This is a genomic window from Vibrio litoralis DSM 17657, assembly GCF_000426765.1.
GTDB classification, from domain to species: Bacteria; Pseudomonadota; Gammaproteobacteria; order Enterobacterales; family Vibrionaceae; genus Vibrio; species Vibrio litoralis.
This window is the reverse complement of the sequence record NZ_AUFZ01000002.1, coordinates 1-57671: the sequence shown is the minus strand read 5'-3', so window position 1 is coordinate 57671 and position 57671 is coordinate 1. Positions and strand designations below refer to the sequence as shown.

General features: G+C 43.1%; 61 protein-coding genes (1 of these 61 running past the window's edge). 37 read left to right on the top strand and 24 right to left on the bottom strand.

Annotation, left to right across the window (positions count from 1 at the left end; genetic code table 11):
* The 24 genes from K358_RS17775 to glmU all read left to right on the top strand — a co-directional run.
* A protein-coding gene (locus K358_RS17775; RefSeq protein ID WP_038149406.1) for an amino acid ABC transporter substrate-binding protein crosses the window boundary here: on the top strand, positions 1–244 show its final stretch. The gene continues 518 nt to the left of window position 1, outside the view; only the last 244 of its 762 coding nucleotides appear in the window; the start codon falls outside the window, past its left edge; its stop codon occupies positions 242–244.
* Between the two features lie 70 nt (positions 245–314).
* On the top strand, positions 315–965 hold the full coding sequence (locus tag K358_RS0100920; RefSeq protein ID WP_027695076.1) for an ATP-binding cassette domain-containing protein: 651 nt from the start codon (positions 315–317) through the stop codon (positions 963–965).
* Positions 966–973: 8 nt separating this feature from the next.
* The gene (locus tag K358_RS0100915; RefSeq protein ID WP_027695075.1) at positions 974–1645 is read left to right on the top strand and encodes an amino acid ABC transporter permease; all 672 of its coding nucleotides are present in this window, start codon (positions 974–976) and stop codon (positions 1643–1645) included.
* Positions 1642–2379, top strand: coding sequence for an amino acid ABC transporter ATP-binding protein (locus tag K358_RS0100910; protein ID WP_027695074.1), 738 nt, complete (start codon positions 1642–1644; stop codon positions 2377–2379). Before K358_RS0100915 ends, K358_RS0100910 begins: the two co-directional genes overlap by 4 nt.
* 221 nt (positions 2380–2600) lie before the next feature.
* The gene (gene rpmH, locus K358_RS0100905) at positions 2601–2735 is read left to right on the top strand and encodes a 50S ribosomal protein L34 (protein WP_017024264.1); all 135 of its coding nucleotides are present in this window, start codon (positions 2601–2603) and stop codon (positions 2733–2735) included.
* Between the two features lie 46 nt (positions 2736–2781).
* Entirely contained in the window at positions 2782–3105 is a 324-nt protein-coding gene (rnpA, locus tag K358_RS0100900) for a ribonuclease P protein component (protein ID WP_027695073.1), read from the top strand.
* The gene (gene yidD / locus K358_RS18895) at positions 3072–3329 is read left to right on the top strand and encodes a membrane protein insertion efficiency factor YidD (RefSeq protein WP_083962717.1); all 258 of its coding nucleotides are present in this window, start codon (positions 3072–3074) and stop codon (positions 3327–3329) included. Before rnpA ends, yidD begins: the two co-directional genes overlap by 34 nt.
* Positions 3330–3331: 2 nt before the next feature.
* Positions 3332–4978, top strand: a complete 1647-nt coding sequence (yidC, locus tag K358_RS0100895) for a membrane protein insertase YidC (RefSeq protein WP_027695072.1) — start codon at positions 3332–3334, stop codon at positions 4976–4978.
* Between the two features lie 122 nt (positions 4979–5100).
* On the top strand, positions 5101–6462 hold the full coding sequence (gene mnmE, locus K358_RS0100890; RefSeq protein WP_027695071.1) for a tRNA uridine-5-carboxymethylaminomethyl(34) synthesis GTPase MnmE: 1362 nt from the start codon (positions 5101–5103) through the stop codon (positions 6460–6462).
* A 13-nt stretch (positions 6463–6475) separates the two neighbouring features.
* Positions 6476–6916 (top strand): FMN-binding protein MioC, encoded by a 441-nt coding sequence (gene mioC, locus K358_RS0100885; RefSeq protein ID WP_027695070.1) that lies wholly within the window; start codon positions 6476–6478, stop codon positions 6914–6916.
* 540 nt (positions 6917–7456) lie between these two features.
* Positions 7457–9352 (top strand): tRNA uridine-5-carboxymethylaminomethyl(34) synthesis enzyme MnmG, encoded by a 1896-nt coding sequence (mnmG, locus tag K358_RS0100880; RefSeq protein WP_027695069.1) that lies wholly within the window; start codon positions 7457–7459, stop codon positions 9350–9352.
* Positions 9349–9999 (top strand): 16S rRNA (guanine(527)-N(7))-methyltransferase RsmG, encoded by a 651-nt coding sequence (gene rsmG, locus K358_RS0100875; RefSeq protein ID WP_027695068.1) that lies wholly within the window; start codon positions 9349–9351, stop codon positions 9997–9999. Before mnmG ends, rsmG begins: the two co-directional genes overlap by 4 nt.
* 10 nt (positions 10000–10009) lie before the next feature.
* Positions 10010–10792, top strand: coding sequence for a ParA family protein (locus K358_RS0100870; RefSeq protein WP_027695067.1), 783 nt, complete (start codon positions 10010–10012; stop codon positions 10790–10792).
* Positions 10793–10828: 36 nt separating this feature from the next.
* Positions 10829–11713 carry a ParB/RepB/Spo0J family partition protein gene (locus tag K358_RS0100865; RefSeq protein ID WP_027695066.1) on the top strand — a complete coding sequence of 295 codons (885 nt, stop codon included), beginning with the start codon at positions 10829–10831 and terminating at the stop codon, positions 11711–11713.
* Positions 11714–11863: 150 nt separating this feature from the next.
* Positions 11864–12208: an ATP synthase subunit I gene (locus tag K358_RS0100860; protein WP_027695065.1), complete on the top strand. Its 345-nt coding sequence runs from the start codon at positions 11864–11866 to the stop codon at positions 12206–12208.
* A 12-nt stretch (positions 12209–12220) separates the two neighbouring features.
* Positions 12221–12997 carry a F0F1 ATP synthase subunit A gene (gene atpB, locus K358_RS0100855; protein WP_027695064.1) on the top strand — a complete coding sequence of 259 codons (777 nt, stop codon included), beginning with the start codon at positions 12221–12223 and terminating at the stop codon, positions 12995–12997.
* A 36-nt stretch (positions 12998–13033) separates the two neighbouring features.
* Positions 13034–13261 carry a F0F1 ATP synthase subunit C gene (gene atpE / locus K358_RS0100850; RefSeq protein ID WP_086959108.1) on the top strand — a complete coding sequence of 76 codons (228 nt, stop codon included), beginning with the start codon at positions 13034–13036 and terminating at the stop codon, positions 13259–13261.
* Positions 13262–13314: 53 nt separating this feature from the next.
* Positions 13315–13785: a F0F1 ATP synthase subunit B gene (gene atpF / locus K358_RS0100845; protein WP_027695062.1), complete on the top strand. Its 471-nt coding sequence runs from the start codon at positions 13315–13317 to the stop codon at positions 13783–13785.
* A 15-nt stretch (positions 13786–13800) separates the two neighbouring features.
* Positions 13801–14331 carry a F0F1 ATP synthase subunit delta gene (gene atpH, locus K358_RS0100840; protein ID WP_027695061.1) on the top strand — a complete coding sequence of 177 codons (531 nt, stop codon included), beginning with the start codon at positions 13801–13803 and terminating at the stop codon, positions 14329–14331.
* Between the two features lie 13 nt (positions 14332–14344).
* Positions 14345–15886, top strand: a complete 1542-nt coding sequence (gene atpA / locus K358_RS0100835) for a F0F1 ATP synthase subunit alpha (RefSeq protein WP_027695060.1) — start codon at positions 14345–14347, stop codon at positions 15884–15886.
* A gap of 82 nt (positions 15887–15968) precedes the next feature.
* On the top strand, positions 15969–16835 hold the full coding sequence (gene atpG, locus K358_RS0100830) for a F0F1 ATP synthase subunit gamma (RefSeq protein WP_027695059.1): 867 nt from the start codon (positions 15969–15971) through the stop codon (positions 16833–16835).
* 69 nt (positions 16836–16904) lie between these two features.
* Positions 16905–18308, top strand: a complete 1404-nt coding sequence (gene atpD, locus K358_RS0100825; protein ID WP_027695058.1) for a F0F1 ATP synthase subunit beta — start codon at positions 16905–16907, stop codon at positions 18306–18308.
* Positions 18309–18377: 69 nt separating this feature from the next.
* Positions 18378–18800, top strand: a complete 423-nt coding sequence (locus K358_RS0100820; protein ID WP_027695057.1) for a F0F1 ATP synthase subunit epsilon — start codon at positions 18378–18380, stop codon at positions 18798–18800.
* Between the two features lie 143 nt (positions 18801–18943).
* Positions 18944–20305 (top strand): bifunctional UDP-N-acetylglucosamine diphosphorylase/glucosamine-1-phosphate N-acetyltransferase GlmU, encoded by a 1362-nt coding sequence (glmU, locus tag K358_RS0100815; RefSeq protein WP_027695056.1) that lies wholly within the window; start codon positions 18944–18946, stop codon positions 20303–20305.
* Between the two features lie 67 nt (positions 20306–20372).
* Here the strand turns inward: glmU and punC are convergent, their stop codons facing one another.
* Complete coding sequence (gene punC, locus K358_RS0100810; RefSeq protein WP_027695055.1) at positions 20373–21560, bottom strand: purine nucleoside transporter PunC; 1188 nt, start codon at positions 21558–21560, stop codon at positions 20373–20375.
* Between the two features lie 154 nt (positions 21561–21714).
* On the opposite strand from punC, the gene punR reads away from it, so the two are divergent.
* Positions 21715–22614, top strand: coding sequence for a DNA-binding transcriptional activator PunR (gene punR, locus K358_RS0100805; RefSeq protein WP_027695054.1), 900 nt, complete (start codon positions 21715–21717; stop codon positions 22612–22614).
* 177 nt (positions 22615–22791) lie between these two features.
* On the opposite strand, the gene murP is transcribed toward punR, so the two are convergent.
* Both murP and murQ read right to left on the bottom strand, forming a co-directional pair.
* Entirely contained in the window at positions 22792–24240 is a 1449-nt protein-coding gene (gene murP, locus K358_RS0100800; RefSeq protein WP_027695053.1) for a PTS N-acetylmuramic acid transporter subunit IIBC, read from the bottom strand.
* 27 nt (positions 24241–24267) lie between these two features.
* Positions 24268–25167: an N-acetylmuramic acid 6-phosphate etherase gene (gene murQ / locus K358_RS0100795; protein WP_027695052.1), complete on the bottom strand. Its 900-nt coding sequence runs from the start codon at positions 25165–25167 to the stop codon at positions 24268–24270.
* A 252-nt stretch (positions 25168–25419) separates the two neighbouring features.
* On the opposite strand from murQ, the gene K358_RS0100790 reads away from it, so the two are divergent.
* On the top strand, positions 25420–26268 hold the full coding sequence (locus K358_RS0100790; RefSeq protein WP_027695051.1) for an SIS domain-containing protein: 849 nt from the start codon (positions 25420–25422) through the stop codon (positions 26266–26268).
* Positions 26269–26277: 9 nt separating this feature from the next.
* Here the strand turns inward: K358_RS0100790 and K358_RS0100785 are convergent, their stop codons facing one another.
* The 8 genes from K358_RS0100785 to ilvG form a co-directional block, all read right to left on the bottom strand.
* A complete protein-coding gene (locus K358_RS0100785; protein ID WP_027695050.1) occupies positions 26278–26931 on the bottom strand; it encodes a lysophospholipid acyltransferase family protein in 654 nt (217 codons plus the stop codon).
* Positions 26932–26937: 6 nt separating this feature from the next.
* Positions 26938–27870, bottom strand: a complete 933-nt coding sequence (locus tag K358_RS0100780; protein WP_027695049.1) for a phosphatidate cytidylyltransferase — start codon at positions 27868–27870, stop codon at positions 26938–26940.
* A complete protein-coding gene (locus K358_RS0100775) occupies positions 27863–28546 on the bottom strand; it encodes a CDP-alcohol phosphatidyltransferase family protein (RefSeq protein ID WP_027695048.1) in 684 nt (227 codons plus the stop codon). Before K358_RS0100775 ends, K358_RS0100780 begins: the two co-directional genes overlap by 8 nt.
* 148 nt (positions 28547–28694) lie before the next feature.
* Positions 28695–30242 carry a threonine ammonia-lyase, biosynthetic gene (ilvA, locus tag K358_RS0100770; protein WP_051241113.1) on the bottom strand — a complete coding sequence of 516 codons (1548 nt, stop codon included), beginning with the start codon at positions 30240–30242 and terminating at the stop codon, positions 28695–28697.
* A gap of 5 nt (positions 30243–30247) precedes the next feature.
* Positions 30248–32089 carry a dihydroxy-acid dehydratase gene (gene ilvD, locus K358_RS0100765; protein WP_027695046.1) on the bottom strand — a complete coding sequence of 614 codons (1842 nt, stop codon included), beginning with the start codon at positions 32087–32089 and terminating at the stop codon, positions 30248–30250.
* 86 nt (positions 32090–32175) lie between these two features.
* Entirely contained in the window at positions 32176–33114 is a 939-nt protein-coding gene (gene ilvE, locus K358_RS0100760; protein WP_027695045.1) for a branched-chain-amino-acid transaminase, read from the bottom strand.
* Between the two features lie 28 nt (positions 33115–33142).
* Entirely contained in the window at positions 33143–33400 is a 258-nt protein-coding gene (gene ilvM / locus K358_RS0100755; RefSeq protein WP_027695044.1) for an acetolactate synthase 2 small subunit, read from the bottom strand.
* Positions 33400–35046, bottom strand: coding sequence for an acetolactate synthase 2 catalytic subunit (gene ilvG / locus K358_RS0100750; protein WP_027695043.1), 1647 nt, complete (start codon positions 35044–35046; stop codon positions 33400–33402). The genes ilvM and ilvG overlap by 1 nt, the downstream gene beginning before the upstream one ends.
* Positions 35047–35485: 439 nt before the next feature.
* Here ilvG and K358_RS0100745 point away from each other — a divergent pair, with 439 nt between their 5' ends.
* Entirely contained in the window at positions 35486–37009 is a 1524-nt protein-coding gene (locus K358_RS0100745) for a YifB family Mg chelatase-like AAA ATPase (protein ID WP_027695042.1), read from the top strand.
* A gap of 71 nt (positions 37010–37080) precedes the next feature.
* Here the strand turns inward: K358_RS0100745 and K358_RS0100740 are convergent, their stop codons facing one another.
* The 5 genes from K358_RS0100740 to K358_RS19475 all read right to left on the bottom strand — a co-directional run bounded on the left by K358_RS0100740 (position 37081) and on the right by K358_RS19475 (position 40839).
* Positions 37081–37680: a thiol:disulfide interchange protein DsbA/DsbL gene (locus K358_RS0100740; protein ID WP_027695041.1), complete on the bottom strand. Its 600-nt coding sequence runs from the start codon at positions 37678–37680 to the stop codon at positions 37081–37083.
* Positions 37681–37712: 32 nt separating this feature from the next.
* Complete coding sequence (locus tag K358_RS0100735; RefSeq protein ID WP_027695040.1) at positions 37713–38711, bottom strand: serine/threonine protein kinase; 999 nt, start codon at positions 38709–38711, stop codon at positions 37713–37715.
* A 60-nt stretch (positions 38712–38771) separates the two neighbouring features.
* Positions 38772–40154 (bottom strand): cytochrome c oxidase accessory protein CcoG, encoded by a 1383-nt coding sequence (ccoG, locus tag K358_RS0100730; RefSeq protein WP_027695039.1) that lies wholly within the window; start codon positions 40152–40154, stop codon positions 38772–38774.
* Between the two features lie 181 nt (positions 40155–40335).
* Positions 40336–40602, bottom strand: coding sequence for a YihD family protein (locus tag K358_RS0100725; RefSeq protein ID WP_027695038.1), 267 nt, complete (start codon positions 40600–40602; stop codon positions 40336–40338).
* Positions 40603–40713: 111 nt separating this feature from the next.
* Positions 40714–40839 carry a hypothetical protein gene (locus tag K358_RS19475; protein WP_264298507.1) on the bottom strand — a complete coding sequence of 42 codons (126 nt, stop codon included), beginning with the start codon at positions 40837–40839 and terminating at the stop codon, positions 40714–40716.
* Between the two features lie 207 nt (positions 40840–41046).
* Between K358_RS19475 and K358_RS0100715 the strand changes: the two genes are divergently transcribed.
* Entirely contained in the window at positions 41047–41832 is a 786-nt protein-coding gene (locus tag K358_RS0100715; protein ID WP_027695037.1) for a sporulation protein, read from the top strand.
* Between the two features lie 87 nt (positions 41833–41919).
* Entirely contained in the window at positions 41920–42570 is a 651-nt protein-coding gene (trhA, locus tag K358_RS0100710; RefSeq protein ID WP_027695036.1) for a PAQR family membrane homeostasis protein TrhA, read from the top strand.
* 94 nt (positions 42571–42664) lie between these two features.
* Here the strand turns inward: trhA and K358_RS0100705 are convergent, their stop codons facing one another.
* The 5 genes from K358_RS0100705 to def all read right to left on the bottom strand — a co-directional run bounded on the left by K358_RS0100705 (position 42665) and on the right by def (position 48550).
* Entirely contained in the window at positions 42665–44110 is a 1446-nt protein-coding gene (locus K358_RS0100705; protein ID WP_027695035.1) for a TrkH family potassium uptake protein, read from the bottom strand.
* A gap of 15 nt (positions 44111–44125) precedes the next feature.
* Positions 44126–45502 carry a Trk system potassium transporter TrkA gene (gene trkA, locus K358_RS0100700; protein WP_027695034.1) on the bottom strand — a complete coding sequence of 459 codons (1377 nt, stop codon included), beginning with the start codon at positions 45500–45502 and terminating at the stop codon, positions 44126–44128.
* Between the two features lie 113 nt (positions 45503–45615).
* Positions 45616–46896 carry a 16S rRNA (cytosine(967)-C(5))-methyltransferase RsmB gene (gene rsmB / locus K358_RS0100695; protein ID WP_027695033.1) on the bottom strand — a complete coding sequence of 427 codons (1281 nt, stop codon included), beginning with the start codon at positions 46894–46896 and terminating at the stop codon, positions 45616–45618.
* Between the two features lie 119 nt (positions 46897–47015).
* The gene (gene fmt, locus K358_RS0100690; RefSeq protein WP_027695032.1) at positions 47016–48011 is read right to left on the bottom strand and encodes a methionyl-tRNA formyltransferase; all 996 of its coding nucleotides are present in this window, start codon (positions 48009–48011) and stop codon (positions 47016–47018) included.
* A gap of 26 nt (positions 48012–48037) precedes the next feature.
* Positions 48038–48550: a peptide deformylase gene (gene def, locus K358_RS0100685; RefSeq protein WP_038149399.1), complete on the bottom strand. Its 513-nt coding sequence runs from the start codon at positions 48548–48550 to the stop codon at positions 48038–48040.
* A 130-nt stretch (positions 48551–48680) separates the two neighbouring features.
* Here def and K358_RS17770 point away from each other — a divergent pair, with 130 nt between their 5' ends.
* Genes K358_RS17770 through K358_RS0100665 form a run of 4 tightly spaced genes read left to right on the top strand, consistent with a single transcriptional unit; the run spans position 48681 to position 52134 of the window.
* On the top strand, positions 48681–49832 hold the full coding sequence (locus K358_RS17770; protein WP_083962716.1) for a LysM peptidoglycan-binding domain-containing protein: 1152 nt from the start codon (positions 48681–48683) through the stop codon (positions 49830–49832).
* Positions 49833–49882: 50 nt separating this feature from the next.
* Positions 49883–51034: a DNA-processing protein DprA gene (dprA, locus tag K358_RS0100675; RefSeq protein ID WP_027695030.1), complete on the top strand. Its 1152-nt coding sequence runs from the start codon at positions 49883–49885 to the stop codon at positions 51032–51034.
* 24 nt (positions 51035–51058) lie between these two features.
* On the top strand, positions 51059–51529 hold the full coding sequence (locus tag K358_RS0100670; protein WP_027695029.1) for a DUF494 family protein: 471 nt from the start codon (positions 51059–51061) through the stop codon (positions 51527–51529).
* 14 nt (positions 51530–51543) lie between these two features.
* Complete coding sequence (locus K358_RS0100665; protein ID WP_027695028.1) at positions 51544–52134, top strand: DNA topoisomerase family protein; 591 nt, start codon at positions 51544–51546, stop codon at positions 52132–52134.
* Between the two features lie 99 nt (positions 52135–52233).
* Here the strand turns inward: K358_RS0100665 and K358_RS0100660 are convergent, their stop codons facing one another.
* On the bottom strand, positions 52234–53370 hold the full coding sequence (locus K358_RS0100660) for a 5-(carboxyamino)imidazole ribonucleotide synthase (RefSeq protein WP_027695027.1): 1137 nt from the start codon (positions 53368–53370) through the stop codon (positions 52234–52236).
* Between the two features lie 5 nt (positions 53371–53375).
* On the bottom strand, positions 53376–53861 hold the full coding sequence (gene purE / locus K358_RS0100655; protein ID WP_027695026.1) for a 5-(carboxyamino)imidazole ribonucleotide mutase: 486 nt from the start codon (positions 53859–53861) through the stop codon (positions 53376–53378).
* Between the two features lie 202 nt (positions 53862–54063).
* On the opposite strand from purE, the gene tsaC reads away from it, so the two are divergent.
* From tsaC to K358_RS0100635, 4 genes are read left to right on the top strand one after another with little or no spacing between them, the layout of a single operon-like run.
* The gene (gene tsaC / locus K358_RS0100650) at positions 54064–54621 is read left to right on the top strand and encodes an L-threonylcarbamoyladenylate synthase type 1 TsaC (RefSeq protein WP_027695025.1); all 558 of its coding nucleotides are present in this window, start codon (positions 54064–54066) and stop codon (positions 54619–54621) included.
* A gap of 40 nt (positions 54622–54661) precedes the next feature.
* Complete coding sequence (gene hemF, locus K358_RS0100645; RefSeq protein ID WP_027695024.1) at positions 54662–55576, top strand: oxygen-dependent coproporphyrinogen oxidase; 915 nt, start codon at positions 54662–54664, stop codon at positions 55574–55576.
* A gap of 39 nt (positions 55577–55615) precedes the next feature.
* On the top strand, positions 55616–56443 hold the full coding sequence (gene aroE, locus K358_RS0100640) for a shikimate dehydrogenase (RefSeq protein ID WP_027695023.1): 828 nt from the start codon (positions 55616–55618) through the stop codon (positions 56441–56443).
* A 1-nt stretch (position 56444) separates the two neighbouring features.
* The gene (locus tag K358_RS0100635) at positions 56445–56705 is read left to right on the top strand and encodes a DUF1488 family protein (protein ID WP_027695022.1); all 261 of its coding nucleotides are present in this window, start codon (positions 56445–56447) and stop codon (positions 56703–56705) included.
* A gap of 11 nt (positions 56706–56716) precedes the next feature.
* Here K358_RS0100635 and K358_RS0100630 read toward each other — a convergent pair whose 3' ends face one another.
* The gene (locus tag K358_RS0100630; protein ID WP_027695021.1) at positions 56717–57256 is read right to left on the bottom strand and encodes a gamma carbonic anhydrase family protein; all 540 of its coding nucleotides are present in this window, start codon (positions 57254–57256) and stop codon (positions 56717–56719) included.
* Positions 57257–57671 lie beyond the last annotated feature (415 nt).

Below are 57671 nucleotides of genomic sequence, written 5' to 3'. Positions count from 1 at the left end.
GCGTTCTGATGCTTTCGTAATGGATCGTCTATCGGCTCTACAACTGATTAAAGCGAGCAACCTACCACTACAGTTGGCAGGTAAGCCTTTTGAAACTATCGAAAATGCTTGGCCATTTGTTGATAACGAAAAAGGCAAAAAGCTACAAGCGGAAGTAAACACGGCATTAACCGCGATGCGTGAAGATGGTACTTTGGCGACTATTTCTGAAAAATGGTTTGGTGCTGATATTACTCACAAATAATCCAGCCTTTTCTTTTAACCGTTCGCCCCTTTAACCGCTTGCCATTCTCCTGATACATAAACGAGGAGTCATGGTAAGCGGTTTGTATTTTAAGCCGCTGAATCAATGTGTGATTAAATTACCCAATGGCACCAGGTTAAGTGATTTGAACCAACTTACCTTGCAAGCCGGTCAACATACTTTGATTTCTGGGCAATCAGGTATTGGTAAAAGTACTTTAATGAAAACCATTGCAGGCATTTGGCCGTTTTCGGAAGGCAATATTGAACTAGCCGAGCGCAGTTTATTCTTACCACAAAAGCCTTACCTGCCGACAGGCACACTACGGGAAGTCTTGTGTTATCCAAATGTCGATATCAATATCAGCGATCAAGATATTGAGCAATTATTGTCTGATTGCCAATTGGCACATTTCAGCCATAAATTAGATGAAACCGAGCAATGGTCACACACGATGTCACCGGGTGAGCAGCAACGTGTCGCGATTGTCAGAGCGTTAATAATCAAGCCTACATGGCTATTTTTAGATGAAGCGACCTCATCACTCGATGAAGAAACCGAAAGCGATATATACCAACTATTAGCCAGTCGATTACCCGATACCACCTTAGTGAGTATTGCGCATCGCAGTAAAGTTGCCCATTATCATCAATATCGTTTGCACGCACAGGGCTCAAAAGGCCAAGTAAGCTGGCAATTTTCACCAATACAAGGACTGTAATTTTCAACATGAATTTTGATTTCAATTACATGCTCGACCTACTGCCGATATTATTTCGGTATTTAGGCACCACTTTGCAAATGGCATTGTGGGGCATGGTTTTCGCACTCATACTCTCGGTCGTTATTGCCAATATTCGGGTATTTAAAGTGCCGGTATTGAATCAACTGAGTCAGCTATACACCAGTTTTTTTCGTGGTACGCCGCTATTAGTACAGTTGTTTTTGCTCTACTACGGGCTACCACAAATATTTCCAATCTTAGTCGGTATGGATGCCTTTACCGCGGCAATTATTGGTCTGACTCTACACTTTGCGTCTTATATGGCAGAAAGTATTCGTGCCGCAATTATTGGGATTGATCGCAGCCAAATGGAAGCCAGTATTTCGATAGGTATGACGCCATCGCAATCCATGCGCCGGATCATTTTGCCGCAAGCTTCCCGTGTGGCACTGCCTTCTTTGATGAACTACTTCATTGATATGATCAAATCGACCTCTCTCGCCTTTACGCTAGGGGTCGCTGAAATTATGGCCAAGGCGCAAATGGAGGCTTCTTCAAGCTTTCGTTTCTTTGAAGCCTTCTTAGCAGTTGCCCTGATTTATTGGGGAGTAGTATTGGTATTAACACGCGTACAAACTTGGGCTGAAACTAAACTCAATAAGGCTTACCAACGATGATTCGAATTTCTAATTTACATAAATCTTTCGGTAAGACTGAAGTGCTACGCGGAGTGGATATTGAGATCCAAAAAGGCGAAATCATTGTCATTATTGGTTCCAGTGGTACCGGTAAATCGACCTTACTACGCTGTGTAAACTTTTTGGAAAGCCCAGAACAAGGTGTCATCGAAATTGAAGGCACTAGAGTTGATACCCAAGACTACAACAAAGCCGATATGCTAGCACTGCGCCGTAAAACCGGCTTTGTGTTTCAAAACTATGCGCTATTTGCTCATTTAACTGCTCGTCAAAATATTGCCGAAGGGTTAATTACCGTCCGCGGTTGGAAAAAAGACCAAGCACTGGCCCACGCTCAACAAATTTTAGATGATATTGGGCTGGGCGATAAAGGGGATAGCTACCCAGCGGCATTATCGGGCGGCCAACAACAACGCGTAGGGATTGGTCGCGCAATGGCATTTGATCCTGAGCTGTTATTGTTTGATGAGCCAACTTCGGCACTCGATCCCGAATGGGTCGGTGAAGTGTTGTCTTTAATGAAGAAATTAGCCAAACAACACCAAACCATGCTGGTGGTCACCCATGAAATGCAATTTGCTCGAGAAGTAGCGGATCGCGTGATCTACATGGCAGATGGCAAGATTGTTGAGCAAGGTACGCCGGATCAAATATTTAAAGATCCGACTAATCCACAACTTATTAAGTTTTTAAATCAAGTAGGGATCCAATAGGATCCTTGCGCTTGGTTTAAGAACCCGTATAATCCGCACACAGATTTTTAGGCCAACTGGCTTTTTATTATGTGATTTCCGCGTTTATTAAGCCCTGTAGCATTGACTCTTAGCCAGTCAATGATTACAATTCCGCCTCTTTGTTGAGAGGTGTCGGATAAAACATCTTACACCAGGTTTAACAAGAACCTATAAACTACTGATCAGTAAAGGTAATTACCATGAAACGCACTTTTCAACCAACTGTTCTTAAGCGCAAACGTACACACGGCTTCCGTGCTCGTATGGCAACTAAGAATGGTCGTAAGACAATTAATGCACGTCGTGCAAAAGGCCGTAAGCGCCTTTCAAAATAATTCTTGAATTATTTTGACTAAGTCTACTTTTACTCGGGAGTTACGTTTGTTAACTCCCGAGCATTATCAAAACGTCTTTCAGCAAGCTCATCGAGCCGGCTCCCCTCATTTCACTATTATCGCTCGCAATAATACACTCTCCCATCCAAGACTTGGATTAGCTGTTCCTAAAAAACAAATCAAAACCGCTGTTGGTCGTAATCGTTTTAAACGTTTAGCCCGTGAAAGCTTTCGTCTAAAACAAACTCAACTGCCAAATAAAGATTTTGTAGTAATTGCGAAAAAGAGTGCTCAAGATTTGAGTAATGACGAAATTTTTAAAATATTTGAGAAGTTATGGCATCGCCTGTCTCGCCCTTATCGTGGTTAGCTATTAGGTTAATTTACCTATATAAAGGAATCATTAGCCCCTTAATTGGACCTCGATGTCGCTTTACTCCAACTTGTTCTACTTATGCTATTGAAGCAATTAAAGAGCACGGTTTTGTAAAAGGGTGTTGGTTATCTGGCAAACGTCTATTAAAATGCCATCCTTTAAATGCTGGGGGATATGACCCTGTCCCACCTAATCAAAAACACGACAGAGATAAATAACAATGGATTCTCAACGTAATATCCTGTTAATCGCTTTTGCTCTAGTCAGCTTTTTATTGTTCCAACAATGGAATAATAAAGATGCTCAACCGGCCCAAACTAGCGTGCAGCAGACTCAAACGAATACAGACAGTAGCCTACCGCATGACCCTGCTGAAGCGTCAGCTGATCCGTTAGCTCCTCAGCAAGCAAAAACTCTACCGGCCGCTTTCAACATCGAAGTAAAATCTGATGTACTGACTCTAGCGATTACCCCGGTAGGTGGTGATGTTGTTTCAGCTAAGCTGAACGAATACAACGCAACGCTAGATTCGAAAGATTCTTTTGTTCTGCTAGAAAACAACAATGAGCATCAATATATCGCTCAAAGTGGTCTAGTCGGTCCTCAAGGGATTGACGTTAGCACAGCAAACCGTCCTCAATATCGCGCGAGTGCAAAGTCTTATCAATTAGCTGAAGGTCAGGATGAATTACGTATACCTCTTACCTACAGTGCAAATGGTATTGATTACACTAAAACCTTTATCATCAAACGTGGCAGTTATGCGATTGATGTGGTGTATGACATCAATAACCACTCTGGTCAAGATGCAACATTAGGTATGTATGCTCACCTACGTCAAACAATGATTGAAGGTGACGGTCATATTGGTATGCCTGTTTATACTGGTGGCGCTTTCTCAACTTCAGACACCCACTATAAAAAATACAAGTTTGATGAGATGAAAGATAAAAATCTTAACATCAAACTAGAAGATGGTCAGGGCTGGGTAGCCATGCTACAGCACTACTTTACTTCTGCTTGGATCCCTCGTGACCAACCAGGCACTACCATCTACTCACGCGTTATTGGCAACACAGCTGATATTGGTGTTCGCACACCAAATCTAGTAATTGCAAATGGTTCAAGCGGTCAAATTACATCAACTCTTTGGACTGGTCCTAAACTTCAAGATGCAATGGAAGCCACCGCTCCACACCTTGATCTCGTTGTTGACTATGGTTGGTTATGGTTTATTGCTAAACCATTGCATTCACTCCTATCTTTCCTACAAGCTCACATCAGTAGCAACTGGGGTGTTGCGATTATCTTACTGACTTTCATCGTTCGTGGTGCTATGTACCCACTAACCAAAGCTCAGTACACCTCAATGGCGAAAATGCGTATGCTGCAACCTAAGATTGCTGCAATGCGTGAGCGTCTAGGTGATGACCGTCAACGTATTAGCCAAGAAATGATGGCGATGTACAAAGAAGAAAAAGTGAACCCACTTGGTGGCTGTTTCCCTATTCTTCTACAGATGCCAATCTTCATCGCTCTATACTGGGCATTGATGGAATCGGTTGAATTACGTCACGCACCATTCTTTGGTTGGATCCACGATTTATCAGCGCAAGACCCTTACTACATCTTGCCTATATTGATGGGTATCTCGATGTTGATCATCCAGAAGATGAGCCCAACAACGGTCACCGATCCTATGCAGCAGAAAATGATGATGTTTATGCCAATCATCTTCATCTTCTTCTTCTTGTGGTTCCCATCAGGTCTAGTGCTTTACTACCTAATGTCGAACATCGTAACCTTGGTACAACAAACCTTGATTTACCGAGCGTTAGAGAAGAAAGGTCTGCACTCTAAGAAATAATCTTAGCCAGACGAAATACTAAATAAGGCGACCGCATTGGTCGCCTTTTGCTTTTTTTGCTTTATAAATTCATAAGGCGAATTACAATTGGAAAACCTTCACCTTTTGAAATGGTTGGAATTATGAATACAGAGACAATTGTCGCTCAAGCTACCGCACTCGGCCGCGGTGGTGTTGGTATTATCCGAGTCTCAGGCCCTAAAGCCACTCAAGTCGCTTTGGAAGTTCTTGGTCGAGAGGTTAAACCTCGTTATGCTGAATATTTACCTTTTAAAGATGAAAATGGCGTTCAACTTGATCAGGGAATCGCGCTTTATTTTCCAAACCCAAACTCATTTACCGGTGAAGATGTTTTAGAACTGCAAGGCCATGGCGGCCCTGTGGTTATGGATATGTTGATCAAACGCATCTTAAAAATTGATGGCATTCGTGCCGCTCGCCCGGGTGAATTCTCTGAGCGTGCCTTTTTAAATGACAAAATCGATCTGACTCAAGCTGAAGCGATTGCTGATCTGATCGATGCGAGTTCAGAAGAAGCGGCTAAATCAGCACTTAATTCTCTGCAAGGTGAATTTTCCCAACGCATCAATAACCTGGTCGAATCATTAATCCATCTGCGTATCTATGTAGAAGCAGCCATTGATTTTCCCGAAGAAGAAATCGACTTTTTAGCCGATGGAAAAGTCAGCGCCGACTTACAAACTATCATTGATAATTTAGCTTCAGTACGTAAAGAAGCCAATCAAGGTGCGCTGATTCGTGAAGGTATGAAAGTAGTGATCGCTGGACGACCTAATGCGGGTAAATCTAGCCTACTCAACGCCCTATCAGGCAAAGACTCAGCGATTGTGACCGATATCGCCGGTACGACCCGCGACGTACTACGCGAGCATATTCACATCGATGGCATGCCACTACATATTATTGATACCGCAGGCTTGCGTGAAGCGTCTGATGAAGTAGAAAGAATCGGTATCGAACGCGCTTGGGAAGAAATAGAGCAAGCCGATCGTGTGTTATTTATGGTTGATGGCACCACCACCAATGCCACTGATCCCAAAGAAATATGGCCTGATTTTGTGGAGCGTTTACCAGAGAATATTGGTATGACAGTGATCCGTAATAAAGCCGATCAAACCGGCGAAGCACTTGGTATTTGTCATGTTAATAATCCAACCTTAATACGCCTATCAGCCAAGACTGGCCAAGGGGTAGAATCTCTGCGTGAACACTTGAAAGACTGCATGGGCTTTGCTGGCGGCAGTGAAGGTAGCTTTATGGCTCGACGTCGACACCTAGAAGCGCTAGATAAAGCGTCTGAACATCTGTCTATCGGCCAGCAACAACTTGAAGGCTATATGGCCGGAGAAATCTTAGCAGAAGAGCTGCGCATCACTCAGCAGCACCTAAACGAAATCACCGGGGAGTTTAGCTCGGATGATTTATTGGGTCGTATCTTCTCTTCATTCTGTATTGGTAAGTAGTTAAAGGAATATTATGATCCACATTATTACAGGTAGTACCTTAGGCGGAGCTGAATATGTTGGCGATCACTTAAATGATCTGCTGCAAGCTCAAGGGGTAGAAACTCAGATCCACAACCAACCGGATCTTAGTGAAATCGAAACCAGTGGTATTTGGTTGATCATCACCTCAACTCATGGTGCTGGCGATTATCCAGATAATATTCAACCTTTTATCGAAACGATTAAATCAACACCACCGCGTATGTCAGAGGTCAAGTTTGCAGTAATTGCCATTGGTGATTCAAGCTATGACACCTTCTGTGGCGCTGGTAAAGATGCCCGAGCGACGCTGCTAGATATTGGAACTCAAGAGCTTTGCCCACATTTAGAAATAGATGTCATCGAAACCCCTGTACCAGAAGAACCAGCAGAAGCTTGGTTAAACGATAATATGGCAGCGTTTATCGGCTAATCCTAATTAAAACAACCCCATTTAAAAGCAGATCTCGGTCTGCTTTTTTTTGGCTTTCTCGTCATGATTAAGGATTTTTTAGAGCTGGAATTAGGTTAATTTAAGTCATAAATCGAAAATCAATAAAACTGTTTGCTGTTTTTTTAAACAAACCACCTGTGGATAAACTACATTTTATCCTGTGATCCTAGCAAAGTTATCCATTGGATAACTATTATCTAAATACCCTCTGTGGATAACCATGGATTTAGATCCCAGCTAATACAGAGTTAGATCAAAGCTAGATCACAAGAAAGGATCCACTTAAACTACATGATCTTAATGATCATTTATCGCTTATCCACACGATCGTGGTTCCTTAATAATAGATCTAATAAAAGATCTATATAAAGATCTTATATATATTAAAGCTCTTTGATCATTTCTTAAAACCAACAAATTGATTCTCAGTGAAGATTAAAAAAGGTAGAATGTCGCTCCTTTTATTTCCTAAGATCATTTTGCTGTGATCGTTTTATTTTTAACTCTTGAGGTCTGATCATGTTTTATCACGAAAACTTTGACGTCATCGTCGTAGGTGGTGGCCATGCTGGAACGGAAGCTGCTCTTGCGTCTGCTCGTACAGGCCAAAAGACGTTGCTGCTTACTCACAATATCGACACTTTAGGTCAAATGTCTTGCAATCCAGCGATTGGTGGAATTGGCAAAGGACATTTGGTTAAAGAAGTGGATGCGTTAGGTGGATTAATGGCACAAGCCATTGATAAAGCTGGTATTCAATTTAGAACGTTAAACGCATCAAAAGGTCCTGCGGTACGTGCTACTCGCGCCCAAGCCGATCGTATTTTATATAAAAATGCAGTTCGCACTACTTTAGAAAATCAACCGAACTTAAGCCTTTTTCAACAAGCGGTTGATGATGTGATCGTAGAAAACGATCAAATCACCGGTGTTATCACTCAGATGGGCCTTAAATTTAAAGCCAAAGCAGTGGTACTCACCGTTGGAACTTTCCTAGGTGGTAAGATTCATATAGGTATGGAAAATTTCTCTGGTGGCCGTGCTGGCGATCCTCCATCTATCGCATTAGCGGATCGTCTACGTGCTCTACCATTTCGTGTTGATCGCTTAAAAACCGGTACTCCACCACGTATTGATGCTCGTACGGTTAACCTTGATAGCCTAGAAAAACAACATGGCGATAATCCAACGCCAGTATTTTCTTTTATGGGTAAGCAAAGTGATCATCCGCAGCAGATCCCATGCTTTATAACACACACCAATGAGCAAACTCATGATGTGATCCGAGCTAACTTGGATCGTAGTCCGATGTATTCAGGTGTGATTGAAGGCATAGGTCCTCGTTACTGTCCGTCTATCGAAGACAAAGTGATGCGTTTTGCCGATAAAAATAGTCACCAAATCTTTATTGAGCCAGAAGGCTTAACCACAACTGAATTATACCCAAATGGTATTTCAACCAGTCTGCCATTTGATGTGCAAGTGAAGATCGTTCAATCGATGAAAGGGTTTGAAAATGCCCAGATCGTTCGTCCTGGTTACGCGATTGAATATGATTTCTTTGATCCTCGCGATTTAAAACAAAGTTATGAAACCAAGTTTATTTCTGGTTTATTCTTCGCTGGCCAAATTAACGGCACTACGGGTTATGAAGAAGCGGCTGCTCAAGGTTTAATGGCCGGTCTTAACGCTTCGTTATTTACTCAAGGTAAAGAATCTTGGAGCCCACGTCGTGACGAAGCTTATATGGGCGTTCTGATTGATGATCTATCTACCATGGGCACCAAAGAACCGTACCGCATGTTTACTTCACGCGCGGAATATCGTTTGTTGCTTCGTGAAGACAATGCAGATTTACGCTTGACCGAAAAAGGTCGCGAATTAGGTTTAGTGGACGATGCTCGTTGGGCACGCTTTAATCAAAAAGTCGAAAATATGGAACTGGAGCGTCAGCGCTTAAAAGATATTTGGGTGAATCCTAAATCTGCCAATATCGATGCCTTAAACCAATTACTTAAAACACCGATTACGCGCGAAGCTAATGGTGAAGATCTACTGCGTCGTCCAGAAATGACTTATGAGAAATTAACCTCTCTAGAAGTATTCTCTTCGACGATGGAAGATCCTCAAGCGACAGAACAAGTTGAGATCCAAGTAAAATACGAAGGATATATTCAACGCCAGAAAGAAGAGATCGAAAAATCACTGCGCCATGAAAATACCAAATTACCGGCAGAGCTTGATTATGCCCAAGTAAAAGGGTTATCGAATGAAGTGGTGGCAAAATTAAATAATGCTAAACCTGAAACGATTGGTATTGCTTCGCGTATTTCAGGCATTACCCCAGCGGCGATTTCAATTTTATTGGTGCATTTGAAGAAACAAGGTCAATTGAAGAAAGGGGATGCAGCATGAATCCCAATTTGCTCAATCAGCCATTGAGAGACAAGCTGGATAGTTTATTATCTCAAACCGACCTTGAAGTCTCGGAATTACAACGTGATCAATTAGTTGGTTATGTTCAGATGCTAGATAAATGGAATAAAGCCTATAATTTAACATCTGTGCGTAACCCTATGGATATGCTGGTTAAACACATTATGGATAGCATAGTGGTGAGTCCATACTTATCCGGTGAGCGCTTTATTGATGTTGGTACTGGCCCTGGTTTACCGGGGATTCCTTTGGCTATTATGAACCCTGATTATCAGTTCACGTTATTGGATAGCCTAGGTAAGCGAATTCGTTTTATTAAGCAGGTTTTACACGAACTATCAATTGATAATGTAGAACCGGTACAAAGCCGCGTAGAAGAGTTTCAATCAGAAGTGGGTTTCGATGGCGTGATTAGCCGCGCATTTGCATCTATGATAGATATGGTTGACTGGTGCCATCATCTTCCAAACCCTGAAAATGGTGTTTTTCTTGCACTTAAAGGTCAATTGCCTGAAGATGAGATTGCACAATTACCTGAATCATTAATGGTTTCTCAGGTGCATGCATTGCAAGTTCCAGAATTAGAAGGTGATCGTCACCTAATCATTTTGGAAAAAAAGGGATAACGGGGTACTCGTGGGTAAAATCATTTCCATTGCCAATCAAAAAGGTGGAGTAGGGAAAACGACAACGTGCGTTAACCTTGCTGCGTCTATGGCTGCAACCAAAAGAAACGTCTTAGTTATTGATTTAGATCCACAAGGTAATGCCACGATGGCCAGTGGTATCGATAAATATGATGTTGATTTTACGGCATATGATTTATTGGTTGAGCAAACGCCTTTTGATGAAGTGGTGTGTCGTAATACGCCTGCCGGTTATGATTTAATTGCTGCCAATGGTGATGTGACAGCCGCTGAAATAAAGTTAATGGAAGTGTTTGCTCGAGAACTTCGTCTTAAAAATACTCTTGCAGATGTATGGCAACAATACGATTATATTTTTATTGATTGCCCACCTTCGTTAAACTTATTGACTGTCAATGCGATGGCCGCTTCACATTCTGTACTAGTGCCAATGCAATGCGAATATTTTGCTTTGGAAGGCTTAACCGCATTGATGGATACCATCAGTAAGCTAGCAGCGGTAGTCAATCATGATTTAAAAATTGAAGGGATCTTACGTACTATGTTCGATCCGAGAAACCGTTTGTCTAACGATGTTTCTGAACAGCTTAAAAAACACTTTGGCGATAAAATGTATCGCACCGTTATCCCACGTAATGTTCGTCTAGCTGAAGCGCCTAGCCATGGTAAACCCGCTATGTATTATGATAAGTATTCTGCTGGCTCTAAAGCCTACTTGGCGTTAGCTGGAGAAATTTTGCGTCGTGAAGAAGCGCAAGCGATAATGGCTTAATCCCTCTTGAATTAAGAAATAAAGGAAAACCCTCAGATGTCTAAACGTGGTTTAGGTAAAGGTCTTGATGCTCTGCTTTCTACTAGCTCACAAGCTCGAGAAAAACAACAAAAAGTGGCATATAGCCAAGCTTTATCTTCTGAAGGCCAACTGGCAGATCTTTCTATTTCACAATTGTCGCCAGGTAAATACCAACCAAGAAAAGATATTCAATCAGAAGCGTTGCAAGAATTATCCTCATCTATTCGCTCACAAGGTATTATTCAACCTTTAGTCGTTCGTAAGATTAATGAATCACAGTATGAAATTATTGCTGGTGAGCGTCGTTGGCGTGCCGCTAAGTTAGCGGGATTGACTCAAGTTCCTTGCGTGGTTAAGAATGTTCAGGATCGCGCGGCTATTGCTATGGCGTTAATAGAAAACATTCAACGTGAAAATCTCAATGCCATTGAAGAAGCTCAAGCACTAGAAAGATTACAAAAAGAGTTTGAATTGACCCATCAACAAGTGGCTGATGCGATTGGTAAATCCCGTACTGCGGTAACCAACTTGCTACGCCTCAATACTCTTGATGAGTCAGTAAAGCATTGCGTTATATCAAAGGAATTGGAAATGGGACATGCTCGAGCCCTCCTATCCCTTGAATTATGTGATCAAAGTAATGTTGCAAAAATTGTAGTTGCCAAGAAATTAACCGTTAGACAAACTGAAGCTCTAGTCAAAAAACATTTAGAACCAGTGGAAGATAAGCCTGCTGAGGAAGATATCCCAGCGCTAGGCCTGGCGGAAAAGCTTTCTGAGCAATTTGGTACTAAGGTGGTGATTCGCCGTAATGCTAAAGGAAAAGGCAAGGTCACCATTGATTTTGACGATATTGAACAACTCGAATATCTCCTTAACACAAAGTTAGGTAGAAATTAACTCTGTTATTATAATATCGCTAAACAATTAACAAAATGTGAAAATAATCATTTTACGCCTTGCTCTTTTCTGTATTAGAAACAAAGTAAGGTGTAGTATGTCTTGTGCATACAACTGAGCCAAAAACAAATGTAATTGGGTGTAAATAGAATGTTTTTTTTAGTTTTAACTCAGTTTATTGTAGTTGGTGCTTTTAGCTTGATCAGTTTGTATGTTCAGGGAGATATGGCGAGTCAATCTGCCATTTTTGGGGGACTAGTGTACTGCATCCCGTATATTGTTACTCGTTTGTATCAAAACAAACAAGGTGCAGATACGGCATCAAAAGTCATGGTGAAAGCCTGTATTAGTGTAGTTTATAAGTATTTGATTACAGGTGCGTTGTTTGCTTACTTTTTTAAGTACACAGAAGTACACCTTATTACATTCTTTTTAGGTTACATTTTTGCTTTTGTTGTGCAATGCATTATGTCATTTAGTTTTAAACGTAATTAGACAGGATATCTAATGGCTGGTTCAGGTGAACTAACTCCTCAGGAGTACATCTCGCACCATTTACAAAACCTACAAGTCGGTAGTGGATTCTGGACATTTAATATTGATTCATTGATCGTATCAGTTCTTTTAGGCTGTGCTTTTTTGTGGATCTTTTACCGTGTTGGCCAAAAAGCCACAAGCGGTGTGCCAGGAAAATTACAGTGCTTTATAGAAATGGTCGTCGAGTTTGTAGATGCCTCAGTAAAAGATATTTTTCATGGAAAGAGTGCTCTATTAGCGCCATTAGCGTTAACCGTATTCGTATGGATTTTCCTAATGAATCTAATGGATCTTATTCCGGTCGATTTTCTTCCTCATACAGCCACTCTGTTAGGGATCCCTTACCTTCGAGTTGTACCTACAGCGGATGTGAACATCACTATGTCTATGGCATTAGGTGTTTTCTTCTTGATTATAGGTTACAGCATAAAAATTAAAGGTGTTGGTGGGTTTGCAAAAGAGTTGGGTTTACAGCCTTTTAACCACTGGGCTTTTATTCCAGTAAACCTAGTGTTAGAAACTGTAACGTTAATATCTAAACCAGTCTCTTTAGGTTTGCGTTTATTTGGTAACATGTATGCAGGTGAATTGATTTTCATTTTGATTGCCGGGCTTTTACCTTGGTGGTCTCAATGGCTTCTTTCTGTGCCTTGGGCGATTTTCCATATTTTAGTAATCGTTTTACAGGCATTTATCTTTATGACATTGACGATAGTCTATCTATCTCAAGCATCTGAAGAACATTAAAAAATTATTTAACACAAAAACTTGGAGTTTTTTATTATGGATCTGATTTACATATCTGTTGCTATCATGCTTGGTCTTGCTGCGGTAAGTGCTGCGATTGGTATTGCACTACTAGGCGGAAAGTTTCTTGAAGGTGCAGCTCGCCAACCTGATTTAATCCCTGTACTACGTACCCAGTTCTTTATCGTAATGGGTCTAGTGGATGCGATTCCTATGATTACTGTAGGTCTTGCTCTTTATCTATTGTTTGCGGTTGCCGGATAATATTTAATTATCATGGTGTTGGTTTTTGAATAGCAAACAAAGGAGAGTATGCGGTGAATATAAACGCAACTCTGTTAGGTCAAGCGATAGCATTTGCTCTATTCGTGTGGTTCTGCATGAAATATGTATGGCCGCCACTAATGGCTGCAATTGAAAACCGTCAGAAGAATATTGCTGATGGTTTAGCCGCCGCTGACCGCGCAGCTAAAGACTTAAACTTGGCACAAGCTAACGCTTCAGACAAATTAAAAGAAGCGAAAAAAGCAGCTGCTGAGATAATCGATCAAGCGAATAAGCGTAAAAGTCAGATTTTAGAAGAAAGCCAAACAGAGGCTCAGGCTGAGCGTCAGAAAATCTTGGATCAAGGCCTAACTGAAATCGAAACTGAACGTAACCGCGCACGCGATGAACTTCGTAAGCAAGTAGCTGTATTAGCTATTGCTGGTGCTGAGAGAATTTTGGAGCGTTCTATTGATGAGAGCGCACACCAAGATATTCTTGATGATATTACTGCAAAACTTTAACCAGAGGGGCAGCATATGTCTGATTTGACTACAATAGCACGCCCCTATGCTAAAGCAGCTTTTGAATTTTCGGTTGAGAAGGGCACATTAGACCAATGGTCTGAAATGTTAGCTTTTGCTGCTGAAGTTACAAAAAATGAAGGGATGATCGATCTACTTAATAAAGCTATTGCAGCTGAAAAAATAGCCGACATCTTTATCTCTATTTGTGACGAGTTTGATGAGCACGGTAAGAACTTTTTGAAGTTACTTGCTCATAATGGCCGCTTAAAGGCCCTGCCACAAATTTGCGAAGAGTTCTTATCTTTACGAAAAGAACATGACAATCAAATTGATGTTGAGGTGACTTCCGCAACAGAATTATCCGATAGTCAACTCGCAGAAATAAGCAGCAAACTTGAGCAGCGCCTTGAGCGCAAAGTAAAGCTGAATTGCAGTGTAGATGCGACTCTACTTAGTGGAGTTATTATTCGAGCCGGAGACTTAATCATTGATAACTCAACTCGTGGTCGTTTGAACCGCTTGAGCACTGAATTAACGTCTTAATGGGGATTGGAGCATGCAACTTAATTCCACAGAAATTAGCGATCTGATCAAACAACGTATTGAGTCTTTCGACGTTGTAAGTGAAGCACGCAATGAAGGTACAATTGTATCTGTAAGTGATGGTATTATCCGCATCCACGGCCTAGCGGACGTGATGCAAGGTGAAATGATAGAACTACCGGGCGGTCTTTACGCTCTAGCACTAAATCTTGAGCGTGACTCGGTTGGTGCGGTTGTAATGGGCCCGTATGCTAACCTTCAGGAAGGCATGAAAGTAACGGGTACAGGTCGTATCCTTGAAGTACCTGTAGGTCCTGAATTACTTGGTCGAGTGGTAAATACACTAGGTCAACCAATTGATGGTAAAGGTCCTATTGATGCAAAACTCACTTCTCCAGTAGAAATGATTGCACCAGGTGTTATCGATCGTAAATCAGTAGACCAACCAGTACAAACTGGTTATAAGTCTGTTGACTCAATGATTCCAATCGGCCGTGGTCAGCGTGAGCTTATCATCGGTGACCGTCAGACTGGTAAAACAGCGATGGCGATTGATGCAATCATTAACCAGAAAGATTCTGGAATTTTCTCTATCTACGTAGCGATTGGCCAAAAAGCTTCAACTATCGCCAACGTAGTACGTAAACTTGAAGAGCACGGCGCACTAGCAAACACTATCGTGGTTGTAGCATCGGCTTCTGAGTCTGCGGCATTGCAATACCTGGCTCCATATTCAGGTTGTGCAATGGGTGAATACTTCCGTGATCGCGGTGAAGATGCACTGATTGTTTATGATGATCTATCTAAACAAGCGGTGGCTTACCGTCAGATTTCTCTACTTCTAAAACGTCCACCAGGTCGTGAAGCCTTCCCTGGTGATGTTTTCTATCTTCACTCTCGTCTATTAGAGCGTGCTTCTCGTGTAAGCGAAGAGTATGTTGAGAAGTTTACTAACGGTGAAGTGAAAGGTAAGACAGGTTCTTTAACCGCTCTTCCTATCATTGAAACACAAGCTGGTGACGTATCTGCATTCGTACCGACTAACGTAATTTCGATTACCGATGGTCAGATCTTCCTACAAACTGAGCTATTTAATGCTGGTGTTCGCCCTGCGGTTGACCCAGGTATTTCGGTATCTCGTGTAGGTGGTTCAGCGCAAACTAAGATCATTAAGAAACTGTCTGGTGGTATTCGTACTGCACTTGCACAGTATCGTGAATTAGCCGCGTTTGCTCAGTTTTCATCTGATCTTGATGCTGCAACTAAGAAGCAGTTGGACCATGGTCAAAAAGTAACAGAGTTAATGAAGCAGAAGCAATACGCTCCATTCTCTGTATTTGATCAAGCATTGGTTATCTTTGCTGCTGAGCGCGGTTATTTAGAAACGATCGAGCTAAACAAATTAGCTGATTTTGAAGCCGCTCTTCTATCGTACGCTCACGGTCAATTTGCTGATTTCGTTTCTGAAATCAACAAGACGGGTGCTTATAACGATGAAATCGAAGCCACACTTAAGAAGTTGGTTGATGGTTTCGTAGCAACCCAGACTTGGTAATTCGTAGGTGATGTTTATGGTTAATTTAAATCTTAATTATCAGCATCACCAATTAGCGAATGTCCATTAAAGGAGAGTAACGATGGCCGGCGCAAAAGAAATTCGTACTAAAATTGGTAGTGTTAAGAGCACACAAAAAATTACGAAGGCAATGAAAATGGTTGCGGCTTCCAAGATGCGTCGTACACAAGACGCGATGGAATCGTCTCGACCATATGCAGAAACAATGCGTAAAGTGATCGGTCATGTAGCCAATGCAAGCCTTGAGTATAAGCATCCTTATCTCGAGGAGCGTGAAGCTAAAAAAGTAGGCTACATTATCGTGTCAACCGATCGTGGTTTATGTGGTGGTTTAAATATTAACTTATTTAAAACAGCAATAAACGATATGAAAGCATGGTCTGATCAAGGTGCAAGTGTTGAACTTGCGGTAATTGGTAGCAAAGCTACTGCCTTCTTCAGACATACTGGCGCTAAAGTGGCTGCTCAGATTTCTGGTTTAGGTGATGAGCCTAATCTTGAATCTTTGATTGGCTCTGTTGGTGTGATGCTGAAAAAATATGACGATGGTGAACTTGATCGCCTTTATGTTGTATTTAACCGGTTCGTTAACACTATGGTTCAAGAGCCTAGGATCGATCAATTGCTACCTTTGCCTAAATCGGATAGCGATGACATGAAACGCACTCATTCTTGGGATTATATTTATGAGCCTGAGCCTAAGCCGTTATTAGATACCTTACTTCGACGTTATGTTGAATCTCAAGTGTATCAAGGCGTGGTAGAAAATCTCGCATGTGAGATGGCAGCCCGAATGATTGCGATGCAAGCAGCAACAGATAATGCGAGTAATCTGATTGAAGATTTAGAACTTGTGTATAACAAAGCGCGTCAAGCAGCGATTACACAAGAGCTATCAGAAATCGTATCTGGTGCAGCAGCAGTTTAATTTTATTGTTAAATCAGGTTTCGTTATTTGAATGAAGCTTAGGTAAATTAATAGTTTAGAGGATTAACGATGGCTACAGGTAAGATCGTACAGATCATCGGTGCAGTAGTCGACGTAGAGTTCCCACAGGACAGTGTACCTCGTGTATACGATGCCCTGAACGTTGTTGATGCGAAAGAACGTCTTGTTCTTGAAGTTCAACAGCAACTTGGCGGTGGCGTAATTCGCGCAATCGTAATGGGTAGCTCTGATGGTTTACGTCGTGGTTTGGAAGTGGTTAATACAGGCGCTCCAATCTCAGTACCAGTAGGAACAAAAACACTTGGTCGCATCATGAACGTATTAGGTGATGCTATCGATGAGTGTGGTGAAATTGGCGCAGAAGAAAACTATGCGATTCACCGTGCTGCACCAAGCTACGAAGAACAGTCGAGTGTAACTGAACTTCTAGAAACCGGTGTTAAAGTAATCGACTTAATTTGTCCATTCGCTAAGGGTGGTAAAATCGGTCTATTCGGTGGTGCAGGTGTAGGTAAGACCGTTAACATGATGGAACTTATCAACAACATCGCACTACAACACTCTGGTCTATCAGTGTTTGCTGGTGTTGGTGAGCGTACTCGTGAAGGTAACGATTTCTACTTTGAAATGCAGGAAGCCGGTGTTGTAAACATCGAAGAGCCTGAAAAATCAAAAGTAGCAATGGTTTACGGTCAAATGAACGAGCCACCGGGTAACCGTCTGCGCGTAGCATTGACTGGTCTAACAATGGCGGAACGTTTCCGTGATGAAGGCCGTGACGTACTACTGTTCATCGATAACATTTACCGTTATACCCTTGCGGGTACAGAGGTATCGGCTCTACTAGGTCGTATGCCATCTGCGGTAGGTTATCAGCCAACGCTAGCGGAAGAAATGGGTGTGCTTCAAGAGCGTATCACTTCTACTAAGAATGGTTCTATCACTTCTGTACAAGCGGTATACGTACCTGCGGATGACTTAACTGATCCATCTCCAGCGACAACGTTTGCTCACTTGGACGCAACGGTTGTACTTAACCGTAACATCGCAGCTATGGGTCTATACCCTGCGATTGACCCACTAGATTCTTCATCTCGTATGTTGGATCCACTAGTGGTTGGTCAAGATCACTACGATGTAGCGCAAGGTGTACAGACGACTCTACAACGCTATAAAGAGTTAAAAGACATCATCGCAATCTTAGGTATGGATGAGCTATCTGAAGAAGATAAGCAACTTGTATCTCGTGCTCGTAAGATTGAACGTTTCCTAACTCAGCCTTATCACGTAGCGGAAGTATTTACTGGTGACCCTGGTGTGTACGTTTCTCTAAAAGAAACACTACGCGGCTTTAAAGGTCTGATCGCTGGTGACTACGATGATATTCCTGAGCAAGCATTCATGTACTGTGGTTCGATTGACGACGCAGTAGAGAACGCTAAGAAGCTTTAAGTTTAAAAGACAAAGACGTTTAAATTTAAACACTGAGTTTATTAAGCTATAAGCTAATTAGGAGGCAACATGGCTATGACTTTTCACCTAGATATTGTAAGTGCTGAGAAAAAATTATTTTCTGGCACCGTCGAATCTTTCATGGTGACAGGTAGTGAAGGTGAACTAGGTATTTACCCAGGACATACTCCACTTCTGACTGCTATTAAGCCTGGTATGGTGCGTTTAATTAAGCAACACGGCCACGAAGAAATTATTTATGTTTCTGGTGGTATGGTTGAAGTTCAGCCAGGTACTGCAACAGTACTGGCTGATACCGCAATCCGTGGTGAAGATTTAGATGCAGCTAAGGCTGAAGAAGCCAAACGCAAAGCTGAGGAAAATATTAAGAATCAGCATGGCGACATTGACTTCGTTAAAGCGACCAGTGATCTGGCGAAAGCAATTGCTCAGTTACGAGTAATTGAATTAACGCGCAAATCACATCGTTAAGTTTTAGCGGTAATAGAGTAAGAATAAAAGGCGGCCTAAGGTCGCCTTTTTTGTTGTTTTTTTGTCAGTGGTTCTCAAACTTTGGTCAAAGTAGATACTTTTAAGGTAGAATCTTCGCAGATTAATTTTATAGGGAATATTTTATGAATTTTAGTGCTGTCATTCTTGCTGCGGGTAAAGGTACTCGCATGTATTCGGAAAAACCTAAAGTATTGCACCGCTTGGCTGGTCGTCCGATGGCAAAACATGTCATTGATACTTGTGCAAAAGTTGGTGCTCAAAATATTCATTTGGTTTATGGTCACGGTGGTGATCAAATGAAGGACGCTTTAGGTGCTGAGCCAGTTAATTGGGTACTACAAGAAAAACAACTTGGAACTGGCCACGCAGTGAATCAAGCGGCTCCGGATTTTTCTGACGATGAAAAAGTGCTTATTTTGTATGGTGATGTACCATTAATTTCTAGTGAAACCATTGAAAACTTACTCGATGCTCAACCAAATGGTGGTATTGCGCTACTAACGGTTATCTTGAAAAAGCCGGAAGGTTACGGCCGTATTATTCGTAAAAATGGCCCAGTGGTAGCGATTGTTGAGCAAAAAGATGCCACGGAAGAACAAAAGCTAATTAAAGAAATCAACACTGGCGTGATGGTTGCCACTGGTGGTGATTTAAAGCGTTGGCTATCAGCGCTTAAAAATGAAAATGCTCAAGGTGAATATTATCTAACCGATATTATCGCCGCGGCCCATAAAGAAGGCCGTGCAGTTGAAGCAGTTCACCCTGTCAGCCCGATAGAGGTTGAAGGCGTTAATGATAGAGCTCAACTAGCAAGACTGGAAAGAGCCTATCAGTCAATGCAAGCGCAAAGACTATTAGAACAAGGTGTGATGCTGCGTGATCCAAATCGTTTTGATTTACGCGGAGAAGTACACTTTGGAATGGACGTTGAAATTGATGTTAATGTTATCTTAAAAGGTAAAGTTACCATTGGTAATAATGTCCAAATCGGCGCTGGCTGTATATTAAAAGATTGTGAGATTAAAGATAACGCGATTCTTTACCCTTATAGCATTGTTGAAGACTCTGTTGTTGGTGAAGAATGTACTGTCGGGCCTTATGCACGTTTACGCCCAGGATCTGAGCTGAAAAAAGCCGCTCACGTGGGTAACTTTGTTGAAATCAAAAATGCCACTCTAGGTGAAGACTCTAAAGCAGGCCACTTAACTTATTTAGGTGATGCACAAATTGGTGATCGCGTGAACGTTGGTGCCGGTGTGATCACTTGTAACTACGATGGTGCGAATAAGTTTAAGACCACTATTGGTGATGATGTGTTTGTCGGTTCTGACTCTCAATTGATCGCGCCGGTTACTATTGCCGATGGCTCAACTATTGGTGCTGGTACCACATTAACGAAAGATGTGGCTGAGAATGAATTAGTAATCACACGAGTGAAAGAGCGAGTGATTGCTGGCTGGAAGCGCCCAACGAAAAATAAATAGTTAACTTTCGTTACTAGTAAAAAGCCCACTCATTTGAGTGGGCTTTGTTATATCTAGTTTAGAGAAGCTATGCTTCTTCTACTAACTCAGTATTCACTTCTACTTTTGATACTGAGAACAAGTAGCCAGCTAATAAGCCAAGTGTACATAGCACAGCAACAAAACCAGTGGTTGGCAGTGCTTGGCTGGCAAATGCTGCCACTAAAGCACTGGCTAAGCCACTGATACAAATCTGTAAGCTATTTTGTAGACCTGCTGCGGTAGCTGGGCTATTTTTGCAACTTGAAAGCGCACGGTTCACTACGATTGGGTATAACGCACCGTTCGCGACAGCAATAAAGCAGAACGGGATTAACACTGGCCAAATCGTGCTGATGTTCATTTGTGAGGCGATAAACATCACGATAGATGAAACCGTGAATAGAGCTAATAAAGCTTTTAATACCTTACTATCACCGAGTTTAGCGACATAACGTTTACCAAAGTAACCACCCGCCATAAATGCAATGGTTTGAGGAACAAAGCTTAAACCAATATCTTTCGCGTCATAGCCCATAGAAGTCATAATTTCTGGCATACCGGTAAGGTAGGCAAAGAAACATGCTGAAGCCATCGCAAACATCAATACGTTACCTAGATAAACGCGAGAGCCAAACAAGCCTTTAATATCTTGCTTAATTGACGTCTGTTTTGGTTCGGCTGCTGGATCTTTTGGTTGAGCTAGCGTCATCCAAGTTAGCGCAGCACCGACTACGGTTAAGAAAATAAAGATGCTCGACCAACCAAAGTGGCTCATCAAGAAAACGCCAAGTTGTGGTGCGATAGCAGGCGATAAAGCCACTAACGGCATAATAGACGCAAACACTTGTTGGCTAACTGAGCTTGAATAGCGTTTAATCACCATCGCCTGCCAGATCACCGCTGGCGCACAAACCCCAATCGCTTGAATAAAGCGTAGAGTCAATAATTGCCATACTTCTTGGCTAAAGCCTAAACCGAGTGATGCTAAAGAAAACAGCACTAATCCGGTGGCGAGCGTATTACGATGACCAAACTTATCCGAAGCTAGACCCCATAACAGCTGACCAGAAGCCATACCGGCTAAAAAGATTGATAAAGATAAAGCAATCGATTCTGGACCAGTAGCAAAATGCGCTTCTAAGGTTTTGAATGCTGGCAAATACATGTCGGTGGCAACAAAGCCCAACATGGATAATGCAGCAAGATAAAATAATTGTGTTTTTGCGATATTCATAAAGCGACCATTCAGGATAGAAGTTGACGTAATGCCAAAGATTAATCGCATTATAAATTTTTCTATCTGAGAAATTAAACGTTATAATTTTAACTCATCGTTCAATTTTTTTGATAGATGGATAAATTGAAAAGTAAGCTAAGTGGAAGGGAATATGTATTCAAAGCAATCACTACAAATGCTCGATACCGTAGCACGTATGGGCAGTTTTACTGCAGCGGCAGAGCAATTACACAAAGTCCCTTCGGCGATAAGTTATGCGGTTCGTCAGGTTGAACAAGAGCTTGGTGTGAAACTATTTCATCGATTAACTCGAAAAGTGCAATTAACCGAAGCTGGGGAACACTTTATTAAAGAAGCGCGTCAGTTATTGCGTCAAATGGAAGAAGTGAAAGCACAAACCAAACGAGTCGAAAGTGGTTATCATAAAACCGTTAAGCTAACTTTAGATAACATCGTAAAACTTGAACAGTTAAAACCTTTAATTGAGGATTTTTATAACACTTTCGATTATGCCGAATTGCAAATTAATATGGAGGTGTTTAATGGATCATGGGAAGCGATTTCTGAAGGGCGCGCGGATGTCGTGATAGGAGCAACTTCGGCGATTCCGGTGAGTGGCGATTATGGCGTTAAACCTATGGGCAGCATTGACTGGGCGTATGTGATGGCCGCCGATCACCCATTAGCGAGTCAAAGTGAATTAACTGATGACGATTTAGCCGCGATCCCAGCCATTTGTTTGGACGATACCTCGACCATTCTACCTAAACGCCATACTTGGCATTCCGCACAGCAGCGTCGTTTATTACTGCCTAATTGGTTTAGTGCTATTGAATGTTTAAAAAACAAAGTCGGAATGGGGTATATGCCACGTCACATGGCGACGTTTTTTATCGAGCAAGGTGATTTAATTGAAGTGAATCTCACTGGCGATAAACCCTTAAGCGCTTGTTGTTTAGTATGGCGCAAGAACCAAGGCAATAAGCTGGTGGAATGGTTGATAGACTACCTTGGCGATAGCCAGAAAATGTATCAAGACTGGCTTAAATGAGTATTGATTTATAGGAATCACTATTAATCAAAAATGAAAAAAGCGCCTTTACCGTTAAATGATTTTACTGGTAAAGGCGCAAGCTAGGATCTAGGGGGGAATCTAGCTTAAATAATAATTAACTTAACTCTGTTAATTAAGAGATTGTTAGTTCAGAGATTGTTATCTCAAAGAGGCTTAGCTTAAATCCACATCCTTAGTGCCAAAGAAGTAGGTCGCAAGGAAGCCAACAATGTAAGAAATCAGTAGCCCGACCAAGAACACCATCATTGCAGGGAAGATACCGCTAGCGGATGTCATCAGTGGTAGAGCAACAATACCAGATGGACCAAATACGGTATTTAGCCCTACAGGTAACCCAAGGTAGGATACTAAGCCAATAAAGAAGCCACCAGCCGCACCACCTAAACAAGCCGTCACAAAAGGTTTCACGCGAGGTAATGTCACGCCATAAATCAGCGGCTCACCAATCCCTAAAATTCCCGGAATAATCGCACCTTTCACTTGTGTTCTTAGTAGCGCATCTTTATTGGCTTTAAAGTAAAGCGCCATAGAAGCACCCACTTGACCACCGCCCGCCATGGCTAGAATAGGGAACAGTGAGTTAAAACCTTGTGCTTCCATTAACGCAAAGTAGACAGGAACAAAGCCTTGGTGAATACCAAACACCACCGAGATTAAGAATAAGCCTGCGAGAATAGCGGCACCAATCGGGTTGTCATTAAGGTTTAAGAACAACCAAGACATACCTTTAAACAGCTCGCCACCAATTGGCATGATCACCACAAAAGTCACAACACCCATTATCAATAAGGTGACGACCGAGGTTAAGATCATATCAAGGTCATCGGGCATATATTTACGTACAAATTTCTCGACCTGCGCGCCAATGATCGCTGCCATCAATACGCCGATAATATTACCGCGTGGATCGATAACCATACCGAAGAACTCACTCATGCCAGAGTAAATACCTGAGGTCGCATCTGGGTTATAGCCTAGTACGAACAGTGACGCTAAGATGGCACCATTAACCCCAGAACCGCCAAAGGCTTGTTGAGCGTTATAGCCAATTAAAATACTTAGGAAAGCAAATAGGCCTTTACCAAATACTTTCATATAAGCGATTAAATCGACCATAAAAACACTTGGCGTTTGATCGAGAACGTAAATTTGCTCAAGCAGCGTAGCAAAACCGAGTAGTAAGCCAGCCGCAATAAAGCCTGGGATAAGCGGAGTAAAAATAGTGGCAAACTTACTTAAGAAGCGTTGTACTCCGCTGGTTTGTTTACTTTTCATCTGCTTTTTTTGATCAGATGCGATGCTTGATAAGTCTTGGTTTTCTACTGGTTGTGCTGTTTCAGAACTTGAATTGGCAATTAAGTCATTCATCAGATCGGCAGCGGTTTGCGCTTTACCTGGACCTAAAATAATTTGCAGTTGTTCGTCACCTTCAACTACCCCCATTACGCCAGCGACTGACTTTAAGCCTGTTAAATCAATCACACCGTAGTTGTTGAGTGATAGACGTAAGCGCGTCATACAGTTGCCGCATTTATTGATATTCGCACTACCACCAACGGTTGCTAAGATGGTTTCCATCATTGCAGAAGTAATTTTCGCCATGATTTTATTCCTTGAGTGATTGTGAAATCAGTTAATTAAAGCGGCACGAATAAAGCCGTTATGTTGGATTAAACGCTGTTTGGCTTGCTCAGCATCAATATCAGCTAGAAGCATCAAAATAGCGGTTTTGCAGTGACGGTCACATGCATTAAGTGCTTGTTCAGCTTGCTCAGTCGTCGCGCCAGTTGCTTCCACCACAATATTGGTTTGGCGCTGAATGAGTTTGGCGTTAGTGGCTTCTACATCCACCATTAGGTTGCCAAAGACTTTACCACTGCGAATCATTGCGCCAGTGGTTAACATATTCAGTACTAGTTTTTGTGCGGTGCCCGCTTTCATGCGAGATGAACCAGTAACCACTTCGGCACCGACAATCGGAGTAATCACGATTTTGGCTTGTGCTTCCATTGGGCACCCCGGATTGCAAGCCAGTGATACCGTAGTAGCGCCTACTGAATTAGCATATTTCAAACCGCCAATCACATAAGGAGTACGGCCACTGGCGGCGATTCCTACTACTACGTCTTTGTTAGTTAGATTTAGTGATTCAAGATCCGATTGGCCGAGTTCGACATTGTCTTCAGCATTCTCGACGGCTTTTAAAATAGCTTGATGACCACCAGCAATTAAACCGACTACTAGGTCTGGGTTGCTTCCATAAGTTGGCGGGCACTCACTTGCATCAAGAATGCCTAGTCGACCAGAAGTGCCTGCACCCATATAAATTAATCGACCACCAGAGGCAAACGCCTGGGTGATCACATCGACTGCTTGGGCAATTTTTGGTAGTTCCGCTTTCACCGCCAGAGGGACTTTTTGATCTTCTTGGTTAATGATGGTCAGCATCTCTTGTGTTGAAAGGGTATCAATCTCAGCACTGGCAGTATTTCGGCTTTCCGTTACTAAGTGGGTTAAATCAATTTTCATAATATGTCTCTCTGGTGGAAGGTGATTTGATGAGGATAATATGGAATACATTATTCCTTTTTAGTGATAGTGATCACAGCTGAAGTTATTCTTTTTGGGCTTTATTATGGAATAATGGCGCAATAATTTTGTTTAATATCTCAGCGATTTTTATTAGTATTCAATTAAATTAATTAGTTATATTTGGTTGTTGTGATTCCTATTGTTGGAATAATTTATTCTTTTTTGTGTTTTTTTTATTTAGGATGGTTTATGTCGGTTTTTTATAAAATGATTAAGCAAAGGGATGGAATTTCATCGAGCGGACGAAAAATTATCGACTGGATAAATCAAAACCCAGAGCAAGCTTGCCATTTAACCAGCCAAGAGATGGCCGATTTAATTCAGGTTAGCCAATCAAGTATCGTTAAGCTCACGCAAAAGCTCGGTTTTAAGGGGTACAGTCAGTTTAAATTGGCGATTAATGAAGACTTAATCCGTCGCCATTCCTCTCAAGTGACTCCTTTACATCATGATATTTTGGCCGATGATCCGGTTACTGTGATTGCTCAGAAGCTAGTACAAAGCAAGATTGATGCAATGGTGAATACCACTAATGCATTGTCGATGGCGGTGTGCGAGCAAGCGATTCATTGGATTGATAATGCTGAGCGAGTGCAAATTGTTGGCATTGGCGGCTCAGCATTAACCGCTAAAGATTTAAGTTATAAGTTACTTAAGTTAGGTGTCACAGCGCTAACTGAATCAGATAGTCATGTTCAACTGGCAGTAGCGCGCATTTTAACCCCGCAAGATGTGCAAATCGTAATTTCATTTTCAGGGGATAGAAAAGAAGTGCTATTGGCAGCAGAAACCGCCAAGCAACAAGGTGCGAAAGTGATCGCCTTAACCTCACCAAAAAGCAGTAAATTAAGAAAAATCGCTGATTTATGTTTTGATACCATTGCCGATGAAAGCCAAAACCGTAGCTCTTCTATTGCATCGCGTACCGCACAAAATGTGATTACCGATTTATTGTTTATTCAGCTAGTTCAATATAAAGAAGATATTGCCAGAGTGCTAATTGATGAAATTCGCTCGGATGTGGAACGTTTTTCTTAAGTGGCGTGTTTAGTTGTCTTGTTCCATTACTTGGGTAATGCAATAACGCGTGAGTTGTTGATATTGTTTTTGCATCCTTTCGATAAATTGCTGCGTATTGGTAAATGTCATCTGAGCTTCCCCTATCACAATATCGCAATTAAAGGGTACTAACATGGCGGTGCCTTTGGGTAATGAACGACCTAAACCTCTTATCACCACAGGTAATACCGCGGCATTAGGATGCTGTTTGACTAGGTGATAAATCCCTTTCTTTAGCCCGCTCATGATTTCGGGGTTACCGCGACTGCCTTCCGGAAAAATAATTAAAATTTCCCCATTGTTGAGTGCCTGATGGCAAGCAGAAAAAACCTCGTTGCGTTGAGAGGCTGAAGGGGCTCTGCGAATAGGAATAATGCCAATCACATTTAATGAGAGCCAAGCAATTAACGGGTTAGCGAGAAAGTAATCTGCTGCTGCAACTGGACGCACGCGATGAACCATATGAATAGGAAATAATGCTAACAATACTAGCGTATCAAGGTGACTATTATGGTTAGCGGCAATGATGATAGGCCCATGTTCTGGTAGGTTTTGTCGTTGTATAATATTCAGCCCTAAGCCAATAAAAACCAAAGGCTTCACTATCAATAGGACAAATAATATTTTGAGTAGTCTGGACATAATCACTTAGTAATATAGGTAGTAGATATAGTGGAAAAATAAAGGGGCGGTAAACATCAGGCTATCAATGCGGTCTAATATGCCGCCATGCCCTGGAATAAACTGCCCAGTATCTTTTATGCTTAAATCTCGTTTAACTGAAGAGATCACTAAGTCTCCAATAAAACCACTGAAGGCGATAATAAGTCCGGCAACAACACCTTGTATTGGTGTCAGTGGGGTTAAATAAGGGGCGGCAACATAAGAAACGACAACAACGGTGATCGCGCCACCGATAAAGCCTTGCCATGTTTTGTTCGGGCTCACTTTAGGGACAATTTTATGTTTACCAAAACTCTTACCCCACACATATTGGCATACGTCATTAAATTGGGTCATGACTAACAGAAACAACAACATTCCTAACGCGCCAGCACTTGGGTTGAGGCTAGGGAGCACTAACAAATAAGCCATATGACTGACGCAGAAAACGGTCAACATCATGGCCCAATGAATAATCCCCGCCGAACGAATAAAACCTTTAGTATCACCAATTAACACCATCACCATAGGTAAATACAAAAAGACATACACTGGGATGAAAATAATAAACATCCCGTACCAGCCAATCGACAACCAATAAAATTGAAATGGAATAGAGAGATAGGCCCAAAAGATCACGCGTCTGTCGGTCATGCGGGTAGGCACTATAGACAGAAACTCTTTGAGTGCCATAAAACTCAGGAAACCCATAAAAAATAAGGTGTAATTAAGTGGTAAAGCCAGTACCACGAGTACTATCGCTATCATCCACCACCAAGAGCGAATACGCAGTTTCAGTTCGAGATAATTTTTGTCTGAGTGTTGACGTGAGAGCCAGATATAGGTGATGGTGGAGATCAATAAAACCGCAATAATGGCGATCATCACATGCTGAGAGTGATCTGGAATATTAAACATGAGGGGCCTCATCATGGTTTTGATGATGGCTATAAATATATTTCAGTCTCAGCCATACGGTGAGTAGTAGGCCGAGTAACATGATGGTAAGCGCAAAATCCATGCTGAATTTGAGTAACGGTATCGGCCAATCAAACCAAGCTGCGATGCTTAATATCACGAGTGATAGTGTTAGTAATGCCATACGGTGTTGCTTCGCCATTGGGCCGCAAAAATTCGCTGCTCCACCCATACTTACTCCAAGTACACGAATGTAAGCGGTGAGTACTGCCAAAATGGCGCATCCCCAAGCTAAATCGAGACCCAAAGCAGATTGAGTTGTAAAACCGGCCGCAACGATAAAAAGTGGATCTGCAATTCTATCCGGTACGTCATTAAATAATTCTCCGGCTGGGGTTTTCTTTCCTCCTTCTACCGCGACCATGCCATCAAAGAGGTTGCACAATAAACGTAACTGAATGCTTAGCGCGGCGAGCAGTAAGAGTAATGGCGTGGGATTGATTGAATAGCTAAGCAATAAGGCAAAACCAATAACAGCAAAGACTATGCTTAATAAAGATATTTGATTAGACGTGACATTTTTGTGACTCAGCCAGATCGCAATTTTTTTTGTGATCTTTCGTTCTCGAACCGCTAATGGCCTGCGGTTCGATTCATCTTTAATTGGGGTTTCCATATAGACTCTAGTGGTGATTTTATATAGCTGATAATGTTAATTACTTTTTATATAAAAAAACTCAGATTTAGATTAATTACGATGAATTTTTCTAAATCTGAGAGTGGCTATTTACTGTTAAGTAAAAGGAAACAACAATTTATTAAATTTAAGACAAAAAGAACTTATACGAAGGACTGTCATTCTCATCTTTATATTGGTAACCCAACTCTTTTAGATGAGCAGAGAAGCGTTCTAAGTCGGAATCTTCTAGCTCAAAACCACATAACACTCGGCCATAATCCGCGCCGTGGTTACGGTAGTTAAATAAGCTAATATTCCAATGAGTGCCAAGCGTACTGAGGAAATTCAGTAGTGCGCCAGGGGATTCTGGAAACTCAAAGCTGTACAAGCGCTCTTTTAATGGTTTCAGCGGTTTTCCGCCAACCATGTATCGAACGTGCAGCTTAGCCATTTCGTCATCAGACAGGTCTGCTACGGGATAGCCGCCTTGGCGTAACTCTTCTACAATATGCTCTAACTCTTGTTGACCATTTTGCAGGCGAACACCGACAAAAATATTGGCTTGGCTGTCATCGTTATAACGATAGTTAAACTCTGTTACCGCACGGCCACCAATCAGGTTACAAAACTCAAAGAAAGCGCCTTTGCGCTCTGGAATGGTCACCGCCAATAAACCTTCTCGTTTTTCACCTAGTTCGCAGCGTTCTGAAACATAGCGTAGTCCGTGGAAGTTAGTATTGGCACCTGAAAGTACTGTACCGAGTTGTTTACCTTTCAGTTGATGCTGTTCAGAAAACTTCTTCAAACCTGCTAAGGCTAGTGCCCCAGAAGGCTCAGCAATGGCGCGAGTATCTTCAAAGATGTCTTTGACTGCCGCGCAAATTTCATCGCTAGAAACCGTAATGTGTCCATCAAGGTATTCTTGGCAGACGCGGAAGGTTTCATTACCAATGATTTTCACTGCCACACCATCGGCGAACATGCTAACGCGATCAAGTGGTACTGGCTTACCTGCATCGAGCGCGGCTTTTAAGCAGGCTGAATCTTCAGGTTCAACCGCAATTACTTTAATCTCAGGCATTAACTGCTTGATTAACACTGCGACACCGGCCGCTAAACCACCGCCACCCACTGGCACAAAGATATAATCTAAGTGGCCGTTTTGTTGCAGCATTTCCATGCCAATCGTGCCTTGGCCGGCGATCACTAATGGGTGATCAAAAGGTGGAACATAAGAATAGCCATGTAATTCGGCTAAACGCTCGGCTTCGGCTTTAGCTTCATCAAAGTTACTACCGTGAAGTAATACTTCCCCACCAAAGTTACGTACTGCCGTGACTTTAATGTCTGGTGTCGTGGTCGGCATCACGATAATGGCTTTGATATTCAGTAAATTACCAGAAAGCGCGATGCCCTGGGCGTGATTACCTGCCGATGCAGTGATCACGCCGGCTTGTTTTTGCGCTTCGGTTAAACTGGCGACCATGTTGTAGGCACCGCGTAGCTTAAAAGAGTGAACCGGTTGGCGGTCTTCACGCTTGATTTGTACTTTATTGCCTAAGCGTTCCGATAAGCGGGTCATCTCCTGAAAAGGAGTAACGATCGCCGCTTCATAGACTGGCGCGCGCAAAATGTGGCGCAGGTATTCTGCGCCAGTATGTGGCAAATTGAGCTGTTGGGATTCATCTGGCATAAGGATCACTCCTCAAGCTTAGATTTATCACGTACCGCGCCTTTATCTGCGCTGGTAGCTAGCATGGCATAAGCTTTTAAGGCGAATGATACTTCACGCTTACGATTGGCGGGTTTCCAACCGAGCTTTTCTTGGCGAGCATGTCGCTCTGCGAGAATCTCATTGCTGACATTAAGTTCGATTGAACGGTTTGGGATATCGATAGTGATGATATCACCTTGCTCGACCAAGCCTATCATACCACCATCAGCCGCTTCTGGTGAGGCGTGACCAATTGATAAACCTGAAGTACCACCAGAGAAACGTCCATCGGTTAATAGTGCACATTCTTTACCTAGGCCCATGGATTTTAGGTAAGTGGTTGGGTAAAGCATTTCTTGCATGCCAGGGCCACCTTTCGGGCCTTCGTAGCGGATCACTACCACATCACCGGCCTTCACTTTGCCACCTAGAATGCCTTCAACTGCATCTTCTTGGCTTTCAAATACTACCGCTGGGCCTTGGAATTTTAGAATGCTTTCATCCACCCCAGCGGTTTTTACGATACAGCCATCAAGTGCAATATTACCGCTTAGTACCGCAAGACCACCATCTTGGCTAAAGGCGTGTTCTTTGGTGCGGATACAACCATTTTCACGATCGTCATCTAAAGTATCCCAACGGCAATCTTGTGAGAAAGCTTTGGTGGTACGAATGCCTGCAGGGCCGGCACGGAAGAATTTTTTCACTTCTTCAGATTCGGTTTGCATGATGTCGTACTGCGCCAGTTGTTCAGACATGGTTAGGCCAAGGACGGTTTTGTTTTGATTGTTGATAAGACCTGCACGATCCAATTCAGCCAAAATCGCCATTACACCACCAGCGCGGTGAACATCTTCCATGTGGTATTTCGGAGTAGAGGGTGCCACTTTACAGATGTTAGGAATTTGACGAGACATGCGATCGATATCGTCCATCACAAAGTCAATGTCGCCTTCTTGAGCTGCTGCTAATAGGTGAAGTACGGTATTGGTTGAGCCGCCCATTGCGATATCGATCGCCATCGCATTTTCAAAGGCATCTTTATTGGCAATATTACGTGGTAGCGCCGAGTCATCATCTTCTAGGTAGTAACGCTTAGTCAGTTCAACAATACGTTGACCGGCAGTTAGGAATAGTTGTTCACGGTCGGCGTGGGTGGCCAGCATTGAGCCATTACCCGGCTGGCTTAAACCAAGCGCTTCAGTTAAGCAGTTCATTGAGTTGGCGGTAAACATGCCAGAACATGAGCCACAAGTTGGGCAAGCGGAGCGTTCTACTTGTTCACTTTGTTCATCGGATACTTTTGGATCCGCGCCTTGGATCATGGCATCAACCAAATCAAGCTTGATGAGCTGATCTGAAAGCTTAGTTTTACCCGCTTCCATTGGGCCACCAGACACAAAGATCACTGGAATATTAAGGCGCATTGAAGCCATCAGCATTCCTGGGGTGATTTTGTCACAGTTAGAGATACAGACCATGGCATCAGCACAGTGAGCATTCACCATGTACTCTACAGAATCAGCAATCAATTCGCGGGATGGTAGGGAATACAGCATGCCGCCGTGACCCATTGCGATACCATCATCTACTGCAATGGTGTTAAATTCTTTAGCGATACCACCAGCTTTTTCAATTTCAGCGGCAACCAATTGACCCATGTCTTTTAGGTGCACGTGACCGGGAACAAACTGAGTAAATGAGTTAACCACAGCGATAATTGGCTTACCGAAGTCTTCCTCTTTTACGCCGGTAGCACGCCATAAAGCACGTGCGCCAGCCATGTTACGGCCGTGAGTAGTAGTGGCGGAGCGATAGATAGGCATAGTGTTAAATCCTTTTAAATCTTAATAAATTGGTCAATCAATATTGGTAAACTACCCGTTATTTAGGCTTACTTGTCTTGAGGGTGCTATTTATCTTTTGGATAGACAGGATCTAACCAACCCCATTTGTCTTCGGTAGTACCGTCAAATAAGCCAAAGAAGCTTGATTGAATATGTTCGGTAATTGGGCCGCGTTTGCCAGCGCCAACCGTAATTTGATCGACACTACGTACCGGTACAATTTCAGCAGCGGTGCCAGTCATAAAGATTTCATCGGCAAGGTAGAGAGCTTCACGGGCAATATTGGCTTCTTCTATTTCATATCCTAGGTCAGTAGCAAGGGTCACAATTGAATCACGAGTAATACCCGGCAGAATCGAGCTGGTGGCCGGTGGTGTGACAATTTTGCCATTTTTCACCACGAATATGTTTTCACCAGCGCCTTCTGAAATGTAGCCATTCACGCTCAGTGCAATCCCTTCATCGTAACCATGGCGACGAGCTTCACCACCAACTAATAAAGAAGAAAGGTAGTTACCACCCGCTTTAGCCGCGGTTGGAATGGTGTTTGGCGCAGCGCGGTTCCAGCTTGAAATCATTGCATCGACACCATTAGCTAAAGCTTCTTCACCTAGGTAAGAACCCCAAGGGAAAGCGGCAATGATCACTTCCATTTCTGAATCGACCGGTGGACAAACTCCTAGACCAACATTACCGACAAAACCTAATGGACGAATGTAAGCCGAATCGAGCTTATTAACGCGTAGCGTTTCACGACAGGCTTCCATCATTTCATCGACTGAATATGGAATTGGGAAGCGGTAGATTTTTGCTGAATCTTTCAAGCGATCCATGTGCTCTTTATGACGGAACACAATTGGACCATTTGGGGTGTTGTAGCAACGAATACCTTCAAATACCGAAGTACCATAGTGCATAGCATGCGTTAAGACGTGGACATTAGCCTCAGCCCAAGGCACCATTTTTCCATTAAACCAAATAAAATCTGCGGTATTTGTAGCCATCTTAGTCTTCCTTTTCAATGCGATGTTTTTATTCTTCTACTAAATGCGTTTGCAGCAGTTGAGTTTCGACGGTGCGAATGTCCCATAGCTTTTCAATCTGATTGATCAAAATCGTGATAGGTCGGTTGCTATCCACAATGATTTCCACTGTTGCAATATTACTTTCGTGGTTCACGGTGGCGATCACTTGTCGGATTATAAAACCACGATGTCGAATCACGCGCAACACTCGCTCTAACAATACGGGTTTGTCGTCTGCTTTTATGTTTAATTGATATCTGTCCATTAGGTGTTCTCCAACATATCTTGGTTTGCGGCGCCCGGTGGCACTAATGGCCAAACATTTTCTTCTTCTGAAATTAACACGTGTAATAAGTAAGGCGTTTCACTGGCGAGCATCTCTTTTAATGCAGGCTCAACTTCTTCTTTGCGAGTAATGGTTTTGCCCGGAATATCGAATGCTTTAGCTAGCATGATGAAATCTGGGTTGTCATCCAAAATGGTTTCACTGTGGCGACCATCAAAAAACAGTGATTGCCATTGGCGAACCATGCCTAAACGTTGGTTATTCAGCAGCACCATTTTAACTGGGATCTTGCGACGCTTTAATGTGCCAAGCTCTTGGATGTTCATCATAAAAGAGCCATCGCCAGTGATCAGAATTGACTCATCATTTGGGCGTGCAACTTTAGCTCCCATTGCCGCTGGTAGGCCAAAGCCCATGGTGCCAAGACCGGCTGAGGTGATGTAGTTTTGTGGCGCGCGTGGTTGAATATGCTGAGCTGCCCACATCTGGTGTTGGCCTACGTCAGTCGAAATCATTGAACTGTCCGGCATCATATCTGACAGTTGCTTCAACAATTTTGGTGCATAAATCAAATCACCCGGGTGATCGTAGCGCCATTTGAATTTCTTTCTTAAACGATCGCAATGTTCATTCCATTCAGCAACATCATTGCTTACTTCCAATTGCGGTAGTAGTAGGTTGAGATCACCGCGTAATGGTGCGTGAGCATGACGAAGCTTGTTAAATTCTGCCGCATCAATATCTAAATGAATCACTTTAGCGTGTGGCGCAAAGGTATCGAGTTTGCCAGTTACTCGGTCATCAAAACGTGCACCGACCACGATTAATAAGTCACATTCTTGCACGACTAGGTTAGCGGCTTTGGTACCGTGCATGCCAAGCATACCTAGGTAGTGTGGATAATGACGCTCAATAGTACCTAAGCCTTTTAGGGTGCTGACAGTTGGGATTGGATTTAACTTTAAAAATTCACGTACTGTATCAGTTGCATGAGCGAGTTGAACACCACCACCGACATATAAAACAGGCTTATGGCTATTGGCTAAAACCTGTTGAGCTTCTTCGATGGCTTGTTGAGTTGCAACTGGAATCGCAGGAGGAGTAAATTCAGGCAGTATCTTGGTTGGCGCTTGAGCTAATTGAACATCTTTCGCGATATCAACTAATACTGGGCCGGGGCGACCGGACTTGGCTAACTCAAAGGCTTCAGAAAGAGTAGGAGCGAGTTCGTTGATATCCGTCACTAAGTAGCTGTGCTTACAACACGATAGCGACATACCGATCACATCCATTTCTTGGAAAGCATCGGTACCGATATGAGTACTGGCAACTTGTCCTGTGATGGCAACGATAGGGATCGAATCCATTAAGGCATCGGCAAGACCGGTCACTAGGTTCGTGGCACCGGGACCGGAAGTGGCCATACAAACCGCAACGTCTTGTGTTGAACGAGCCATTCCAATAGCTGCCATCGCTGCGCCTTGTTCATGGCGGCATAAGATATGTTCGACATCACCATCATACAGGGCATCGTAAATTGGCATGATAGCGCCACCAGGGTAACCAAATACGGTTTTGATGCCTTCTTGCTGTAGTGCGCTGACTACTAACTCTGCTCCATTCATCGTTTAGTCTCCTGCGCGTTGTGTGTTTTTTCGTCCATGTGTTGTGTCTGCATGAGGCGTATTCCTTGTCCTACTATGTTGGCGTTAATTTATTATTATTGTCATAACCAATCGTGAATTTTGAGTTTTAAAAAGAGATAAAAAAAGCCCCCGACTTAAAGTGCGGGGGCTTGATAGTGTTTGGTGTTACTTATCGCTCACTAATCCCCGCGCGGACCGAATAATGACCACGACTAGGAGAATAATCAGAGTGTTAATACGAGCGATAGGGTTCATTTCAATTCCATTTGAAAGCGTAACGTAATCTGTAGTGTTAGTGGTATCACAGAATTTGCTCATATTACAAGCAAAAACTCACACTTTTTTCACCATCCGACTTACTTCAAAGCTTGTATACAGGTACCACAAACAAAAACTCTGTAATTAAATGGATGAATAAATGGAATTAGCAATCATACATAGCCGAGCCTGCGTGGGGGTAGAAGCGCCAGAAGTGACCGTTGAGGTACATATAAGCAACGGTATGCCCGGGTTCTCTTTGGTCGGGTTACCTGAAACCACAGTCAAAGAAGCCAAAGATCGGGTGCGCAGCGCCATTTTAAATTCGAACTTTGAATTTCCTGCCAAAAGAATCACCGTTAACTTGGCTCCTGCCGACTTACCCAAAGAAGGTGGCCGTTTTGATTTACCAATTGCCTTAGGCATTCTGGCAGCCTCTCAACAAATCGCGATTAACAAACTCGATAGCCATGAGTTTGTTGGAGAGCTTGCTTTGTCTGGCGAACTTAGAAGAGTCAAAGGTGTGTTGCCAGCAGCATTGGCTTGTATAAAACAGCAGCGAACCTTAGTCGTACCCAAAGATAATGGCGATCAAGCCGCCTTAGTTGGCCAAGAAGTACATAAATCTGCGACTACCTTATTGGAAGTGTGTGCCGATTTATGCGGTCAGCAGACCATGGGATTATTTACGACTGAGAAGGTGCAACCCAAGACAAATAATGAACGTGACTTACAAGATATTATCGGACAGCAGCAAGGTAAAAGGGCGTTAGAAATTGCCGCGGCGGGTTCTCATAACTTGCTATTTCTAGGTCCGCCGGGAACCGGCAAAACCATGTTAGCGTCTCGTTTGTGTGATCTATTGCCTGAGATGAGTGATGATGAAGCGTTAGAGAGTGCTTCAGTCGCGTCATTAACTGAATTAGAAATCAATCATCATAATTGGAAAAATCGCCCTTTTAGAGCGCCTCATCACTCTAGTTCAATGGCGGCGCTAGTCGGCGGTGGCTCGATCCCAAGGCCGGGAGAAATTTCATTAGCGCATAATGGCTTATTATTTTTAGATGAAATGCCCGAGTTTGACCGTAAAGTGTTGGATTCTTTGCGTGAGCCTTTAGAGTCGGGTGAAATTATTATTTCTCGCGCCGCTGGAAAAACCCGCTTTCCTGCTCGCTTTCAATTGGTTGGCGCACTAAACCCGAGCCCAACTGGCTATTATGAAGGCGCCCAAAGCCGTGCTAATCCACAAACTATTTTGCGCTATTTGAGTCGTTTATCTGGCCCGTTGCTAGATCGTTTTGATATGTCGATTGAAATCCCTGCTTTGCCAAAAGGCACTTTATCGCAAGGTGGTGATCGTGGAGAGCCCACTCAAGTCGTAAAGCAAAGAGTGTGGCAAGCGAGACAAGTGATGTTAGCCCGTAGCGGTAAGGTTAATGCCTTGCTCAATAGTCGTGAAATAGAAAAAATTTGTAAGTTACAAAAAGCCGATGCGGAATTTTTAGAACAAGCGTTACATCAGTTGGGATTATCAGTGCGTGCTTATCATCGAATCTTGAAAGTCGCCCGTACTATTGCTGATTTATCACAAGCAGAGTGGATTGAAAAAGCCCATTTAGCCGAAGCGTTAGGTTATCGCAATATGGATCGTTTGCTAAAGCAGTTAACCGCTCAAGCTGTCTAATGGTATTGCTTCCATTCAAATAAAAAACGGGAAGCGAATGGCTTCCCGTTTTATTTATTGAGTCTGTTTAATTACTTCTTCAATAAGAAATCAATTAAATCAAAGTACTCATTAATATCTTTAACTTTGCTCGCATCAACAATGTACTTGTTGTTTACCACAACGGTTGGAACGCCAGAAAGACCGCTATCTTTAAAGGCTTTATCAAAGCGACGTACCATAGAATCAACCGCAAAGCTGTTGTAAGTACCATCGAAATCAGCCGCAGATACACCGTTATCTAGGAAGATTTGGCGTAATTCTGCTTCGTCTTTTGGTGGGTTGCGTTGCACATGAATACGGTTAAACATAACTGGAGTCAGTTTGTCTTCTACATCTAGAGAAACCATGGTCGCGTAAGCTTTACTCATTGGTTTACCCATATTGCCACCCATGAAAGAAACCGGCACTTTTTCAAAATCCGCTTCACCATCAAGGTGTTTTTTCAGTGCGCCAATCATAGGTTCAAATTCATGACAGTGTGGGCAGTAGAATGAGAAAAACTCAGTGACGGTTGGTGAGCTAGCAGCCGGTAGGTCAACTACCTTGTAGTAATCACCTTCAGGAAAGCGTTCCGCTTGAGCAGCAAAGCTCAGCACCAAGGCTGCGAAAAGGGTAAAGATTTTTTTCATTGTAGAATTAACTCCATTTCATTTTAGGTGAGTTACCACTGTGGTGTTAATGATAACGTCGGTTCTTGCAAAGCTGAAATTTGTTCTTTAAACGCCAGCACTTGGTTCTCCCAGTATTTTGCATCGTTAAACCAAGGAAATGCAATCGGAAAAGCCGGATCATGCCAACGTTTTGCTAGCCAAGCCATGTAGTGGACCATTCTCAGACCACGTAATGGTTCAATCAGTTTCAATTGATTAGTATCAAAATGTGAAAACTCGCTATAAGCCTCAAGAATAATATCGAGTTGCATTAATTTTTCTGAACGTTCACCACTGAGTAACATCCATAAATCTTGCACCGCCGGACCATTACGCGCATCGTCAAGATCAACAAACATCGGCCCATCACGCCATAAAATATTGCCGGGATGACAATCGCCATGCAAACGGATGAGTTGCTTAGGTTCGAACCAATGTTGTTCTAATTGTTCGATCAGCATATCAAGATCGCTGAAAAAGCTTTTCTCTAAATAGCTTGGGATAAAGCTTGATTGTTGTAGTAATTGACGCGGTTGATACAAATATTCATCTAGATTGATGGTAGGGCGATGTTCAAACGGTTTAGCTTGGCTGACTTGGTGAATACGCCCCATAAAACGGCCTACCCATTCCATTTGATCGAGGTTATCCACTTCAAACTGACGACCACCAACACTTTCAAATAGCGCAAAGTAGTAGCCTTGGTATTGATGTAGCGTCATGCCATTAATCACGCAAGGAGGAGCAACCGGAATATCTTGCTCTAGTAATTCTTGAGTGAATTGATGCTCCTCGATGATTTGCGCCTGTGACCAACGTTGCGGGCGATAAAACTTCACCACATAACGTTTTTTATCTTCATCGACAAATTGGTATACCCGGTTTTCATAGCTGTTAAGAGCCAGTAAACCAGATTCCGCCCTGATGCCAATACTTTCTAGGGCGTACCACATAAAGTCAGGGGTTAAGGCTTCAAAGTTGAAGGCCATGTTGCTATGAATATCGTTCATAAAATAAAAAGGGCCAATTACTTAGCCCTTCCTTATGTGATTATTAACTTGTGATGTGGATTAAAGCTTCTTAATAAAGCGACTTTCTACATTTAAGTTAAACCCGCTATTGTCGCTGAGTATAAACTCAAACTTGATGATCGGCGAGGTTAGTTCATCAGGGTTTACCGCCAGCGTGAGTGGCTTACTCACCAATTGACCGGCAGGAACCTGAATGGTTTGGCTGCCATACCATTTCACATCGGTTAATCCTTCCACATCAATATGATATTGCTGAGTTTGTTGGGTTTTGTTTAAGATTTTTAAGGTGTAGGTATTTTCTATCCAACCTTGATTATCGACTCGATACATTTGGTTGCGATCACGCAGTACACTCATATTAACCGGATCGACCGTTGCCACTTGGCTAACAAATAGCCCCAACATCAAGACAAGAGTAATGCCGTAGCCAATTAATTTAGGGCGCATGATTTTGGTTTTGTTGCCCGCCAGTTTATGTTCGGTGGTGTAGCTGATTAAACCGCGAGGGTAGCCCATGCGATCCATGGTTTGATCACAAGCATCAATACAAGCGCCACAGTTGATGCATTCATATTGTAAGCCGTCACGAATATCGATTCCGGTTGGGCACACTTGTACGCATAAGTTACAGTCGATGCAATCTCCTAAACCTGCTGGTTTTTCTGCTTTACGTGAGCGTGGGCCTCTTTGTTCGCCGCGCTTGGCATCGTAGCCAACGATGTAGGTGTCTTTATCAAACATTGCCGATTGGAAACGAGCATAAGGACACATGTGTAAACACATAATTGAGCGCATCCAACCGGCGTTACCATAAGTACAAGCCGCGAAGAACCATACCCAAAATGCAGGCCAAAAGCTTAATTCAAAGGTGGCAAATTCGCTAAAGAGTTCACGGACGGGAATAAAGTAACCGACAAACACTAAGCCCGTAATAATAGAAATCGCCCACCAAGCAAGATGTTTTATGGCTTTGCGCAGCATAAGATTGGTGGTGTATTTATTATTATCTTGTTTGCGACGCTTGTTAGCTGGGCCTTCTAGCTTTTCTTCTAACCAAATAAAAATAAAGGTCCACACGGTTTGTGGGCATAGATAACCACACCATACTCGGCCTAAAAAGGTAGTGATAAAAAACAAGCCAAAGGCTGCAATCACAAAAATGGTGGCTAATAAGGTCAAATCTTGCGGGAAGAACGTCGCGCCAAAGAAAACGAATTGCTGTTTGGCTAAATCAAATAAAATCGCCTGGCGATCTTGATAGGTAATCCAAGGTAGCATGGCGAACAGAACCATTAGAAACCAGCCACCATAGCGACGCATTTTCTGGAAAGTCCCTTGGCTTTTTCTTACGTATATTTTGCCATTGGCATCCCGGTTGGTCTTCGGGGTAATGACTTTGACATCGATTCTATCATTGCTCATTGCTGCTTCCTCTTGTCGAGGTGCATGGCCTCAACCTATGGGGGAAATTATTGTGCCACAGTATATCGGATTGAAGGGTTGTGATTCGTAATTACGATCGAGCTTTGTGATGATTGTTATTGAAAATGTACTAAAAAAGCCAAGTAGAAGTGGATTTCATAACTTGGCTTTCCAATAATGGTTATTCAATAATGCCACGAGCACGTAACAATGCGGTTTTAAAGTCATCTTCTTGATCTTTTGCCAGACCTGGAATCATTTCTTCTTTACCACTATTACGCATTTTGAGATGGTAGATCAGAACATCATCGGTAAGGTCTTCTAATTTACCTTGATAGCCCGCTTCTTGACTAAGCTTAACGATGAACTCTAGTAGGTTTAGATCAGGATCTTTTTGCCATTCAGGGTGGAGTAGTTCAATTAATTCATTAACGCGGTGGCATTTCATTTTCTTCACCATAGATAAAGTAAGGGTTATTACGGTACGGTAGCAAATTCTAAAAAAAAGCGCAGCACCTAAATGATGCTACGCTCTTGAGATATCGAGTTTTGAGCCACATTACTTTTGCTCTGGGGCTTCCACTGGCGCTTTGACTGGTTTAGCTACAGGAACCGTAGCAAAGCAGTGGCGGCGACGAGAAGCTGAACCGCGAGAAAATGAAGCTCGAACAGGAACAGGACGCATATAGTTATTGCCTATAAAAACGCACATCCATGGCTATTGTTACCTGATCCAACCATTATGTATTTTGATTGTTTGTCCTAAATCTGACCAGTAATCGAATAATTTTTCGACTGTGTAATAGTATAGTCATAAAGAATTGCTAAAGCGATATCCTTTTTATCGCTAAGTGAATAAATTGACAGGAATTTAAAAAAGCGAGGAGCAAGTATGTCGTTTTTTAAGAAAACATTAGCGAGCTTAGGTATTGGTTCGGCGCGCGTCGATACTATCTTAAAACAAGATGTGGTTTATCCGGGGCAAACCGTGTCGGTTGATGTGCATGTCTATGGTGGGGCAACCGAGCAGTCGATCGATAATATTTATCTAAAACTGTGCTGTCGTTACCGTGCTGAGAGAATTAACCCTGAAGGGCGCAAAGTCGAAGGCAGTAAAGTGGCGCAAACTTATGTGCTGGATAAGTGGTCTTTGCCTGAAGCATTCGATATTAAGCCAAATCAAGATAAAGTGTTCTCGGTCGATTTACAGGTACCTTGGAACACTCCAATCACACTAGGGGACTCTAAGGTGTGGCTAGATACTACTTTAGATATTGCCTTGGCATCCGATCCTAAAGATACCGATATTTTAACGGTGCGGCCAGATCCATTGGAAGATGGCATTTTCTCTGCTTTAGAAGAAGCGGGGCTGCGTATTCGCCAAGTAGAATGTGAAGCGGTGAAGGGCTTTGATTTACCGTTCGTACAAGAGTTTGAGTTTGTGCCAGTCCATGGTGATTTTCATGGTCGTTGGCGTGAATTGGAAATTGTCACCTACCGGACTGAACACGAATTGAAGATCTGGTTTGAAGTAGACCGTCAAAAGAAAGGCATGGGTAGCATGCTATCGAGCTTGATTGGCAGTAATAAATTGAAGCGTGAATTGGTTCTGCAACATGATGAATCACCGGTTGAAGCAGGCAAGAAGGTGCTGGGGTTTTTAGAGCAAAGTACTTAATTGCAATTATGATTATTTTGAGCTTACACTTGTAAGCTCAATGTGTCAAAATAGAGACTACATTTTTTGCGCTTTAGAGGGTAGGCCATGTCGTCTGCAGAATATACCGCTCGTGAAGAGCTAGCCAACAGTATTAGCCATGGTTTAGGGGTGATATTTGGTGTCGTGGCTTTAGTGGTGTTGTTAATGAAATCTTATGCCGCTCACGCAGATACTATGACCTATGTCAGCATGGCTGTGTATGGCGCAAGTGTGATTGTGCTGTTTTTAGCTTCCACCTTGTATCATTCAATTTCTTCCCCTACAGCTAAACGTTGGCTAAAAACCTTAGACCATAGTGCTATTTATTTATTAATCGCCGGAAGTTATACCCCGTTTTTGTTAGTTGGTTTACGTACCGAGTTAGCGATTGGATTGATGATCGTGATTTGGTCGATAGCCCTTTTAGGCGTGATCATGAAGGTGTCATTTGTCTATCGTTTTAAGTCTTTTTCGCTGATCAGCTATCTGATTATGGGCTGGTTATCTTTGGTGGTGGTTTATCAACTGGCGACGCATTTAGATATTCGAGCGGTAGTCTGGTTGGTAGCTGGCGGAGTGATTTATTCGCTTGGGGTGTTTTTCTACACCAATAATCGGATCCCTTATAACCATGCGATTTGGCATCTGTTTGTACTCGGTGGCTGTATTTGTCACTTTGTGAGTATCTATGGATACGTAGATCCGGTTACTCGATGATGGTTATCTGATATAAAAATGGCGAGCTGATTAGGCTCGCCATTTTTGTATTTGTGAGATATATAAATAGATAATGAATTGGATTGATATAAGTTTATGTGCGCCAGAAAGCCGGGAAGAAAATCACCAAGATAGTTAGAATTTCCAAACGGCCCATCAACATACCAAAACTGAGTAACCATTTAGCCGCATCCGGTAGTGATGCAAAGTTCCCGGTTGGTCCAATCACGCTCCCCATTCCGGGGCCGACATTGGCGACCGCGGTCATTGAAGCACTGATGCTGGTAATGGGGTCTAAGCCCATGGCACTCAGTGCCCCTGCAATAAAAATCACCGTTAGAATAAAAGTTAATACAAAGGCCACCACTGAGCGTACGATGTCATCGTTAACCGGGCGTTGATTGTAGCGTTGGACAAATACCCCTGATGGATGAATTAATCGCATGATTTGTTTTTTTAATAAGGTCGCGGCAATCTGAAAACGGAAAATTTTAATCCCCCCCGCCGTTGAACCCGAACACGCTCCAACTAACATCAAGAAAGCAAAGACGACCGATGGTAATCCTCCCCAAGCGGTAAAGTCATCTAAGCCAAATCCGGTGGTGGTTAATACTGAAATAATGTTGAAAGTTGAAATTCGAACCGCATCTAAAAACGCATAATGATCACGAAAGGTCATCCACAGCGCGACCAACAAACTAGTGGTAACCACCAGATAAAAGAAGCCGCGCACCTGAGCATCAAGGAATAGCGCTTTTAGGGTTCTTTTACGCAGAGCGGTGACAAACAGTAAGAAAGGTAAACCGCCTAAAAACATGAAAAGAGAGCCTACCCAATGCGCACCATTCGAAAAGTGATTCATTGAGCTATCGCTGGTGGAATAACCGCCCGTCGAAAGCGTGGTAAAGGCGTGGTTAATCGCGTCAAACAATCCCATTCCTGTGTACAGATAACCAATAATACATAACAGGGTTAAAGTGACGTAAACCACCACAATGTTCTTCGCGATATTTTTGGCTCTCGGGCTGCTTTTATCTGACCAGTCGGATGATTCGGTTTGGAACAGTTTCATACCCCCAACGTTTAACATCGGTAGCACTGCCACTGCCATTACGATAAAGCCAACGCCACCAATCCATTGTAGGGTAGAACGCCACAGTAGAATGCTGGGTGACATATTATCTAAATCACTTAATACTGTAGAGCCTGTGGTAGTGATGCCTGACATGGTTTCAAAGTAAGCATCGGTAAAACTGATATGGTTGATAAAGACAAATGGAAGCGCGGCAAAACAGCTGGAGACACTCCAGACTAAAGTGGTGATTAAGAACATATCACGCACCCCGAGACGGAAGTTTTTGGTGCGGCCAAGTGACAGAAAAACAAATGCGGCAAAGTGGGTAATTAATAAAGATTGGCCGAATTCAATAAAACCGTCGGTACCGGTGAAGAATGCCAGCAAGGTTGGCACGTACATAAATAGTGCGATTTTTGATAGCACTAAACCGAGTACAAACGATATGGGACGATAGTTAACCATGCGATTGTCTAACTCTTATAAGAAGAATGGGCTTGGTTGGAATAAGCGTTCTACATCCTGCACATATTTCTTGTCGACGAGGAACATCACAACGTGATCGTCTTGTTCGATAATCGTTCTATCGTGAGCAATCAGTACTTCTTCACCACGCACGATCGCGCCAATGGTGGTACCTGGTGGTAATTTGATATCCCCAATTGCTTTGCCGACCACTTTTGAGGTGGTCTCATCACCGTGGGCGATCGCTTCAATCGCTTCTGCAGCACCTCGGCGCAATGAAGAGACGTTAACAATATCGGCGCGACGTACGTGAGTCAGCAGTGCCGAAATGGTCGCTTGTTGCGGAGAAATTGCCACATCAATCGCACCACCTTGTACGAGGTCAACGTAAGCACTGCGTTGGATTAATACCATCACTTTTTTGGCACCGAGACGTTTGGCTAGCATCGCAGACATGATGTTAGTTTCATCTTCGTTGGTTAGTGCGATGAAGACGTCCACTTGGTCGATGTTTTCTTCATTCAGTAGTTCTTGGTCTGCAGCATCACCACAAAATACGATGGTGTTTTCTAGTTCTTCTGAGAGGCGTTCTGCTCGTTGATAACTACGTTCAATCAATTTAACGCTGTAGTCTTTCTCAAGGCATTTAGCGAGACTTGAACCGATATTACCGCCACCAACAATCATGATGCGGCGGTAGGCTTTTTCAAGACGTTGTAGCTCACTCATGACCGCGCGAATATGGTTACTGGCTGCCACGAAGAATACTTCATCATCGGCTTCAATAATGGTTGTCCCTTGTGGGCGAATAGGACGTCCTTGGCGGAAAATCGCTGCCACACGAGTATCAATGTGTGGCATGTGCTCACGTAACGTCGATAACGCATTACCTACCAGAGGGCCGCCATAATAGGCTTTTACCGCCACTAGGCTGACTTTTTTCTCAGCAAAGCTCACCACTTGCAGTGCGCCAGGGTAGTGAATCAGGCGCTCAATATAGCTGGTGACTAACTCTTCAGGGGCAATTAGGTGATCGACAGGAATGGCACCAGATTGAAACAGGGCATCTTTTTCGGCTAAGTATTCTGGTGAACGAATACGGGCAATTCGGCTTGGGGTGTTGAACAAGGTGAACGCCACTTGGCAAGCGGCCATATTGGTTTCATCTGAATTAGTCACCGCCACCAACATATCGGCATCTTGTGCGCCGGCTTCACGAAGGGTATCTGGGTGGCTAGCATAACCATTGACCACACGTAAATCATATTTATCTTGTAGCTCTCTGAGTCGATCAGTATTGCGGTCGATAACGGTAATATCGTTGTTTTCACCCACTAGGTTTTCCGCTAGTGTGCCGCCAACTTGTCCTGCACCAAGAATAATGATTTTCATAATATTTCGTGAACCTTGAGTTAACCTTGCAAAGTGGCGAGGGATTGTCACCACAATATTGAGTTGATGTGCTTCGGGAATGAAGCCACAGTCTCAACGATTTTTTATCTATATTATGCGGTCTTACGTAACACCGCGTAATAGAAGCCATCCATATTTTCTTCACCAGGAAGAATTTGACGACCCGGATTGTCTCGCTCCGAACCTACTAATTCGACATTGCTAGTACGGGTTAAGAAGGCACTAACTTGTTGGGCGTTTTCCTGTGGTGTGATTGAGCATGTTGCATACACTAAAGTACCGTTTGGCTTAAGTTGACGCCACATTGCATCGAGAATTTCGCTTTGTAGTTCGGCCAATGCTTCAATATCACTGCCTCGACGTAGCCATTTAATATCAGGATGGCGACGGATCACACCGGTTGCAGAACATGGTGCGTCCAATAGAATGCGATCAAATTTCTCACCGTTCCACCATTCTTCTGGGTAACGGGCATCCCCACAAATCACTTCCGCTTGCAGCTGCAGGCGCTCTAGGTTTTCATGCACGCGTTTTAAGCGGTTTTCATCGCAATCAATCGCAACCACCTCTGTGTTGGTGGTGTGCTCTAAAATATGAGCAGTTTTACCACCCGGCGCGGCGCAGCAATCTAAAATCAATTCGCCATCTTGCGGCGTTAAGTAGTCAACCGATAACTGAGCGGCGGCATCTTGCACTGATACCCAACCGAGATCGAAGCCCGGTAGAGTCATCACATCACAAGGTGAAAGTAAACGTAGTGCATCTTGTGCTTGTGGGTGAATTTCCGCTTCGATGTCGTCTTGCTTTAGTAATTCTAAGTACTGATCACGAGTGTGATGTTGGCGATTGACTCGCAACCACATAGGCGCTTTGCTGTTATTGGCTTCAACAATCTCTTGCCATTGTTGTGGGTAGGCTTGCTGTAATAATTTCAATAACCAGCTTGGATGCGCATATTTACCCGCATTGTGGCTAATTGCATGCGCATCGAGTTGCTCTTGATTACGTTGGTAGTTACGTAGTACTGCATTAATCAAACCACGTAAACGCGGGCCTTTTAATGCCTGAGCACCTTCTACCGTTTCACCCACAGCGGCATGCGGCGGAATGCGCATAAAGCTTAATTGATAAATACCAATCAAAATTAAATGATGAAAAACGCGCTGTTTGCCTTTCAGCGGCTTATCCATGAGTTCGTTAACAATGGATTCTAGGCGTGGAAGATAACGCAATGCACCGTAGCACATCTCTTGTAATAGCGCGTGATCTCTTGGGCGAATACTTTGCTGTGCAATAGGAAGCGCAGAAGAGAGCGAATAACCTTGGTCTACAACTTCAAATAATACTTTTGCAGCAGCGGCACGAACGTTCATGATGTTTTCTCTTGTCGATAACTTACAAGTCGCAAGTTAGATAAATCAGTTACATGGATAAAATAAACAAGGCACATCGCTGCGCCTTGCTTGGTTGGTTATCGTCGTTTAGTCAGCGATTAACCTAAAATGTTGCCGACTTCAAACCACTGGCTGCGAGCATTCAAAATGTCTTGTACTGACAATGCTTTTTTGCCTGGGATTTGTAGTTGTTCAAGTACCAGAGTGCCTTTACCTGTTGCTACATAGATGCCGGTTTTATCAGCACGAATAATTTGCCCTACCGGATGGTCAGATTGTTCCGGATCGACTCGAGATTGCCATACTTTGACGTTATGCTCTTGGTCGTTGTTATCGGCAATACTAAAGAAGCTCATCGGCCATGGATTAAATGCACGAACGCAGCGTTCAATATGTTCTGCGTCATCTGCCCAATTTATTTTGGCTTCTTGTTTGCTGAGTTTTTTGGCGTAATTGGCGTAATCATCATTTTGTTTTTGCGGGAAAATTTGCCCTTGGCTGATTTCTGCTACGCATTCAATCAAGGCTTTCGGGCCAAGCTGCGCCAGTTTTTCATACATAGAGGCACTGGTATCGGTGCTCTCAATTGGCATGGTGGCAATTTTCAACATGTCACCGGTATCTAGACCAATATCCATTTGCATGATGGTGACACCCGTTTCCGCATCACCTGCCCAAATGGCACGCTGAATCGGTGCTGCGCCACGCCAGCGAGGTAGAATCGAGCCGTGTACGTTAATGCAGCCTAGGCGCGGAATATCCAGAACGTCTTGTGGTAATAACAAACCATAAGCGACCACGATCATCAGATCGGCATTCAATTCTTTAAGTTGCTGTTTCGCCTCATCAGATTTGAAGTTTTCAGGTTGGAATACAGGGATATCGTGCTCTAGTGCTAATTGCTTCACCGGACTCGCGGTGAGTTTTTTTCCACGACCTGCAGGGCGGTCTGGTTGAGTATAAGCGGCGACGATTTGATATTCAGATACAGTATTTTGTTGTGCAGAAGCTTTCTGTGCAGAAAGTAACGCCGCCAAGTGACGGGCGGCGAAATCTGGCGTACCTGCGAAGACAATGCGTAAAGACTGGCTCAAGGTAACCTCATTAATGATTGGGGTAATTATTGTTTCTTCTCATTAAAGCGTTTGATTTTTTCAAGCTTATCTTTAATGCGTTTACGCTTTAATGGTGAAAGATAATCAACAAACAATTTGCCCATTAAGTGGTCAAGCTCATGTTGCACACAAATGGCTAATAAATCATCCGCTTCAAATGTGAACTCTTCACCGTCGCGATTTAATGCTTTTACCGTAACTTCCGCTGCGCGAGGCACTAATGCACGAGCGCCGGGAACCGAAAGACAACCTTCTTCAATGCCATCTTCGCCACGTTTTTCGATGATTTCTGGGTTAATCAACACCATTGGTTGATCACGCTCATCAGAAACATCAATCACTACTATACGTTGGTGGATATCAACTTGAGTTGCCGCAAGACCGATACCTTCTTCGTCGTACATGGTTTCAATCATGTCATCAACGATCTTTTGAATCTCAGGTGTCACTTTTTCAACGGGTTTTGCTACCGTGCGAAGGCGATCATCTGGGAATGTTAATACTTGTAATACAGACATATACACTCTAAATATTGAACTGTGCCGAAAACAGCTTAAACCTAATTGCTCCAATTCTAGACATTTTACAAGGCAAATGACAGCATCCAATCACATTAAGCGACAAAATGTCGACCAAGGAATCCAGGTCATGCCTAAAGTTACACAATTTATAGTGAAGTTATTTGTCTTTTTTGTGGTGAATTTTTCAGTCGTTGCCGCCACTCAATCTACTCCTCCGTTAGTCCTCAAAGAGGGCGCGCCAAGCACCTATGTGGTGAAAAAGGGCGATACACTGTGGGATATTTCAGCGTTATTTCTCGATAGCCCATGGTTGTGGCCACGTTTGTGGCAAGTAAATCCGGATATTGATAATCCGCATTTAATCTACCCCGGCGATAAGCTGACGTTGACTTGGCAAAATGGCCAGCCTTTGTTGAGCTTAAAGCCAATGAAAAAAATTAGCCCACAGGTTCGTAAGAGCAGTAAACAAGCGATCTCTACCTTATCGGATGGGTTAATCTCGCCGTATTTAAAGTCGGATCAGTTATTGACTGACCAGCAACTAGAAGAGGCACTGCGAGTACTAGGCACCAGTGAAGGGCGTAAGTTCTTAAGCCATAATGAGCGTATTTATATCGACGGTAAAGTGACTCACCCTGATTGGGCGGTCTATCGTTTAATCGAGCAATATCAACGTAGTGGCGATGATGTGGATGCGAGTGCTTATTCATTACGTTTAGTCGCCAAGGCGCAATTAAAAGAATCGAATGATAAAGCCAGTGCGTTGCAGGTCGTCAGCCAGCAGCAAGAGATTTTGCAAAACGATATTGTATTGCCAGTGATTGGCGATGACTTAACCTTATCGACGCTGTTTCAACCTAGCCCTGCTCCAGTTGGCTTAGTGGCCAATATTAAAGGTTCAATGGAAGAGCATCACTTTATGGCAGTGAATCAGGTGGTGGTGATAGACCGTGGTTCTGATGACGGCTTAACTCAAGGCAGTAGCTTTAACTTGGCTAAACAAGGTGCAGTGGTTTATGGCGGCAAAGGTGATTACCGCTATGAAAAAGAAGTCGGCGTTAACGGCTTTAGTTCTGCAGATTTGCCGCCAGTTTCAATTGGTCAAATGGTGGTAATTCGTCCTTATGCTAAATTCAGCTTAGCTTTCATCACTCAGAGCTTAGAGCCGGTTGGGGTCAACTCTCTAGCGGTGTCTCCATTAACCGAGCAACCGGTGATTGAAGGTGTGGACGTACAAGCCAATCATACATCGGTACCGCAGGCTGATAACGCTTCTTAATGGTGGCAAATCTTTATTATAGAAACGTTTGATTATGGAACCGCTTGCAAATGAATGATGCTCAACTGGCGGCTTGGTTAACGCTGAGCTTTACCCCAAAACTGGGTGGAGTGGCGCTGGCTCGTCTGATGAGCGTCGACTCTCCACAAAACTTGGTTCGCTATTCTACACAACAATGGCAAAAGCTAGGGCTGAAAGCTAACCAGATTGACTATATTCAACACAAAGCCGAGCCAGAGGTCGAGCGATGCTTACACTGGCTAGCACAATCTTCACAGCATCATATTTTAACGCCACTAGATGAAAACTATCCTCATCTATTAAGTCAAATGTCCTCGCACCCTCCGGTATTGTTTATCAAGGGGGAGTTGGCGGCAGTTAATTCTACGCAATTTGCTATGGTCGGTAGCCGTCACGCGAGTTTAGATGGCTTGAAAGCATCGAAAGAGTTTGCTTATCAGTTGGCTCAAAATGGGCTCACCATTACCAGTGGTTTAGCGTTAGGGGTAGATGGTCATGCTCATGATGGCGCTTTATTGGCACAAGGGACGACCGTGGCAGTGTTAGGCTCTGGTGTCGATCAGATCTACCCTTCGCGACATAAAGGCTTAGCAGAACGAATTTTACAGCAAGGTGGTGCTTTGGTTTCGGAATTGAGGCCGGATGCAAAACCTCGTGCGGAAAACTTTCCTCGTCGCAATCGAATCATTAGCGGCTTATCGCAAGGCGTGTTGGTTGTAGAAGCGGCAGAGCGTAGTGGCTCGCTGATTACCGCACGTTATGCGCTAGAGCAAAATCGAGACGTGTTTGCCTTGCCGGGTTCTATTTATCAGTCGGGATTTGCCGGAACTAACCAGCTATTAAAGCAAGGGGCTATTTTAGCGTTGAACCCACAAGATATTCTGGATGAATTAAATCCGGCGTTATCTCGGTCTTCTTATAACTATCAACCAGTACAAAATCAGCTAAACTTAACACAACAGGCAACGCCAGAAATAACAGTTAATCACTCCCAACCATTGCCATTTCCCCAACTGTTAGCTAACGTAGCAAATGATCCAACACCAGTTGATATTTTGTCTCAGCGTACCCATATACCGGTACACGAAGTAATGATGCAAATATTAGAGCTTGAGTTAGCTGGGCATGTTATTTCTGTTCCTGGAGGTTATATTCTTAATAGTGGGAATAAACCAAGATAAAGTGTTGCCGCGGAGGGTAAAGCTATGATGGACATTCTCATGTACCTGTTTGAAACCTATATTCATAGCGATGCAGACCTCATGATAGATCAAGATGAACTTGAAGATGAGTTACTGCGGGCTGGCTTTCACCAACAAGAAATTTATAAAGCATTAAATTGGCTTGAAGGGTTAGCTGCCTTGCAACAAGGTGAGCGCCTCGATATGGCGACCGGTTCGGCTAGTTCAACACGTATTTTTACCCAAGAAGAAATGCTGCGCTTAGATGTGTCTTGTCGTGGTTTTTTATTATTCCTTGAGCAAGTCCAAGTACTGACCACAGAAACTCGCGAAATGGTGATTGACCGTGTGATGGGGTTAGAAACCCAAGAGTTTAGCTTAGATGATCTTAAGTGGGTGATCTTGATGGTACTGTTTAATGTACCGGGCAATGAAAATGCTTACACTCAAATGGAAGAGTTACTCTACTCGACTGAACAAGGTTTAGTGCATTAATTTGCGTGCTGCTAATGAATAACAAAATAGACCAACAATTATTTTCGGCCCATGAACATGCGTTAGAGCATGAGTCTTGCCCTAAATGTGGTGAAGAGCACCAAGGCGAATTGCAATTACGACATGGTAAGCACGGGCCATTCTTGGGTTGTGTGCGTTACCCTGAGTGTGATTTCATTCGACCGCTTCACCAAAACGATGGTCATATCATAAAAGAATTGGGTGTACCTTGTCCTGAATGTGGCGGTAATGAGCTACCGGGAGAGTTAGTGTTAAGGCAAGGGCGCTATGGCATGTTTATTGGTTGTAGTCGCTTTCCTGAGTGTCATCATATTGAATCTTCCGCTCCGCAACCTGAACAAGCGGCAGAATTGAACCTAACTTGCCCTGAATGTAAAACGGGTAAATTAGTTGAACGTCAATCTCGCTTTGGGAAGAGCTTTTATGCTTGTGATGCCTATCCAAAGTGTAAATTCTCAATCAATTCACTACCGCTTGAAGGTGAGTGCCAGCAATGTGGCTTTCCCTTGTTAATTGAAAAGCGTTTAGCCAGTGGCACTAAAATCCAGTGCGCTGATCGTAAGTGTCAGCATACCCAAAGCTAGATAGTTAAAGCTCGTTTAGTTTTTATATAACATAGCTTTAATATAAAAAGACCCGCATCAGAGCAATGAACTGATGCGGGTCTTTTTGGTGGTAGTAATTTATAGCTTAGCGACTCGGTCTTTCAGTTCTGGAAATGCTGCTGGATCTAATACTGAGACCAATTCAGTTAGGGCTTGTTTCATTTGTTGGTGAGAGTCACCACAAACATTAATGTGCCCCATCTTACGGCCTGGGCGCTGCTCTTTTCCATACCAGTGAATATGACATTGCGGCATCGAAAGAACGGACTCTGGCAGACTATCTTGCCCGAGAATATTGACCATTGCGGTATGGCGAATCGCTTGAGTGCTTCCTAGTGGCAAATTGCACACGGCGCGCAAATGGTTCTCAAACTGACAAACTTCAGCACCTTGTTGCGTCCAGTGACCTGAGTTATGTACTCGTGGCGCGATTTCGTTGACCAGCAATTTTCCTTGGACATCGAAAAACTCAATCGCCAATACACCTACGTAGTCGAGTTGATTAGCAATCGCAGTAAACATTTCTGCGGCTTGAGATTGTAATTCTGGCTCATCAATGGCGACCGATAGGCTCAATACACCATTAACGTGAACATTTTCCGCCAGAGGGTAGATCGCAACTTCCCCGTTCGCACGACGAGCACCGACTAGGGATACTTCTCTATCAAAAGGCACAAACTCTTCAGCGACTACCGCTTGATGTGGAGTTACTTCGATAGCGGCGGAGACCTTTTTCCAAATCTGATCGACTTGCTTAGCATCGGTTAAGCGCCATTGCCCTTTACCATCGTAACCGCCTAGTGCGGTTTTCAGCACCATCGGAATGCCGACAAACTCAATCGCCGCATCAAGATCTGCGCGTTTCTCAATAATCGCATATTTGGCATTAGCCGCTTTGGCATCATCAAGTAACCGCTTTTCAATACGGCGATCACCACCAGCTTTGATTGCTTGGGTAGTGGGTAGAAACTTGCCACTTTTTTCACAAATATCGAGCACTGAATGTGGAATGTGTTCAAACTCAGCGGTAATCACATCAGCAGAAGCAATCGCATTATTTATCCCATGACCAATGACATTTTTAGTCAGCGGATGAACAATTTGCTCACTGCCGACATCAAATGCAGAGATATCGATGTTTAATGGTGCACCTGCTAAAGACATCATTCGTGCCAATTGGCCTGCACCTAATACTAAAACGTGTTTGTTTGCCATGAATATTAATCCTCGGCTGGATTCGGATTTGCCAGTACGGTATCAGTTTGCTCTTTACGGAATGCTTCTACTTGAGCCATTACTCTTTCATCGTGAGTACCGATAATTTGCGCTGCTAGAATACCCGCATTGGCGGCACCCGCTTCACCAATCGCGAGAGTACCTACTGCGATCCCTTTAGGCATTTGGACAATTGAGTATAGTGAATCAACGCCAGATAGTGCACGAGATTGAACCGGCACACCAAGTACAGGAAGGCTAGTGTAAGCAGCTGTCATTCCTGGAAGATGAGCCGCGCCACCTGCGCCAGCAATAATCACTTTAATGCCACGTTCTTTTGCGCTTTCTGCATATTCAGCTAATAGGTGAGGAGTACGGTGAGCCGACACTACTTTGGTTTCGTACGGTACATTAAAACGGTCCAGCATTTCTGCGGCAAGTTTCATGGTTGGCCAATCAGATTTTGAACCCATAATGATTCCAACAGTCATCGAACACTCCTTAACGACTCAAGTTATTAATACAATAATTACCGCTATTATACTGACAAACGCCAACAAGGAAAACGTTTGCGTCAGGTTGTTACTATATTCTTATCTGAATAAATAACATTGAGGTGAAAAAGTTTTAGTCATAGGCAATAAGGTTTTATACACTGGCGCTATTACCGTTTGTACAGGGAAGAAAATCATAGTGAATAATTTTGAATCTGTTGTTGAGGCTTTGCAGCAAGGAGAAGTCATCGCGTACCCAACCGAAGGCGTGTTTGGGGTGGGCTGTGATCCTGATAATCTATCTGCCATCGATAAGTTGTTAATGTTAAAGCAGCGCCCGGTAGACAAAGGGTTGATTTTGATTGCGGCTAATTACCAGCAACTATTGCCTTACATTGATGACTCTCAATTAACGGGTGAACAACTGCAAGTGGTGCAATCTACTTGGCCCGGCCCTGTTACTTGGGTAATGCCAGTTAAAGCGGGGATCTCATCCCATCTTACCGGACAATTTGATTCAATTGCGGTTCGTGTGACTGACCACCCTTTAGTACAACAACTCTGTTTGGCTTTTGGTAAGCCAATTACTTCAACCAGTGCTAACTTAACTGGGTTAGAGCCTTGCCGTACTACGGAAGAGGTTGAGCGCCAACTCGGTGATAAGCTGGTGGCGATTCTACGAGGGCAGGTGGGTGGAAGAACTCAACCAACAGAAATTCGTGATGCCAAAACATCGAATGTATTAAGACAAGGCTAGCTTTTAAATAAGGCTAATATTAAATAAGAGAAGTAGGTTGATGGTTAATAGAACTCAACAAGTCGATAAACACGCAGTAAAAGCCTTTCTGATGAGCTTACAAGATTCGATCTGTGCTCAATTGGAAGCTGTCGATGGCAACCAATTTATTGAAGACGCTTGGCAAAGAGAGCAAGGCGGTGGCGGTCGTAGCCGAGTGATTAGAAATGGTCAGGTGTTTGAGCAAGGCGGGGTCAATTTTTCACATGTGTTTGGCGATAAGATGCCTGCTTCGGCAACCGCTCATAGACCGGAACTGGCAGGGCGTCAGTTTGAAGCGATGGGGGTGTCATTAGTTCTTCACCCTAAAAATCCTTATGTTCCGACTTCTCATGCTAATGTGCGCTTTTTCATTGCAGAGAAAGAAGGCGAAGCACCGATCTGGTGGTTTGGCGGTGGGTTTGATTTAACGCCGTTCTATCCTTTTGAGGTAGATTGTCAACACTGGCACGATACCGCCAAAGCGATCTGTGCGCCATTTGGTGATGGTGTCTATGATGAGCATAAGGCTTGGTGTGATAAATACTTCTTCCTACCACATCGCAATGAAACTCGCGGTGTCGGCGGGTTATTCTTTGATGACTTAAATCAATGGGATTTTTCGGTCTGCTTTGATTATATAAAATCAGTGGGTGAAAGGTTTACGCAAGCCTATTTACCTATTGTGAGTAAAAGACGGGACCATCAATATGGTGAACGTGAACGTCAATTCCAACTATATCGCCGTGGTCGCTATGTTGAATTCAATTTAGTTTATGACCGAGGTACTTTATTTGGCCTGCAAAGTGGTGGACGTACTGAGTCTATTCTCATGTCGATGCCACCGCTGGCACGTTGGGAATATGATTACTCCCCGGAAAATGATTCAGCAGAAGCTAATTTATATCAAAACTATTTACAGCCACGAGAATGGTAGCGGTTGTTTACTCTTTAAAGGCAAGGAAAGGGCCTATTCATGCAAATATTCGATCAATATACAGTATTCGGTAATCCGATAAAGCACAGTAAATCACCTTTTATTCATACCTTGTTTGCTCGTCAAACCAATCAAGCAATGGAATATGGCATTGTTGAAGCGCCTGTTGATAGTTTTGAGCAAGCTGCACGTGAGTTTTTTGCCGAAGGTGGTAAAGGCTGTAATGTTACCGCACCGTTTAAACTAGATGCCTATCAATTTGCTGATCGCTTAACGGAAAGGGCGGAATTAGCACAAGCGGTGAATACATTAAAGAAGCTTGATGATGGTTTGATTATTGGTGATAACACCGATGGTGAAGGCTTAGTTCAGGATTTACTACAAAATCACGCGCAACTTAAAGGTGCGAGAATTTTACTGCTTGGTGCCGGCGGTGCGGCTCGCGGGGTGTTAAAGCCATTACTTGATCAGCAACCGCAACATATAGTGATAACCAATCGTACTTTAAGTAAAGCTGAAGAGTTAGCGGAAACCTTCATGTCTTATGGCTCTATCTCGGCACAGTCGATGCAAAGTATTGATTCTGGCTTTGACATTATCATTAATTCTACCTCTGCGGGGTTGGCTGGTGGTCTACCAGATATCAGCACTGCGATCTTCACGGCACATAGCGTCAGTTATGATATGAGCTACGGGGCAGATAAAACACATTTTACGGATTGGGCAAAACAGAACGGTGTATCTCATGCTTATGATGGTTTGGGCATGTTGGTTGGACAAGCGGCTGAAAGCTTTATGTTATGGCGAGGATTACGCCCGAGTGTACGCCAGGTGTTGAGAGAATTACGCCGTAATTTAGAGAGTTGAAATGAATCAGAATATTCTTTTTGCGGATCGTTGTGAGTGGGACGATAAGCGTCAGGCGGTTATTTTTCAAGCTCAACAAGCCGGGCAGCTTATAGATTGCATCGTTTCTCTAGGTTTATTATCTCAATTAGATGATACAAAGGTCAGTAAAGAAAATGCATTAACCGCTTTTGAGCGTGTTCGTTTCGATCTCGAAGACTTAGCAGAAGAAGCAATAGAGAATGAAGAATTTAGCCCAACTGGTGAAATCGTATTGGGCTAATGGGATGATGTCTATTTTACTTCGGTCAGGTAGTCATTTTTATTAACCACATAATTATCGGCAGACCTAAGTAAAAATGCTGTTTCTTCATCTTTAAGTGGTCTGGCTTGTTTTACTGGGCTACCCACATATAAGTAACCACTTTCTAAATGCTTACCCGGTGGCACTAAACTACCCGCCCCGATCATGACGTCGGAATCGATAATCGCACCATCTAAAACGATAGCTCCCATGCCAACCAATACTCTGTCATTGATCGTACAGCCGTGTAACATGACTTTGTGACCGACAGTGACATCGTTGCCAATTATAAGAGGGAAGCCGTCTGGATTATCTGCGCTCTTATGGGTGACATGTAAAACGGAACCATCTTGGATATTAGTCCGCTTGCCAATATGGATATGATTGACATCTCCACGAGCCGCCACTAGTGGCCAAATACTAGAATCATTGCCAATTTTTATTTCTCCCACTAAAACGGATGACTCATCTATATATACATTTTCACCAATGAGAGGGTATATACCTTTATAGCTACGAATATTGCTCATTATTTACTCCTTATCTCGTTTGATTATGACGAAATACCATTAGTAAACTACATAAAACAGTGCCTTTTGATTCAAAAGTAACCAAACGATCAAAAAAAACAAAAAAACATGAAAAATGGCTTGCCAATGTGAACTGCGTCTCTATAATGCGACCTCACTGACACGGAGCACACAGCCTAACGGCAGCAACGAGTCAGAGGTCAAAACCTTCTCAAAAAGGTTTGCGATGATAGTCTTGAGCTAGTTTGATTTCACTTTTTAAAGTGAATAAATAAAAGTTTTAAAAAAGTGTTTGACACGAACTTTTAAATCGCTAAAATGGCCGCCCTGTTCAACGGGATGCACCAAGTGCTTCCAATAAGAACAACGCTCTTTAACAATTTAAACCTATCAATCTGTGTGGGCACTCGTTGAT

Bases quoted from the DNA above. Each gene is read 5' to 3' on its own strand.
- K358_RS0100670 (WP_027695029.1), top strand. From the start codon at position 51,059: ATGATGGACATTCTCATGTACCTGTTTGAAACCTATATTCATAGCGAT.
- murQ (WP_027695052.1), bottom strand. From the start codon at position 25,167: ATGAAAATTGATTTAACCCACTTAGTAACGGAAAGCCGAAATACTGCC.
- yidC (WP_027695072.1), top strand. From the start codon at position 3,332: ATGGATTCTCAACGTAATATCCTGTTAATCGCTTTTGCTCTAGTCAGC.
- K358_RS0100745 (WP_027695042.1), top strand. From the start codon at position 35,486: ATGGAATTAGCAATCATACATAGCCGAGCCTGCGTGGGGGTAGAAGCG.
- mioC (WP_027695070.1), top strand. From the start codon at position 6,476: ATGATCCACATTATTACAGGTAGTACCTTAGGCGGAGCTGAATATGTT.
- K358_RS0100780 (WP_027695049.1), bottom strand. From the start codon at position 27,870: ATGTTTAATATTCCAGATCACTCTCAGCATGTGATGATCGCCATTATT.
- ilvG (WP_027695043.1), bottom strand. From the start codon at position 35,046: ATGAATGGAGCAGAGTTAGTAGTCAGCGCACTACAGCAAGAAGGCATC.
- K358_RS0100630 (WP_027695021.1), bottom strand. From the start codon at position 57,256: ATGAGCAATATTCGTAGCTATAAAGGTATATACCCTCTCATTGGTGAA.
- aroE (WP_027695023.1), top strand. From the start codon at position 55,616: ATGCAAATATTCGATCAATATACAGTATTCGGTAATCCGATAAAGCAC.
- K358_RS0100705 (WP_027695035.1), bottom strand. From the start codon at position 44,110: ATGGTTAACTATCGTCCCATATCGTTTGTACTCGGTTTAGTGCTATCA.
- punC (WP_027695055.1), bottom strand. From the start codon at position 21,560: ATGAATATCGCAAAAACACAATTATTTTATCTTGCTGCATTATCCATG.
- ilvA (WP_051241113.1), bottom strand. From the start codon at position 30,242: ATGCCAGATGAATCCCAACAGCTCAATTTGCCACATACTGGCGCAGAA.
- glmU (WP_027695056.1), top strand. From the start codon at position 18,944: ATGAATTTTAGTGCTGTCATTCTTGCTGCGGGTAAAGGTACTCGCATG.
- yidD (WP_083962717.1), top strand. From the start codon at position 3,072: ATGGCATCGCCTGTCTCGCCCTTATCGTGGTTAGCTATTAGGTTAATT.
- murP (WP_027695053.1), bottom strand. From the start codon at position 24,240: ATGGCGAAAATTACTTCTGCAATGATGGAAACCATCTTAGCAACCGTT.
- trhA (WP_027695036.1), top strand. From the start codon at position 41,920: ATGTCGTCTGCAGAATATACCGCTCGTGAAGAGCTAGCCAACAGTATT.
- K358_RS0100735 (WP_027695040.1), bottom strand. From the start codon at position 38,711: ATGAACGATATTCATAGCAACATGGCCTTCAACTTTGAAGCCTTAACC.
- K358_RS0100790 (WP_027695051.1), top strand. From the start codon at position 25,420: ATGTCGGTTTTTTATAAAATGATTAAGCAAAGGGATGGAATTTCATCG.
- K358_RS0100740 (WP_027695041.1), bottom strand. From the start codon at position 37,680: ATGAAAAAAATCTTTACCCTTTTCGCAGCCTTGGTGCTGAGCTTTGCT.
- K358_RS0100910 (WP_027695074.1), top strand. From the start codon at position 1,642: ATGATTCGAATTTCTAATTTACATAAATCTTTCGGTAAGACTGAAGTG.
- trkA (WP_027695034.1), bottom strand. From the start codon at position 45,502: ATGAAAATCATTATTCTTGGTGCAGGACAAGTTGGCGGCACACTAGCG.
- rsmB (WP_027695033.1), bottom strand. From the start codon at position 46,896: ATGAACGTTCGTGCCGCTGCTGCAAAAGTATTATTTGAAGTTGTAGAC.
- ilvD (WP_027695046.1), bottom strand. From the start codon at position 32,089: ATGCCTATCTATCGCTCCGCCACTACTACTCACGGCCGTAACATGGCT.
- K358_RS0100785 (WP_027695050.1), bottom strand. From the start codon at position 26,931: ATGTCCAGACTACTCAAAATATTATTTGTCCTATTGATAGTGAAGCCT.
- K358_RS17770 (WP_083962716.1), top strand. From the start codon at position 48,681: ATGCCTAAAGTTACACAATTTATAGTGAAGTTATTTGTCTTTTTTGTG.
- K358_RS0100665 (WP_027695028.1), top strand. From the start codon at position 51,544: ATGAATAACAAAATAGACCAACAATTATTTTCGGCCCATGAACATGCG.
- K358_RS0100715 (WP_027695037.1), top strand. From the start codon at position 41,047: ATGTCGTTTTTTAAGAAAACATTAGCGAGCTTAGGTATTGGTTCGGCG.
- K358_RS0100920 (WP_027695076.1), top strand. From the start codon at position 315: ATGGTAAGCGGTTTGTATTTTAAGCCGCTGAATCAATGTGTGATTAAA.
- K358_RS0100725 (WP_027695038.1), bottom strand. From the start codon at position 40,602: ATGAAATGCCACCGCGTTAATGAATTAATTGAACTACTCCACCCTGAA.
- K358_RS0100915 (WP_027695075.1), top strand. From the start codon at position 974: ATGAATTTTGATTTCAATTACATGCTCGACCTACTGCCGATATTATTT.
- K358_RS0100820 (WP_027695057.1), top strand. From the start codon at position 18,378: ATGGCTATGACTTTTCACCTAGATATTGTAAGTGCTGAGAAAAAATTA.
- ilvE (WP_027695045.1), bottom strand. From the start codon at position 33,114: ATGGCTACAAATACCGCAGATTTTATTTGGTTTAATGGAAAAATGGTG.
- hemF (WP_027695024.1), top strand. From the start codon at position 54,662: ATGGTTAATAGAACTCAACAAGTCGATAAACACGCAGTAAAAGCCTTT.
- mnmE (WP_027695071.1), top strand. From the start codon at position 5,101: ATGAATACAGAGACAATTGTCGCTCAAGCTACCGCACTCGGCCGCGGT.
- ccoG (WP_027695039.1), bottom strand. From the start codon at position 40,154: ATGAGCAATGATAGAATCGATGTCAAAGTCATTACCCCGAAGACCAAC.
- rsmG (WP_027695068.1), top strand. From the start codon at position 9,349: ATGAATCCCAATTTGCTCAATCAGCCATTGAGAGACAAGCTGGATAGT.
- K358_RS0100860 (WP_027695065.1), top strand. From the start codon at position 11,864: ATGTTTTTTTTAGTTTTAACTCAGTTTATTGTAGTTGGTGCTTTTAGC.
- atpA (WP_027695060.1), top strand. From the start codon at position 14,345: ATGCAACTTAATTCCACAGAAATTAGCGATCTGATCAAACAACGTATT.
- def (WP_038149399.1), bottom strand. From the start codon at position 48,550: ATGTCTGTATTACAAGTATTAACATTCCCAGATGATCGCCTTCGCACG.
- K358_RS0100775 (WP_027695048.1), bottom strand. From the start codon at position 28,546: ATGGAAACCCCAATTAAAGATGAATCGAACCGCAGGCCATTAGCGGTT.
- purE (WP_027695026.1), bottom strand. From the start codon at position 53,861: ATGACTGTTGGAATCATTATGGGTTCAAAATCTGATTGGCCAACCATG.
- K358_RS0100660 (WP_027695027.1), bottom strand. From the start codon at position 53,370: ATGGCAAACAAACACGTTTTAGTATTAGGTGCAGGCCAATTGGCACGA.
- mnmG (WP_027695069.1), top strand. From the start codon at position 7,457: ATGTTTTATCACGAAAACTTTGACGTCATCGTCGTAGGTGGTGGCCAT.
- atpE (WP_086959108.1), top strand. From the start codon at position 13,034: ATGGATCTGATTTACATATCTGTTGCTATCATGCTTGGTCTTGCTGCG.
- atpD (WP_027695058.1), top strand. From the start codon at position 16,905: ATGGCTACAGGTAAGATCGTACAGATCATCGGTGCAGTAGTCGACGTA.
- dprA (WP_027695030.1), top strand. From the start codon at position 49,883: ATGAATGATGCTCAACTGGCGGCTTGGTTAACGCTGAGCTTTACCCCA.
- atpG (WP_027695059.1), top strand. From the start codon at position 15,969: ATGGCCGGCGCAAAAGAAATTCGTACTAAAATTGGTAGTGTTAAGAGC.
- rpmH (WP_017024264.1), top strand. From the start codon at position 2,601: ATGAAACGCACTTTTCAACCAACTGTTCTTAAGCGCAAACGTACACAC.
- ilvM (WP_027695044.1), bottom strand. From the start codon at position 33,400: ATGGACAGATATCAATTAAACATAAAAGCAGACGACAAACCCGTATTG.
- K358_RS0100865 (WP_027695066.1), top strand. From the start codon at position 10,829: ATGTCTAAACGTGGTTTAGGTAAAGGTCTTGATGCTCTGCTTTCTACT.
- K358_RS19475 (WP_264298507.1), bottom strand. From the start codon at position 40,839: ATGCGTCCTGTTCCTGTTCGAGCTTCATTTTCTCGCGGTTCAGCTTCT.
- atpB (WP_027695064.1), top strand. From the start codon at position 12,221: ATGGCTGGTTCAGGTGAACTAACTCCTCAGGAGTACATCTCGCACCAT.
- K358_RS0100635 (WP_027695022.1), top strand. From the start codon at position 56,445: ATGAATCAGAATATTCTTTTTGCGGATCGTTGTGAGTGGGACGATAAG.
- atpH (WP_027695061.1), top strand. From the start codon at position 13,801: ATGTCTGATTTGACTACAATAGCACGCCCCTATGCTAAAGCAGCTTTT.
- punR (WP_027695054.1), top strand. From the start codon at position 21,715: ATGTATTCAAAGCAATCACTACAAATGCTCGATACCGTAGCACGTATG.